Source organism: Polaromonas sp. C04 (genome assembly GCF_002002705.1).
Taxonomy (GTDB): Bacteria; Pseudomonadota; Gammaproteobacteria; order Burkholderiales; family Burkholderiaceae_C; genus Rhodoferax_A.
The window spans coordinates 110,474-166,077 of the sequence record NZ_MUNS01000025.1 but is presented as its reverse complement, the minus strand read 5'-3'; the positions used below and the strand labels follow the sequence as shown (position 1 = coordinate 166,077).

Below are 55,604 nucleotides of genomic sequence, written 5' to 3'. Positions count from 1 at the left end.
CGTTCGTCAGTTATGGTTTACCCTCATATGTGATCAGTTATTTTTTACATCGCAGAAGTCGGCGCCATGCGGGTGACGGCAAGACTGGCGGCACAGGTCAAGCCGGCCAATGGGGAGACTTGGCTAACAAGTCCTATTGATTTCCAACCGGCGGGGTTCGAGCATGACGACATTCGTATTAGACTCATCGTCATGAATGAGCCACTCAACACGTCTACGAATTCACTGGCCGAACCGGCCGAACCCGAAGGCCGCGTGGCGCGTCGGCAGCGCCGCAACCGCGAGGCCTTGATTCGCGCGGCCAGCGTGGTGATGACCGAAAAAGGCGTCGATGCTGCCACCATGCTGGAGATCGCCGAGCGCGCTGATGTGGGCGCTGGAACGGTCTACAACTATTTCAAGTCCAAGGATGAGTTGGCGATCGCAGTGCTCGAGCACATGATGCATGACCTCGCCTTGCGCATCGAAGTGGTCACCAAGGCATTCGAAGACCCCGCACAGGTTTACGCCTTCGGCATTCGAACCGTCCTGGAAACAGCCACGAGTGATGTGCGCTGGAAGCAGATGCTCTATCGTTCGGAAGTCATCGCCGACGCATTGTTCAGACGCATGGGGCCGTTTGCGATACGCGACCTGAGGCGCGCCGCGGATGCGGGACGCTTCCAGATTCCCAATGCAGAGATCGTCTGGCGACTAACCGCGCATGCGATCGTGGGCATCAGTTTGGCAATCACCACCGACGCAGTGCCCTCCAGCGCCATCGATCAAATCGTCATCCGCCTGCTTTGCATGACAGGCATTGGCGCCGAATCCGCTCTGGAGCTATCGTCGCGTCCGCGCCCGGCTCTGCCGGCCAAGGCCGTTCGTCTTACCGCCTCATAAACGTCGGGGCAGCGAAACCTCGACTACTATCATGTTGATAGCTGATAGCGCCCTATGGGTAAGGGCTACAGCATGTTATGACTACTCAACCCGCTGGATGGAGGTGGGCTTGAAGCCCAGGTCCGCGGCCTTGCCCTTGCGCCCGCGCGCGGCGCGCGCATTGTTCAGCGAGCGAATCTCCAGCGTTTCCGAGCGCTCCTTGCCGCCGCGGCCCAGGCCTTCGATGCGCACGCTGCGGGTGTAGGCCGCCGCGCCCGCCAGCGTGTCCTTGGCCTCCAGATCGATCAGCATCAGGCCACGCCCGCCGTGGCTCATGGTCTTGAGCTCGCTGATCTCGAAGCTCAGGATGCGTCCGCCCGTGGACGCGCAGGCCACATGCGTTGCCGCCGCCAGCGGCGCAGCGCCCGAGGAGCCGCTGACGTGCGACGGGCGGCACAGCGACTCGCCCGCGTTGCAGGTCACGAACGTCTTGCCGGCGCGCAGGCGCGAGCTCATGTGCTCCACCGTGGCCAGGAAGCCATACCCCGCGGTGCTGCTCAGCAGCAGGGTGGCCTCTGTAGGGCCGGCAAAGTAATGCGTCACCTGGGTGCCCGATTCGAGCTCGATCAGCGTGGTCACGGGCTGGCCGTCGCCGCGTGCGCCGGGCAGCAGGGAGACCGGCACCGAATAGACGCGGCCGTTGTTGCCGAACGCCAGCAGCGTGTCGACCGTGCGGCACTCGAAGGTGCCGTACAGCCCGTCGCCGGCCTTGAAGGCGAAGCTCGCCGCCTCATGGCCATGGCCGGAACGCGCGCGCACCCAGCCCTTTTGCGAGATCACCACGGTGACCGGCTCGTCCACCACCCGCACCTCCACCACGGCCTTTTTCTCGGCCTGGATCAGGGTGCGGCGCGGGTCGGCAAAGGTCTTGGCATCCAGCTCGATTTCCTTGACCATCAGGCGGCGCAGCGCGGCCGGGCTGCCCAGGATTTCTTCGAGCTTGCCCTGCTCTTCGCGCAACTCCTTGAGTTCCTGCTCGATCTTGATGGCCTCCAGCCGCGCCAGCTGGCGCAGGCGGATTTCCAGGATGTCCTCGGCCTGCCGGTCACTGAGTTTGAAGCGCTCGATCAGCGCGGACTTGGGCTCGTCCGAGCGACGGATGATGGCGATCACCTCGTCGATGTTGAGCAGCACGGTCTGGCGCCCCTCCAGAATGTGGATGCGGTCCAGCACCTTGTCCAGGCGATGCTGCGAGCGGCGCTGCACGGTGCTCTGGCGGAACTCGATCCATTCCAGCAGCATCTGCCGCAGCGACTTCTGGGTCGGCCGGCCATCCAGCCCGACCATGGTGAGGTTGATGGACGAGGAGGTCTCCAGGCTGGTGTGGGCCAGCAGCGTGGTGATCAGCTCCTGCTGTGGGGTGCGGCCGGTCTTGGGCTCGAACACCAGGCGCACGGCGGCGTCCTTGCTCGACTCATCGCGCACCACGTCGAGCACCGACAGCACGCTGGCCTTGAGCTGCGTCTGCTCCAGCGACAAGGCCTTCTTGCCGGTCTTGACCTTGGGGTTGGTCAGCTCTTCAATTTCTTCCAGCACCTTCTGCGTGCTGACGCCGATGGGCAGCTCGGTCACGACCAGCTGCCACTGCCCGCGCGCCAGTTCCTCGATCTTCCAGCGCGCGCGCACCTTGAGCGAGCCGCGGCCGCTGCGGTAGGCGTCGGCGATGTCGGAGGCCGCACTGATGATCTGGCCGCCGCCGGGATAGTCGGGGCCCGGGATCAGGGCGAACAACTCGTCATCGGCGAGCTTGGGCGTCTTGATCAGCGCCATGCAGGCATCGGCGATCTCGCGCAGGTTGTGGCTCGGAATTTCAGTCGCCAGGCCGACCGCGATGCCGCTGGCGCCATTGAGCAGCGTGAACGGCAGCCGTGCGGGCAGCTGCGTGGGCTCGGACGTAGAGCCGTCGTAGTTCGGGATGAACTCCACCGTGCCTTCGTCGATTTCATCGAGCAGCAAGCTGGTGATTTTGGCGAGCCGCGCCTCGGTGTAGCGCATCGCGGCGGCGCCGTCGCCGTCTCGACTGCCGAAGTTGCCCTGGCCGTCGATCAGCGGGTAGCGCTGGCTGAAATCCTGCGCCATGCGCACCAGCGCGTCGTACGCGGCCTGGTCGCCGTGCGGATGAAAGCGGCCCAGCACGTCGCCCACCACGCGCGCGCTCTTGACCGGCTTGGCGCCGCTGTTGCCCGAGAAGCCCAGGCCCATGCGCGACATCGAATACAGGATGCGCCGCTGCACGGGCTTTTGCCCGTCGCACACATCGGGGAGGGCCCGGCCCTTGACCACGCTCAGCGCGTATTCAAGGTAGGCGCGCTGGGCGTAGGTGGCAAGGTTCAGCGAATCGTCGGATTCGCCCTGGGGGAAGTCGAGAGTGGGTTGGTCGATCATTGAAAAAGGAGTCGCGTTCAGATATCAATTTCCACGGCGTCGCCGTGCAGCTCCATGAGTTCGCGCCGCGCCGCAGCCTCGCCCTTGCCCATGAGTTTGGTGATCAGATTTTCGGTTTGCAAAAAGTCCAGCGTGCCGAGCTGCACCGGCAGCAGGCGGCGCGTGTCCGGATTCAGCGTGGTTTCCCACAGCTGCTCCGCGTTCATTTCACCGAGCCCCTTGAAGCGGCTGATGGTCCACGCGGACTCGCGCACGCCTTCCTTGCGCAGCTTGTCCAGGATCGCGGTCAGCTCGCCATCGTCCAGTGCATAGGCCTTGGACGCGGGCTTCTTGCCGCGCGCGGGCGCATCGACCCGGAACAGCGGCGGGCGCGCCACGAACACATGGCCGGTTTCGATCAGCTTGGGGAAATGGCGGAAAAACAGCGTCAGCAACAGCACCTGGATGTGCGAGCCATCGACGTCGGCGTCCGACAGGATGCAGATCTTGCCGTAGCGCAGGCCGCTCAAATCGGGCGTATCGGCGGGGCCATGCGGGTCCACGCCGATGGCCACCGCGATGTCGTGGATTTCGGTGTTGGCAAACAGCCGGTCGCGCTCGACCTCCCAGGTGTTGAGCACCTTGCCGCGCAGCGGCAAAATCGCCTGGCTTTCCTTGTCGCGGCCCATCTTGGCGCTGCCGCCGGCCGAGTCGCCTTCCACCAGAAACACCTCGTTGTAGGCCAGATCCCTGCTTTCGCAGTCGGTCAGCTTGCCGGGCAGCACGGCCACGCCCGAGCCCTTGCGCTTTTCCACCTTCTGGCCGGCGCGCTGGCGCGTCTGCGCGGCCCGGATGGCGAGCTCGGCCAGCTTCTTGCCGTAGTCCACATGCTCGTTGAGCCAGAGCTCCAGCGCGGGGCGCACGAAGCTGGAGACGAGACGCACCGCATCGCGCGAGTTCAGGCGTTCCTTGATCTGGCCCTGGAACTGCGGGTCCAGCACCTTGGCCGAGAGCACATACGAGGCGCGTGCAAACACGTCCTCGGGCAGCAGCTTGACGCCCTTCGGGCTAAGCGAGTGCAGCTCGATAAAGCTCCTGACGGCGGTGAACAGCCCGTCGCGCAGGCCGCTCTCGTGCGTGCCCCCGGCGCTGGTGGGAATCAGGTTGACGTAGCTCTCGCGCACCGGCTGGCCGTCTTCGGTGAAGGCCACGCACCACTGCGCGCCCTCGCCTTCGGCAAAGCTGTCGTGCGCGGCATCGGCAAAGCCCTCGCCCTCGAACAGCGGGATCACCGGGTCGGCGTTCAACTCCTGCATCAGGTAATCGCGCAGGCCGCCCTTGTAGAGCCAGGTTTGCACCTCGCGGGTCTTCTCGACGGTCAGCGTCACGGTCACACCCGGCATCAGCACGGCCTTGCTGCGCAGCAGGTGCGTGAGCTCGTGCATCGGCAGCGCGGCCGCCTCGAAGTATTTGGCGTCGGGCCAGACGCGCACGCTGGTGCCGCATTTACGGTCACCTTCGGCGGCCGGGCGCAGCGTCAAGGGCTCCACCACATCGCCACCCGCAAACACCAGCGCCGCCACCGTGCCGTCGCGGTACGACGTGGCCTCCAGCCGCTTTGCCAGCGCATTGGTCACGGAGACGCCCACGCCGTGCAGGCCGCCCGAGAAACTGTAGGCGCCGCCGCTGCCCTTGTCGAACTTGCCGCCGGCGTGCAGCCGGGTGAACACCAGCTCGATCACGGGTGCTTTTTCTTCGGGGTGCAGGCCGAACGGAATGCCGCGGCCGTCGTCCTCGACACTGACCGAGCCGTCCTGGTGCAGCGTGACCCTGATCTTCTTGCCGTGGCCGGCCAGCGCCTCGTCGGCGGAGTTGTCCAGCACTTCCTGGATCACGTGCAGCGGATTGTCGGTGCGGGTGTACATGCCCGGGCGCTGCTTGACGGGCTCCAGGCCCTTGAGAACGCGGATCGAGCCTTCGGAATATTCGGGGGGGTTGACTGCAGAATTCGTTGCCATAGCGGCGAATTGTAGTCCGCCGCCACTCAAACCACTGGATACAAATACAGCCCAAAGGCAATCCACGACCGATGCGACAGCCGCCCGAGGCCGAATTCGTTACATTCCCCCGATGACCGCCCCTTGCAAAGCACTGTCCACCATACGAGCACGCCACACCCCATGAAAACGATCGTCCTCACGGGCGCCTCCGATGGCATTGGCGCCGAAATGGCGCGCCAGCTGGCGCAGACGCACGGCACGCAGGTAGCGCTGGTGCTGGCCGCGCGCAACGAAGCCCTGCTGCAGCAGGTCGCCGGGCAGTGCGCGGCGCATGGCGCGCAGACGCTGGTGGTCAAAACCGACGTGTCACAGCAGGCGCAGTGCCGCCAGCTGATTGCCGCCACGGTGGAGAAATTCGGCCGCGTCGACGCGCTGATCAACAACGCCGGCATGTCGGCCCAGGCGCTGTTTGCGGACGTCAAGGCGCAGGACCTGGGTTGGTACGAGGACCTGATGCGCGTGAACCTGTGGGGCAGCGTCTGGTGCACCCACGCGGCGCTGCCGCACCTCAAGGCCGCGCGCGGCAGCATCGTGGCGGTGTCCTCGCTGGCCGGACTGATCGGCGTACCCGGGCGCACCGCCTACAGTGCGACCAAGTTCGCCATGACCGGCTTTTTCGAGGCCCTGCGCGCCGAACTCAAGCTCGGGGGGGTGAGCGTGACCACCGCCTACCCCGGCGTGGTGGCGACGCAGACCCGCTACCGCGGCTTCAACGCGGCGGGCGTGGCGGCAGGCGCCAGCGGCCTGAAAGAGGACGACGCGATGAGCGTGGAGGAATGCGCGCGCCTGATCCTTGACGGCATGGCGCAGCGCCGGCGCGAGGTGGTGATGAGCCGCAAGGGCAAGATCGGGCGCTTCATGAAACTGCTGGTGCCCGGCATGGTGGAAAACATGGCGCTGGCGGCGCTCAAAGACAATGTCAAACCTCACTAAAGCAACCCCAGACCCGCACGGCAGCGCGGCCGCTTCCGCGTGGATCCAGCGCTGGTCGCACCTGGTGCCCGCGCGCGGCACGGTACTGGATGTGGCCTGCGGCCACGGCCGCCATCTGCGCTGGTTTGCACAACGAAATCACCCCGTGACCGGCGTGGATCGGTCACAGGACGCTATCGATTCAATAGCAGACCTGGTCGCCGCGGGCCAGGCCGAAGCGCTGCTGGCGGACCTTGAAAGCGGGCCCTGGCCGTTTTCGGCCGGCACGCAGGTGCGCACGTTCGACGCGGTGATCGTCACCAACTACCTGTGGCGCCCGCTGCTGCCCGCCATTGTGGCGAGCGTGGCGCCCGGCGGCGTGCTGATCTATGAGACCTTTGCCGCCGGCAACGAGACGGTCGGCAAACCGTCGCGGCCCGATTTTTTGCTGCAGCCGGGTGAACTGTGGCGCGCGTGCGAGGGCCTGCGGGTGGTGGCTTTCGAGGACGGATTCCTGCAAGGTCCGGATCGTTTCGTGCAGCGCGTCGTGGCGGTCAGGCAGCACGCTGCGGAACTCCCGACGCGTTACATGCTCTAGTTAGAATGCTGGTTTACCGTTTCAAGTTGCGGATATGACACCCATTACCGGCAGCACCGTGGCCATCGTGACCCCGATGCAGGAAGACGGCAGCGTGGACTACCCCACCCTGCGCAAACTGATCGACTGGCACATCGCGGAGGGCACCGACTGCATCGGCGTGGTCGGCACCACCGGCGAGTCGCCCACGGTCAACGTGCAGGAGCACTGCGAAATCATCCGCGTCGCCGTCGAGCAGGCCAAAGGCCGTGTGCCCGTCATGGCCGGCTGCGGTGCCAACTCGACCTCCGAGGCCATCGAGCTCACACGCTTTGCCAAAGAGGTCGGCGCCGACTGCCACTTGCAGGTCGTGCCCTACTACAACAAGCCCGGCCAGGAAGGCCAGTACCGGCACTTCAAGGCCATTGCCGAAGCCGTGGACCTGCCCATGGTGCTGTACAACGTGCCCGGGCGCTCGGTCGCCGATATGGCGCACGACACCGTGCTGCGGCTGGCACAGGTTCCGGGCATCGTCGGCATCAAGGAAGCGACGGGCAACATCGAGCGCGCACAGTGGCTGATCCGCGACGTGCCCAAGGGTTTTTCGGTATATTCGGGCGACGATCCGACGGCGGTCGCGCTGATGCTGTGCGGTGGCCAGGGCAACATCAGCGTCACGGCGAACATCGCGCCGCGCCTGATGCACGAACTGTGCGTGGCCGCCATCGCGGGCGATGCGCGGCGCGCCATGGAAATCCAGTTCAAGCTGATGCCGGTGCACAAGCACCTGTTCGTGGAAGCCAACCCGATGCCTGTGAAGTGGGCCATGGCCCGCATGGGTCTGTGCGGGGGCACCCTGCGCCTGCCCATGACCCCCATCGCCCCCTCCAACGAAGCCGTGGTCGAGGGTGCGCTGCGCTCGGCCGGCCTGCTCTGACCGACCGCAACAATTTAATGGAATACCGCGTGAATCAATTTGCAAGACGACTGGCACTTCTGGGCCTGACACTGACGCTGGGCGCCTGCTCGATGCTGCAGAGCGACAAGATCGACTACAAGAGCGCCACCAAGGCGGCCGGCCTGGAGGTTCCTCCCGATTTGACGCAGTTGGCGCCCAACAACCGGTACGTCGTCCCCGGCGGCGCCGTCACCGCCAGCGGCTACCAGAGCACCCAGGCCGCTGCGCCTGCCGAGCCCACCACGGCTGTCTCGAAACTGGGTGACATGCACATCGAGCGCGACGGCAATGATCGTTGGCTGGTGGTGAACCGTCCGGCCGATCAGCTCTGGGGACCGGTGCGCGACTTCTGGCAGGAAAATGGTTTTCTGCTGACCCTGGACGATCGCAAGCTCGGCATCATGGAAACCGACTGGGCCGAAAACCGTGCCAAGATTCCGCAGGACATCATCCGCAGAACCATCGGCAAGGTGTTCGATTCGGCTTATGACACCGGCCAGCGCGACAAATTCCGCACGCGGCTGGAGCGCACCGGCGCGGGCGGCACCGATATCTTCATCAGCCACCGCGGCATGGTCGAGGTCTACACCGATACGCAAAAAACCCAGACCACATGGCAACCCAGGCCCTCCGACCCGGAACTCGAGACCGAGTTCCTGCGCCGCCTGATGCTCAAGCTGGGCGCCTCGGAAGCGCAATCCAAGGCCCTGGTTGCCGAGGCCGCGATCGTCAAGCCGACCGCACGCGTGGCCATGCTGAACAACCAGCCGGTGGTGCAGATGGACGAGGGCTTCGACCGTGCCTGGCGCCGCGTCGGCCTGACGCTGGACCGCACCGGCTTCACCGTGGAAGACCGGGACCGCAGCAAGGGCCTGTACTTTGTGCGCTACGTGGACCCGACTACCGACAACAGTGAGCCGGGCTTCTTCAGCAAGCTGTTCAGCGGCTCGAAAGCGGCCACGCCGCCGTTGCAGTACCGCATTGCGCTGCAGAGCCAGGGCGACGCGACCACCGTGTCGGTGCTGAACGCCAGCGGCGCGCCCGAGAGCTCGGCCAACGCCCAGCGCATCGTCAAGGTCATTGCCGACGACCTCAAGTAGCCTGCCCGTGGCATGTTGAGATTCAGGAGTCTGGGCAGCGGCAGCTCGGGCAACGCCACGGTGGTTGAAGCACGCAGCGGCAACCAGGTCACCCGCCTGCTGATCGACTGCGGCTTCGGCCTGAAGCATCTGGATGCCCGGCTCGGTCGGGCGGGCTTGGCGGCCAGCCAGCTCGACGCCATCTTCATCACCCACGAACATGGCGACCACATCGGCTGCGCACGCCAGCTGGCGCTGCGCGAGCGGATTCCGGTGTGGATGAGCCAGGGCACCTATGCCGCCCTCGGTCCGTGCGACTTCGAGGGCCTCTTCAAGACGGCGCGCGATGCGCAGGCCATCGACCTCGGGGGACTGCAGGTAATGCCGTTCACCGTGCCGCACGACGCGCGCGAGCCGCTGCAGCTGACCTGCTCGGACGGCGCCTCAAAGCTCGGCGTATTGACCGATCTGGGGCACTCCACGACACACGTGCTCGCGCATCTCGGCCACTGTCAGGCGCTGCTGCTGGAGTGCAACCATGACCCGGAGTTGCTGGCGGCGTCCGGCTATCCGGTTTTCCTGAAAAAGCGGGTGGGCGGCCCGCACGGCCATCTGGCCAATGCCGACGCAGCTGCCATTGCGCTGGCGGTGCAGCATGCGGGGCTGAACCGCGTGGTGGCGGCGCACCTGAGCGAGCAAAACAACCGTCCGGAGCTGGTGCGCGCCGCACTGGCGGCGGCCCTCGGGCGCACAGCGCCGGAGATCGACACTGCCCACGCGATCGATGGCACCCCCTGGATCGAGGTGTAAGCGCAGCATGCCGCGGCTGCTGCGAGTGTGTGCCAGCCACAAAAAAGCCACCTTGCGGTGGCTTTTCAAGAAACGCTGGAGAGCGATTACTTGGACTTAAGGCTTCTTCATGGCGCCAGCGGCGTCTTTGACAGCGCCAGCAGCATCTTTGACTGCGTCAGCAGCAGCACCAGCAGCGGAAGCGGCCGTCGAAGCGGCGTCGGCAGCCGTCGAAGCGGCACCAGCGGCCGTCGTAGCAGCACCAGCAGCGTCGCTCGCAGCGCCGGCAGCAGCGGAAGCAGCAGCATCAGGGGCCGCGGGAGCAGCAGCAGCGGGCGCTTCGGCCGGTGCCGGAGCTTCATCTTTTTTGCCGCAGGCAACCAGGGCAGCGGCAGCAATCACAGCGGCCAGAACGAGAGACTTATTCATTTGAAAATTCCTTAAATGGAGAAAAACAACTTCCGGAAATTGTCAGCACAGCAAAAAAACTGCATTGACCGAGGGAAAGCACTCGAGCTCTTTCATCTCTGGCCGCCATTATAGTGCTGGCAATTACAAGTATCGGAAACCCGAATACCAAAAAAGCAACACTTTGTCCTCGTCGGGGGGCGCTAAAGACCCAGGGTGGAAGCCGGAAACCCCGGCGTGCTCTTGCGCAGCCACTCGCCCAGCGCCTCCCGGATCTGCAGGCGGCGCTCGGGCTCGCTGCCGCAGGTGCCGGTACTGCGCTCCAGATCGAGCCGGCGCAGCGCCCAGACCGGACTCCAGATCGCGCTGGGCAGCTCCAGCGGATCGGCCACCACACAACGGCGGCATTCCACAATGTGCGCCCAGGTCCGGCGCCAGCTCACAAAGCGGGCGTGACGCCGGCTCACTTCGTCGTAGTGCCGGGCCAGCATGGTGAATTTGCGCCCTGCTTTCGACCATGCCTGCAGCGACTCGGCGAGCGCTCGCTCGCCCAGCGGCCAGTCTTCGAAGCTGGCGTCGCTGACGATGATTTCGTGCCAGCCCTCGCGCGCGGCGCAGGCCAGCGCATCGCGCACGATCTGCGCGAATTCGCTGCGCCCCGAAAACCGGCCCGAGGGCAGGCCGGATGCGGTGCTGACACGTGCCGCTGCGGCATCGGCCGGCCCCTCATCTCCGTCATCTGTTGTCCCGATCTGTTTCATCGTCATGACAGCACCTCCGCCAGCATTAAAGCGCCGCACCGCCCCTATCAGTCAACCTGCGCGCTACGCGCTGCGGTGTTCGCCTTGGGAACGGCCCGGCGGCTCATGCAACCAGCCGGCTTCGTACCAGGACGCCAGCAGCGACAAGGCACCCTCGCTGGCTCGCAGCAGATCGTCTGCTTCAAGGCGCCGATGATCGGCCAGCCGCCGCATCAGCGTGGCATCGCGCCCGCCGGCGCGGTAGCTCTCGCCATTGATAAAAACATGATGGTCATCAAACATCATTCGCGTGCGGCGGTCAAGCGCCACGCGCCGCAACGTGCGCGGCGCCCCAGCCGGCTCGAACCAGACGCTGGCCTTCGGCTCGGTCAGGTATTCGCCCAGGGCGCGCGGCAGCGCCAGCGGGTTCTTGAGCGCAGCCTGCAGCGCGTGCCGCGCGAAGTCCTGCAGCTTTGCCGGAATGCGGCCGGGCGAATCCGCCGCAGGCTGGTCAGCGTCCCGGTACAGCGCATCGCCGGCCGCCTCATCCGCGTCCTCTGCCAGGCGCTGCAGCAGTTCACGCGCGATCTCGCCGCGCTGGGGCGCGCGAAACCCGATCGAGTACGTCATGCACTCGCCCACCGCCACACCGTCGTGGGCATAGCGCGGCGGCAAATACAGCAGGTCGCCCGGCTCCAGCACGAACTCCTGCTCCGGCACGAAGTTGGCCAAGACCTTGAGCGGCACGCCCTCCTGCAGGGTCAGGTCCTGCTGGCGCCCGATGCGCCAGCGGCGCCGGCCGTGGGCCTGCAGCAGGAACACGTCGTAGCTGTCGAAGTGCGGGCCGACGCCGCCGCCATCCACGGCGTAGCTGACCATCAAATCGTCGAGCCGGGCCTCGGGCACAAAACGAAACTGCTGCAACAGTTCGTATGCGGCATCGACGTGCAGATCGACGCCCTGCACCAGCAGCGTCCAGCCGGGCTGCCCCAGCGGCGGCAGGGCGCGGCGCCTGAACGGGCCGGAGCGCATGCGCCAGCCCTTGGAGCCCTGGGTGACCAAACGCGACTCCACGTCATCGCCGCCGGCCAGCGCGAACAGCGCGGCGCGATCCAGCAGGGCCGCAAAGCCGGCCATGCCCGCAAGAGCCTGGCGCACCAGCAAGGGCTTTTTCTGCCAGTGCCGCTTCATGAACTGCTGCGGGCTCAATCCGCCGAGCAAGGCGAGTGGTTGTGTGATGTCCATAACTGCGACAATTCTCCTATGGAAATTACTCAACAATGCGTGGTCGCGCTGACCTGGACGCTCAAGGACACGCTGGGCGAAGAATTGGACGTGCTGGACGAGCCGGTGGAGTTTCTGGTCGGCGGCAGCGACCTGCTGCACAAAATCGAGGAGGCGCTGCAGGGCCACGAGCCGGGCGCCCGGCTGGATTTGCACCTGGAGCCTGAAGAAGCCTTTGGCGACTTCAACGACCAGATGATCTTTCTGGAGCCACGCGGCCTGTACCCCCAAGAGCTGGAAGAAGGCATGACGTTCGAGGGCAGCGCGCTACCGTCCGGCAGCAACCCCGATGCGCCGAAAGACGCGCTCTACACCGTGACCGCAATCTATCCCGAGCACGTGGTGCTCGATGGGAACCATCCACTGGCCGGCATTGCGCTGCGCCTGAGCCTGAAGGTCGAGGCGGTGCGCGAGGCGACCGAGGAAGAAGTCGGACGCGGCTCCTGCGGCACCGGCTTCTTCAAGGTCCAGCCGCAGGCGCCTGGAGGCACCACGCTACATTAAATCCTGGCGCGTGGTCTGGGGGTCGCCCGTTCAGAGCCGAACGACCTGTCCGTTTTCAATCCGCACATGGTCACCGATGCGCAGGTCACCAAGCGTCGTCATGTCGAAAGGCGCATCGTTCCATTGTCGGTCTGGACCGACATGCGGTAGATCTCCTGCGTGGCGGCGGTGTGACTGTTCTCGATACTGTTGCCCACCACTGCACCGCCCACGACGCCGGCCGCCGTGGCCAGACCACGTCCCGTACCACTGCCGATCTGGTTGCCGAGCACGCCACCCACCACGCCCCCGACAATGGCCCCGGCACCAATGCCCTGGCCTTGCTGGCCGGTACGGATAACGTCGATGCCCGTCACGCGCCCGTACACAACATACGCGCTGGGAGCATTGCTCGGGTAATTGGCGTTGGGGTAATTCGTGTTGGGATTCGTGTTGGGATAGTTCGGGTTGGGATAATTGCTGGCTGGATAGTTGGACGGCGGATAACTCGGGTACGCAGTCCCCGATGTATTCATGGGTGGCGAGCCGCACGCGGCAAGGCTACCCAGCAGCGCGGCGGTGGAAACAATGGCAGCAAGACGTAAAGATGGACGCATAAGGCTCTCCGGTGAATGAAATCAAATTCGGTGAACTGCGGCGAAACCCTGTGTATTGCCGCAAACCCACCTCGTCTGCCTTCATTGAAGATCCTGAAGCCCGCCTGCGCCATCAGGCAGGGCGCTGCATTCCTGTAGGGAATCAGGAAGCCGGCTTGTAGGATGCACCGCCCTCAGGCCTTGCCGGTGGAACCGTACCCGCCCTCGCCGCGCACGCTGGCCGGGAATTCGCTCACCACCTTGAACCGCGCCTGCACCACCGGCACGATCACCAGTTGCGCGATGCGCTCCATCGGCGCGATGGTGAAGGCCACGTCGCTGCGATTCCAGGCGCTGACCATGAGTTGCCCCTGGTAGTCGCTGTCGATCAAACCGACCAGGTTGCCGAGCACGATGCCATGCTTGTGGCCCAGGCCCGAGCGCGGCAGGATCAGCGCCGCGAAGTTCGGGTCGCACAGGTGGATCGCGATGCCGGTCGGCACCAGCTGCCAGGCATTGGGTGCGAGCAGGAGCGGCGCGTCCAGGCAGGCGCGCAGGTCCAGCCCGGCACTGCCGGGCGTGGCGTAGGCGGGGAGCTGATCCGTCATGCGCGGATCCAGGATTTTCACGTCGATGTTCATGGGTTTTGTGAAAAATCAGGCCGCAGCCCTTGTACGGCGGTCGATCTCTGCTATCAATTGACGAGCAAGGACAAGTTTGGGCGCGCGCGGCATGTCCTGCGCGCCGTGCTCGTCCACCAGCAGCAGCGCATTGTCGTCCTGCCCAAACGTGGCCGGGCCGATGTTGCCGACCAGCAGCGGCACCCCTTTGCGCGCGCGCTTGGCCTGGGCGTGGGCCAGCAGGTCGTGGCTCTCGGCCGCAAAACCCACGCAGAACAACGCACCGCTTCGGCCGCGCGGCGATCGGGCCACACTGGCCAGGATGTCCGGGTTTTCGACGAAACCCATCTGCGGACACTGGCCGGTACCGTCCTTCTTGATCTTGTGGTCCGCCGCGCTGGCCGGCCGCCAGTCGGCCACAGCTGCGGTCGCTACAAATATAGTAGCGGTTGGCGCATGCTGCATCACGGCTTCAAGCATATCTTGCGCAGATTTCACATTCACGCGCGTGACCCCGCGTGGCGTCGGCAGGCTCACCGGCCCGGCCACCAGCGTGACCTGGGCGCCGGCTTCGCGCGCGGCCCGCGCGATGGCAAAGCCCATCTTGCCGCTGGAGCGGTTGGTGATGCCGCGCACCGGATCGATCGCCTCGTAGGTCGGACCGGCCGTAACCAGCACCTGCTGGCCGGCCAGCAGCTTGGGCTGGAAAAACGCGATCACGTCTTCCAGCAGTTCGGCGGGCTCCAGCATGCGGCCGTCGCCCGTCTCGCCGCAGGCCTGAAAGCCGTTGCCCACGCCCAGCAGCGTCGCACCATCAGCCTGCAGTTGCGCCAGGTTGCGCTGGGTCGCCGGGTGCGCCCACATTTCGCGGTTCATGGCGGGAGCGATCAGGAGCGGCACCTGCGCGACGGGGCGCGCCAGGCACATCAGGCTCAGCAAATCGTCGGCGCGGCCATGCAGCAGCTTGGCCATGAAGTCGGCGCTGCACGGGGCGATCAGAATCGCGTCCGCCTCGCGCGAGAGGTTGATATGCGGCATGTTGTTGGGCTCGCGCGCGTCCCACTGCGAGCCGTACACGGGACGGTTGCTGAGCGCCTGCATCGTCACCGGGGTAATGAACTGCCCGGCCGCCTCGGTCATCACGACCTGCACGATCGCGCCCTCCTTGATCAGCGCGCGGCACAACTCGGCCGCCTTGTAGCAGGCGATGCCGCCGGACAGGCCCAAAACAATATGTTTACCAGCAAGATCGTTCATGGGCCGCAATGTAGCAGACGCCTATAATCTCGCTTTACCACCTCCTCGGGATTGGCTCCCGACCCTGACATGACCAAATTCGTCTTCGTCACCGGCGGTGTGGTGTCCTCCCTGGGCAAGGGAATCGCCTCAGCCTCCTTAGCCGCGATCCTCGAATCGCGGGGCCTGCAGGTCACCCTCATCAAGCTCGATCCCTATCTGAACGTCGATCCGGGCACCATGTCGCCGTTCCAGCACGGCGAAGTGTTCGTGACCGATGACGGCGCCGAAACCGACCTCGACCTGGGCCATTACGAGCGTTTCATCGAGACGCGCATGGGCAAGGTCAACAACTTCACGACCGGCCAGATCTACAAAAGCGTGCTCGAAAAAGAGCGCCGGGGCGACTACCTGGGCAAGACCGTGCAGGTGATTCCGCATGTGACCAACGAAATCCAGGAGTTCGTCATGCGCGGGGCCGCCGGCGTGGATGTGGCCATCGTCGAAATCGGCGGCACGGTGGGCGATATCGAGTCGCTGCCCTTCCTCGAGGCGGTGCGCCAGATGAGCCTCAAGCTCGGCCCGAACAACTCGGCGTTCGTGCATTTGAGCTACGTGCCCTGGATTGCCGCCGCCGGCGAACTCAAGACCAAACCGACCCAGCACACCGCCAAGCAGCTGCGCGAAATCGGCATCCAGGCCGACGCGCTGATCTGCCGCGCCGACCGCCCGATTCCGCAGGAAGAACGCTCCAAGATCTCGCTGTTCTCGAACGTGCCCGAGTGGGGTGTGATCTCGATGTGGGACGTGGACACCATCTACAAGGTGCCGCGCATGCTGCACGAGCAGGGCCTGGACGGCCTGATCTGCGACAAGCTGCGCCTGAACACGCCGCCCGCCAACCTCAAGCGCTGGGACGACCTGGTGCACGAGACCGAGCACCCGCAAAGCGAAGTCAACATCGCGATGGTTGGCAAGTACGTGGACCTGTCCGACAGCTACAAGTCGCTCAACGAGGCGCTGCGCCATGCCGGCATGCGCAACCATGCGCGCGTGAAGATCGGCTATATCGACTCGGAAACCATCACGCCCGAGAACATCGACCAACTCGCCAAATTCGACGCGGTGCTGGTGCCCGGCGGCTTTGGCAAACGCGGCATCGAAGGCAAGATTTGCGCGGCCCGTTTCGCGCGCGAGCACAAGGTGCCGTACCTGGGCATCTGTCTGGGCATGCAGGTCGCGACCATCGAGTTTGCACGCGACGTGGCGCACCTCAAGGATGCCAACAGCACCGAGTTCGAACCCGACACCCCGAACCCCGTCATCGCCTTGATCACCGAATGGAAAGACAAGGACGGCACGATCAATACGCGCGACGAGAATTCCGACCTCGGCGGCACCATGCGCCTGGGCGCGCAAAGCTCCGATGTCGCGCCGGGCACGCTGGCGCACCAGATCTACGGCGACGTGGTGACCGAGCGGCACCGCCACCGCTACGAAGCCAATGTGAACTACCTCGACACGCTGCGCAAGGCAGGGCTGGTGATTTCTGCCCTGACGCAGCGCGAGCACCTGACCGAAATCATCGAGCTGCCGCAAAGCGTGCACCCGTGGTTCATGGGCGTGCAGTTCCACCCCGAGTTCAGGTCCACGCCGTGGGCCGGCCACCCGCTGTTCAATGCCTTCATTGGCGCCGCCCTGGCGCATCGCGACCAGACCGTCGCACCCGAACATCCCGTCGCTGGCACCAACCTGAAAGTGGTGGCCTGAGCATGAAACTGTGCGGCTTCGAAGTCGGGCTGGAGCACCGCTTCTTCCTGATCGCCGGCCCGTGCGTGATCGAGTCCGAGCAACTCCAGATGGACACCGCCGGCACGTTGCAGGAAATCACCACGGCGCTGGGCATCCCCTTCATCTTCAAGAGCAGCTTCGACAAGGCGAATCGCTCCAGCGGCAGCACGTTTCGAGGCCCGGGCCTCGACAAGGGCCTGGAAATCCTGGCCAAGGTCAAACGCGAGCTTGGCGTGCCGGTGCTGACCGACGTGCACTCCGAGGAGCAGATTGCGCAGGTGGCCGGCGTGGTCGATGTGCTGCAAACGCCCGCCTTCCTGTGCCGCCAGACCGACTTCATCCGCGCCGTGGCGCAGTCGGGCAAGCCCGTGAATATCAAGAAGGGGCAGTTCCTCGCGCCGCACGACATGAAGAACGTGATCGACAAGGCGCGTGCGGCCGCGAAGGAAAAAGGCCTCGCCGAGGACAGCTTCATGGCCTGCGAGCGCGGCGCCAGCTTTGGCTACAACAACCTGGTGTCCGACATGCGCAGCCTGTCCATCATGCGCGAGACCGGCGCGCCCGTGGTGTTCGACGCAACCCATTCGGTGCAGCTTCCCGGCGGTCAGGGCACCAGCTCCGGCGGCCAGCGTGAGATGGTGCCTGTGCTGGCGCGCGCGGCGATCGCCGTCGGCGTGGCAGGCGTCTTCATGGAAACCCACCCGGATCCGGCCAGGGCGCTGTCCGACGGACCCAATGCCGTGCCGCTCAAACACATGCGGGCGCTGCTCGAAACGTTGATGGCGCTCGATGCCGTGACCAAGAAAAACGGCTTTCTCGAAAACGACTTCTCCGCCTAATCATGACCAGTGCGTACATCATTGCCAACGTGACCGTGACCAACCCGGCGCAGTACGAAGACTATAAAAAATTCTCCAGCGCCGCGATGCAGGTGCACGGTGCCGAGGTCTGCGTGCGCGGGGGCAAGGCGCAGGTGCTGGAGGGCGACTGGACGCCCGAGCGCGTCGTGGTCCTGAAATTTCCCAGCCTCGCAGCGGCCCGTGCCTTCTACGACTCCCCCGAATACGGCAAGGCCCGTGCGGCACGACAAGGTGCTGCCGTCATGCGAATGATCGTGGTGGAAGGCGTCTGATTTTTAACCGTTCGGGCCGAGCCTGTCGAAGCCCTTTAACCAGCAGAAAAGAGCGTAGTGAATGAGTGCAATTGTTGACATCGTTGGCCGCGAAATCCTGGACAGCCGCGGCAACCCCACCGTGGAATGCGACGTGTTGCTCGAGTCCGGCACCATGGGCCGCGCGGCCGTGCCCTCGGGCGCCTCCACCGGCTCGCGCGAGGCCATCGAGCTGCGCGACGGCGACATGAAACGCTACGGGGGCAAGGGCGTACTCAAGGCGGTGGAACACATCAACACCGAAATCTCGGAATCCGTGCTCGGGCTCGACGCCTCCGAGCAGGCGTTCCTGGACAAGACCCTGATCGACCTCGACGGCACCGAGAACAAATCGCGCCTGGGCGCCAACGCCATGCTGGCGGTCTCGATGGCGGTGGCGCGTGCCGCGGCCGAAGAGTCCGGCCTGCCGCTGTACCGCTACTTCGGCGGCATGGGCAGCATGCAGCTGCCGGTGCCGATGATGAACGTGATCAACGGCGGCGCGCATGCCAACAACAACCTGGACCTGCAGGAGTTCATGATCATCCCGGTGGGCGCGCCGAGCTTTCGCGAAGCGCTGCGCTACGGCGCCGAGGTGTTCCACGCGCTCAAGAAAATCCTGCACGACAAGGGCATCAGCACCGCCGTCGGCGACGAAGGCGGTTTTGCCCCCAGCGTGGCCAACCACGAGGCCGCGATCCAGTTGATCCTGGACGCCATCGACAAGGCCGGCTTCGTGGCCGGCGAGCAGATTGCCATCGGGCTGGACTGCGCCGCCAGCGAGTTCTACAAGGACGGCAAGTACCACCTCGAAGGCGAAGGCCTCACGCTGTCGTCCGAAGAATGGACCAGCATGCTGGCCACCTGGGTCGACAAATACCCCATCATCAGCATCGAGGACGGCATGGCCGAGGGCGACTGGGATGGCTGGAAGCACCTGACGCAGCAGCTGGGCAAGAAGGTGCAGATCGTGGGCGACGACCTGTTCGTCACCAACACCAAGATCCTCAAGGAAGGCATCGACAAGGGCATTGCCAACTCGATCCTGATCAAGATCAACCAGATCGGCACCCTGACCGAGACCTTCGCCGCGATCGAGATGGCCAAGCGTGCGGGCTACACGGCGGTGATCAGCCACCGCTCGGGCGAGACCGAGGACTCGACCATCGCCGACATCGCGGTGGGCACCAACGCGGGCCAGATCAAGACCGGCTCGCTCAGCCGCTCCGACCGCATGGCCAAGTACAACCAGCTGCTGCGCATCGAAGAGGATTTGGGCGACATCGCCAGCTACCCGGGCCGCGCGGCGTTCTACAACCTGCGTTGAGTTGGCGCTTTCGTGGGTTCCCGCATTGTTCCGGTCATCCTGGTCGCGCTGCTCGCGGTATTTCACGCGCAGTTGTGGTTCGGCCGCGGCAGCATCCCCGAGGTGACGCTGATGCGGCAAAAGCTTGCGGCGCAAAAGCTTGCAAACGCGCAGGCGCAGGTCGCCAACGAGCGGCTGGCGTCCGAGGTGGCCGACCTCAAGCAGGGCCTGGACATGGTGGAAGAAAAGGCGCGCATGGAGCTCGGCATGGTCAAGCCCAACGAGATCTTTGTGCAGGTCACCAAGTCCAAGTAAGGGCGCCCCGCGCCCCTGGCGTCGCTGAACTCAGTGCGTTGCTGAACTGCCGGGCGGCTGGACAGTCGGCGCGGTAAAGATCCGCGCCGCATCGATAGCATCGAAGCGGTATTGCTTGCCGCAGAATTCGCAGCCCACCTCGATTTCACCGCGCTCGGCGAGGATGCTGGCGGCCTCGTCCTGGCCCAGACCCCGGATCATGCTGCCCACGCGCTCGCTGCTGCAGTTGCAGGCAAAGCGCGGGCCATCGCTGCCCGTTCTCGGCGCAAAGCGCACCAGCTTTTCCTGCCAGAACAGGCGGCGCAGAACGGTATCCACGTCCAGCGTCAGCAGTTCCTCCTGCGTCAGGCTGGCCGCCAGGGTCGCGATGCGGTTGTAGTCTTCGTTGCGGCCGATTTCATCCTCGTTGGCGCGGCTCACCATGCTGCCGGCCAGGTTGCCCTCGCCCTTGACCGGCATGCGCTGGATCAGCAAACCCGCCGCCACGGTGTCGCTGGCCGCCAGCACCAGCGTCGTGTCGAGCTGCTCGCTTTGCAGCATGTAGTGCTCCAGCACCTCGCTGAGCTTTTCCAGCTTCTCGTGCCTGTCGCCAAACAGCGGCACCACGCCCTGGTAGGGCCGCTGGCCCGGGAACTTGCTCAAGGGGTCGAGCGTGATGGCGCAGCGTCCGTGATTCGTGACGTTGACCAGCTGGCTCAGCGTGGCATCCGCCGCCACCGCGCCCACCACCGTGGCCGTGGCGCGCAGGCTCAGGTCGGGCTGCACTTCTGCCACCGCGAGCTTGAGCGGCCCGTCGCCAAAAATCTGCAGGATCAGCGCGCCGTTGAACTTGATGTTGGACTGCATCAAGACGCCCGCGGCCGTGATTTGGCCCAGCAGCTCGCGCACCGGTAGCGGGTAGGCGCCCGTGGCGTTGTTGGACTCGCGCCGGCGCAGGATCTCGGTCCACGCATCGGTCAGCCGCACGATCATGCCGCGCACCGGCAGCCCGTCAAAAAGGAATTTGTGAAGTTCAGACACGTGTCAATCCTGGTCAGCCGATTTTCTTCAAGCCCGCCCGAAAGCGCCGGGCATTGTCCACATAGTGCTGGGCGCTCAGCTTCAGGCCCGCAATCTGCTCGGGCGTCAGCTGGCGCACAGCCTTGGCCGGGCTGCCGATGATCATTGAGCCATCGGCAAACTCCTTGCCCTCGGTCACCAGCGCGCCCGCGCCGACCAGGCAGTTCTTGCCGATCTTCGCGCCGTTCAGCACCACCGCGCCAATGCCGATCAGGGACTCGTCGCCGATGGTGCAGCCGTGCAGCATGACCTTGTGGCCCACCGTGACGTTCTCGCCCACCGTGAGCGGCATGCCGATGTCCGCATGCAGCACGCTCAAATCCTGGATGTTGGAGCCGCGCCCGATACGGATGGTCTCGGTATCGCCGCGGATCACCACGCCAAACCACACACTGGCGTCCTGCGCCAGTTCCACGTTGCCCATCACCTGGGCGCTGTCGGCCACCCAGGCCGAGTCGGCCACGCGCGGCACCGTGCCGTCCAGTTCATAAATCGCCATATAAACTCCAATCATGCTGATCAACATGGAATTGTAGGGATGGCGCCGCGCCCCGAACTGCGGCACGGTGCGCTGGCTGCCCTGTGCCTCACCGATCCACAACAAAAAGTGGCTGCAGCCCAGGACCTGTATGCGCAGTCAGCTACTCTTTTGGTAGCAGATCATCTCGGCGCGGAAATGAAGGCTTTGTCTTGCGCGCCGGCATTTCCCGGCCGCCCCGCCCGGCCCGCGCTGATCCACCCCGCCCAGGTGCCCCGGCGCTCGTCCGCCAGTGTGGCGGGCCGCGCCGCGCTGGTGCACGCCATCTGCCACATCGAATTCAACGCCATCAACCTCGCACTCGACGCCGTCTGGCGCTTCGATGGCATGCCGCGCGCGTTCTACCTCGACTGGCTGCGCGTGGCCAGCGAGGAGGCCTCTCACTTCTCGCTGCTGCGCGCGCATCTGCAGGGCTTGGCGCACAACGGCCAGCGCTGGGACTACGGCGACTTCCCCGGGCACGACAACCTGTGGGCCATGTGCGAGAAAACCGGCGACGACGTGACGGCCCGCATGGCGCTGGTGCCGCGCACGCTGGAGGCGCGCGGGCTGGATGCCACGCCGCAGATCCAGGCCAAGCTGCGCCAGGTGGGCACGCCCGATGCTCTGCAGGCCGTCGACATCCTCGACATCATCCTGCGCGACGAGGTCGGCCACGTGGCGATCGGCAACCAGTGGTATCGCTGGCTGTGCGCGCAAGGCGGGCTGGAGCCGGTGGCGCACTACCGCCTGCTCACAGAGCGCTACGCCGCGCCCCGGCTGCACCCGCCCTTCAACGACGCGGCGCGCAGGCGGGCCGGATTCACCGACGAAGAATTGGCCGCACTGCTGCTGTAGCGCATCGCGGCGATCAGTGGCACGAAAGGAGTTCCGTCATGAATTTCAGGACACCCCGGTTGAATCAGCTCTTCACCATCAGCCCGACGCCCGAATGGCCCAGCGTCCTGTTCGAGACGGATGCAAGCGGCGCCCACACCTGGTTCTGGACGGTGACCTGGGGCGCGTTCTCCAGATCCGGCCAGAGCGCAACCGACGCAAATCAGTGGGACGCCAAGACCGCCATCACGAACCTCGGCGGAACGCTGACGGTGCGCGCGCAGGCCGGCACCGACACGGCCAGCATCACTGTGAAGATCCAGGGAACGAACCCGGTGGCCGGCGACGTCATCCAGTACCTGGCCAGCACAACCACGGGCGCCGGCTTTGACAAAATCCTGGCGCAAGAATCGAAATTCAGGCACTTCAATGCAGGCAACGAGCCCGTCAAGTCGTTCGACAACGGCTTCGGCATGTGCCAGCTCACCACGCCGCCGCCCAGTTTCGAACAAGCCTGGAACTGGAAACTGAACGTGGACGGCGGACTGGCGCTGTTCGGCAAGAAACGCAGCGGCGCGATCGCCTACCTGTCCCAAGGCGGCCGCTCCTACACCGACGAGCAACTCAAATACGAGACCGTTTGTCGCTGGAATGGGGGCAGCTATCACGTGTGGGACGCGAATGCGGGGGCCTGGAAAAGAAAGCCGAACATCCTGTGCGACTCCAAAACCGGCAACATCGGCTGGGACATGACGGATGCGCAAAACACGGGCAAAACCGAAGCGACGCTGCACAACCGGGACAGCGGCAAATACTCGAAGGGCCGCGCAGCGGGGGCGCACTGGATGTACAGCGGAGTCTGTTATGCGGATCACGTTCTGGGCTAGCCTGCTGCTGGCCCTGTGTGCATTTCAAACAGCGCAGGCCGATGAGGCCGTTCCAGGTCGCAGCAACCCTGCGGCTGTCCGGACAGCCGCAAAGTCTTGGGCCCCGCTCGAAGTTCAATCGCCTTCCGGAACCCACTACAGCGTCTGGGTCGTCCGTGACACATCCATTCCGGTTGGGGCCACGCCGGACAACATCGAGGTCGTTGCCGAAATCGGCAAACGGGCGCTTGTCTTCATCGACAGCTATCCCTCCATTTCGGGAGGAATGTCTTACTGCCAGGCCGGCCAGGAACGCTTCCTGCGTATCGCATCCATCGCCCGCAAGCTGGCTGTCGAAACCTTCCATGTGAAGCTCGAGAGCTGCAGCGACAACATCGAACTCGCCTCGCCGGGAATCGAGTGGCTGCCGGAATCGGCCACGCTGCGCATCCACTGGCTTCAGGGGCCGGACGGATGGGGAACGCCTGAAGCCCGCAGCATCCATATCGGCCCCGGCGCAACGCCGGATTGATTCACGACGGCTCGATGCTCACCGGCCGAACGAGCCCGCTCACTGCGCCCTGATATGCCCCGCCTTGATGACCCGCCCAATGTTGTCGTACTCACGCGCGATGGCCTTGGTGAATTCGTCGGCGCTGCCGCCTGTGGGAACGTTGTCGGTGGCCTGCAGTTTGCTGCGCAGGTCGGGCAGCGCGAGCGCCTGGTTGATGGCGCGGTTCAGCCGCTCCAGCAGCGCGGGCGGCGTGCGCGCCGGCGCAAAAACGCCGAACTGTGATGACAGGTTGGCGCGCGGATAACCGAGCTCGGCCAGCGTGGGCACCTCGGGCAGCGAATCCAGCCGCTTGGGCGCGCCCACGGCCAGCGGGCGCAGTTTGCCGGCCTTGACGTGCTGCATCACCGCCGCGCCGGCATTGATGGACAGGATTTCGAACTGGCCGCTGAGCGCATCGCCCATCTGCTGGCTGCCGCCCTTGTAGGGGATGTGTGTGATCTGCACCTTGGCCGCCTGCTCGATCTGCGCCAGCATGATGTGCCCGAGCGAGGCCTGCCCCGAGGTGGCCCAGCGCACGGCGCCGGGGCTGCTTTTGGCGGCGGCCAGCAGATCGCGAAAATCGCGGCTGGTGCTTGCGGGCGTGGCCAGCAGCAGCACGGGCGAATACATCACGCTGGCGACGGGTGCGATGTCGAGCACGGGGTCATACGGCAGTTTGCCCACGTGCGGGTTGAGCGAGAGCGGGCTGATGGCAGAAAAACCCAGGGTGTAGCCATCGGGCGCGGCCTTGGCCACCGCGTCCATGCCGATGCTGCCACTGGCCCCGCCGCGGTTGTCGATGATCACCGGCGTGCCCCATTGCGTGGCGAGCTTGTCGCCCAGCGCCCGCGCCACCGCATCGGCGACGCCGCCGGCCGGGTACGCCACCACGATGTGAACGGGGCGGGACGGCCAGCTCTGCGCGAGTGCAGGTAACGGGGCCAGGGCCAGGGCCAGCACCGACAGGGCAGCGAGCGAAGAGCGGCGGGAAATGGGCAGCATGTCAAAACCTCGGGAAGCAAAAGACTGCCATTGTGGGGCAAGTCAGCCGCGTGGATGGTGCTTGGCGTGCAGCAGCTTGAGCCGCTCGCGCGCCACGTGCGTGTAGATGGTGGTGGTGGAAATATCCACATGCCCGAGCAGCATTTGCACCGCGCGCAGGTCGGCGCCGTGGTTCAGCAGATGGGTGGCAAAGGCGTGGCGCAGGGTGTGCGGCGACAGCGGCGCCGTGATGCCGGCGGCGCGCGCATGCTTCTTCACGATCATCCAGAACATGACGCGCGTCATGCCAGAGCCGGCCTTGGCGCCGCGGTTCGTCACGAACAGGTCTTCGGTCTGCTTGCCGGCCAGCAGCTCGGGGCGGGCCTCGGTCAGGTAGCGATTGACCCACAGGCGCGCGACCTCGCCGAACGGCACCAGGCGCTCCTTGCTGCCCTTGCCCAGCACGCGCAGCACGCCGTCGCTCATGCTGACGTTGAAGGTCTTGAGCGTGACCAGCTCGCTCACGCGCAGGCCGCTCGCGTACATCAGCTCCAGCATGGTGCGCTCGCGCAGGCCGAGCGCGGTGTCGGTATCGGGCGCCGCCAGCAGGGCCTCCACCTGCGCCTCGGTCAGCGTCTTGGGCACGCGCAGCGCCTGCTTCGCGGCCTGCAGCTTCAGGGTCGGGTCGGCGCTGATGATGCGCTCGCGCAGGGCCCAGCGAAAGTAGCGCTTGAACACGGTCAGGCGCCGGTTCGCGGTGGTGGCCTTGGTGGCCGCATGCTTGAGCGAAAAATACCGGCTCAGATGGTTCTCGGCCGTGTCGTTCAGGCTGAGCTCCTCCCCGCCCAGCCAGTCCGCAAACAGGCTCAGGTCGCGCCGGTAGGCGCTCAAGGTGTTTGGAGACAAACCTTCTTCCAGCCACAGCGCGTCCGCGAAGGCGTCGATGCTGGACTGGCTGGCGGGGTGCATGCGGTGAAGATAACAAAAAAAGTCCGCCGTGCGGTTATTCTCGACGCGGTGAATTACCCCCAACTGCTGTTCCCCGATTTTTCGCTGATCCTGTGCGGCTACCTGCTGTGCCGCCACACCGCGCTCAACCGCACGGTCTGGGAGCCGGTGGAAGGCCTGGTGTATTACTTCCTGTTTCCGGTACTGCTGTTCCAGTCGATCATCAAGAGTCCGCTCGATTTCGGCGCGACGTCGGACCTGATGGCGGCAGGCCTGCTGGTGATCGCGATCGGCATCGCGCTGGCCTATGCGCTGCCCTGGCTGCCGTGGATCGGCCGGCATATCGATGCGCGGGACCACGCCGCCAGCGCGCAAATCGCATTTCGCTACAACTCGTTCATCGGTCTGGCGCTGGCCGGCAAGCTCGCGGGCCCCGAGGGACTGCTGTTGATGTCCGTGCTGATCGGGGTCTCCGTGCCGCTGAACAATATCGGCGCCGTCTGGCCGATGGCGCGCCACGCCAACCTCGGACTGGCGCGCGAACTGGTGCGCAACCCCTTGATTCTCGGCACTGCCGCAGGACTCGCCGGCAACCTGCTCGGCTTGCACATCCCGGTCTGGCTGGAGCCCACCGTCACGCGCATCGGCGGCGCTTCGGTACCGCTGGGGCTGATGGCGGCCGGCGCCGGCATGCAGCTGGGTCATCTGTCGCGCGCCAGAACGCTGGCCGCGGCGATGCTCTCGATCCGTCACCTGCTGCTGCCGCTGGTGGCCTTCGGCCTGTCGCGGCTATTGCGGCTGGAGCCGCTGCAGGCCACGGTGCTGCTGATGTTCTCGGCCCTGCCCACGGCGTCGAGCTGCTACGTGCTGGCAGCGCGCATGGGCTACAACGCCGCGTATGTGGCCGGGCTGGTCACGCTCTCGACCGTGCTGGGCATGCTCAGCCTGCCATTTGCGCTCGGGCTGCTGCGTTAGACACAATCGTGCGCCGGGCGCTATTGATCCGATAGCTACATGCCTATACCGCACAAGGGCTAGAGGCCAATTTTTTCTATTGTTCGAGCGCCCACGCGATGTGCTCTCGCACCAGTTCACTCGCGTCGTCAAAGCGCCGGTGCAGGGCCTCGACCAGCATGGCATCGTGCCCGCGGCGCAGCACGTTGCCCATCGCCACCGCCACATTGCGCAGCCAGCGCTCGTGGCCGATGCGCCGGATCGGGCTGCCCTCGGTGTAGCGCAGGAACTCTTCCTCGCTCCACGCGAACAGCGTCACGAGTTGCGCGCCGCTCAGGCCGGCGCGCTCGTCGAAGTCGGGCAAGGCGCTGCGCTGCGCAAACTTGTTCCAGGGGCAGGCCAGCTGGCAATCGTCGCAGCCATAGATGCGGTTGCCGATGAGCGGGCGCAACTCCAGTGGAATCGGCCCCGCGTGCTCGATCGTGAGGTACGAGATGCAGCGCCGCGCATCGAGCCGGTACGGCGCGACGATGGCCTGGGTCGGGCACACGTCGATGCAGGCGCTGCAGCTGCCGCAGTGGTCCGGCACCGGCTCGCTCGGCGGCAGGGCCACGTCCACATAAATCTCGCCCAGGAAAAACATCGAGCCCGCATCGCGGTTCAGCACCAGCGTGTGCTTGCCGCGCCAGCCCTGGCCGCTGCGCGAGGCGAGTTCGGCCTCGAGCACCGGCGCCGAGTCGGTGAACACGCGGTGGCCGAACGGCCCCAGATGCCCGGCCAGGCGCTCGCTGAGCTTTTGCAGGCGCGCGCGCAGCACCTTGTGATAGTCGCGGCCGCGTGCATAGACGGAGACGATGCCCTCCCCGGGCCGCTGCAAGCGCTCGAATTCAACCGCCTGCCAGTCGTGCGGCGTGCCCGAGGGCAGATAATCCATGCGGGCCGTGATCACGCTGACGGTGCCGGGCACCAGTTCGGCCGGGCGCGCGCGCTTGAGACCATGTGCCGCCATATAAGTCATGTCGCCATGGAACCCTTGGGCCAGCCACGCCATCAAACCCGCTTCGGCCGACGACAAATCCACCCCGGCCACGCCGATTTGGGAGAATCCCAGCTCGCGGGCCCACACCTGAACCTGGGACACCAATTGGAGACCGTTGATCTGAGAGTCGCTAATGCGAGGGAACGTCACCCCATGATTGTAGAAAGCACGCCCGACCCTGTCGCGGTGCAGGCCATCGTCTGGCAGACCGAGGCCGACACGCGCGCGTTTGCGCGCCGGCTGGCCGCACACCCTGCGCTGCGCAATGCGTTCATCGAGCTGCACGGCGAACTCGGCGCCGGCAAGACCACCGTCGTGCGGCATCTGCTGCACGCGCTGGGCGTGCATGGGCGCATCAAGAGCCCGACCTATGCGGTGGTCGAGCCGCACGAGGCCGCGGACCTGCACATCTGGCACTTTGATTTCTACCGCTTCGACGACCCGCGCGAGTGGGAAGACGCGGGCTTTCGCGACATCTTTGCCAGCCCCGGATTGAAGCTCGCCGAATGGCCCGAAAAAGCAACAAAGTACATCCCGCGCGCCGACCTTGCTATTAAAATTGAAGCCATGTTGGATGAGTCACGTCAAGTGAGCCTGAGCGCCCAAACGCCGCTGGGGCGGGAACTGCTGGCATGACGCGCGAACGCAGCGCAGCACCTGCACAGGCAAGCGTCGGGGCCGAGCCCTTCAGCCGCCGCAGCCTGCTCAAATCCGGCACGCTGGTGCTGCTATTGGGTGCGCAGCAAATTGCGCGCGGCGCCACCATCGTGGCGGTGCGGGTCTGGCCCGCGCCCGAGTACACGCGCGTCACCATCGAATCCGACGGGCCGCTGCAGGCCAGGCAGATTTTTGTGCCGAACCCGCCGCGGCTCGCGGTGGACATCGACGGCATCGACCTCAACCCCGAACTGCGCCAGCTGGTGGGCAAGGTCACCTCCAACGACCCCTTCATCAGCGGCGTGCGCGTCGGGCAATACGCGCCGGGCGTGGTGCGACTGGTGCTGGACCTCAAGCAGGCCACGCTGCCGCAGGTGTTCACGCTGGCGCCGGTGGCCGCCTACCAGTACCGGCTGGTGTTCGACCTGTATCCCACGCGCACGGCCGACCCGCTCGAAGCCCTGATTGCCGAGCGGCTCAAGGACCAGCAGCAAAGCGCGGGCGCCGCGCAAGCCGCCAGTGCAGCCACCGACCCGCTGGGCGAGCTGATGGCCAACCAGATGCACAAACCCGCCGCCGCACCGCGCGTTGCGGACGCTACAACTTCAATAGCAAAATCACCAGACTTCGCGAGGACTACGGCTCAAAAAGAAGCAAACAATGGGGCCGCCGCACCGGTCTTGAGCGGCAGAACCGACCGGCTCATCATCGTCGCGATCGACCCCGGCCATGGCGGCGAAGACCCCGGTGCGACCGGGCCCGCCGGCACGCACGAGAAAGACGTGGTGTTGAAAATTGCGCACCTGGTGCGCGACCGCATCAACGCCACCAGCATCAACGGCAACCCGATGCGCGCCTTCCTGACGCGCGACGCCGACTTCTTCGTGCCGCTGCAGGTGCGCGTGCAAAAGGCCCGGCGCGTGCAGGCCGATCTGTTCGTCAGCATCCACGCCGACGCGTTTTTGACGCCGCAGGCGCGCGGCGCCAGCGTGTTCGCGCTGAGCCAGGGCGGCGCCTCGAGCACGGCCGCGAAGTGGATGGCCGACAAGGAAAACAAGGCCGACCTGATTGGCGGCCTGAACGTGCGCGCCAAGGACGTGCAGGTGCAGCGCGCCCTGTTCGACATGAGCACCACCGCGCAGATCAACGACAGCCTCAAATTAGGCAGCGCGCTGCTCGGCGAGATCGGTGACGTGGGCAAGCTGCACAAGGGCCGCGTGGAGCAGGCCAGCTTTGCCGTGCTGAAGGCGCCCGACATTCCCAGCGTGCTGGTCGAGACCGCCTTCATCAGCAATCCCGAGGAAGAAGCCAAACTCAACAGCGACGCCTACCAGGAGAAGATGGCCGACGCCATCATGCGCGGCATCCAGCGCTATTTTGCGAAAAATCCGCCGCTGGCGCGCAACCGCGCGTTGTGAGCGGTGCGACTGCGGGTCGCGGGGCGCGCCTTCAGATCGGGTAGATCAGCGAGTTGAGAACCATCTCGCTGTCGTAGATGCACTGGCGACTTTGAAAGCGCAGGCCGGCCTCGGTGCGCACGATCCGGTCTATGTAGCGGCCCACGTTATAGACCTCGCTCACGCCGCCGGGTTTGGTCCGGAACACGGCGTAATGGGCCTGCGCATGAATGATGCCGTTGTCCACCGCCAGCACCTGCGCGGGGCTGACGATGTGCCGCATGTAGTAAGGCGTGTGGAAGATCGTCTGGGTCACGCCATAGACCCGGTCCTTCATCATGCCCTGGCTCTCCAGGTCGATCAGCGCCAGCGGCAGGCCGCGGTCGAAGTTCTCCCTGGCCTGCACCTTGTAGCTTGCATCCGGCAGAAAGAATTCGGGCCAGGCCTCGAAGCGCTGTTCGTCCAGCACGGCGGCGTAGGCGGCGTTGAGCTGGTCGATCTGGTGCTGCAGCAGCAGGGCTTCAATACTCCCGGCGGTCGGGGCGTCGGTACTCATACTGCCATCACCTTCTTCCAGTAGGCGTACATGCTGCGGATCAGGGTCTCCGTCACCATGTGTTCGGTCATCTCGGTGCCGGTGCCGCCCAGTTCGCACAGGGTCGAGCCGCCCTCGCCCCACTGCCGGAAACCGCCCTGGCTCAGTTCGATCACCTCGCCATCGTCGGCGCTGACAAAGCCGGCCGGGCCGAACAGGTTCGACTGGCGCAGCCGGCGCCGCGTCATCTCGGGCGTGTCGTCGGCAAAGCCGAAATGCGTCCAGACGAAATCGAACTCGCCCGCACCGCGCGGCACGATGTGGCGCGTGGACAGCGAGTTCACCTGCTGCTGGACGATGAGGCTGGGGAACAGCGTGATCATGGTCACGGTCGGCGTGATCTCGGCGCCCGGATTCGACGGGTCGGGGATACGCCACCACGGCTCCGGCACCACGTCCAGCAGGCGGTCGTCGTGCAAGGTCATGCCGGCCTTGAAGCTGGTCACGCCCTGCGTCACCGCGGCCTGCCCGCCTTCGTTCTTTCTGGAAATCATCACCGCATGGCGGCCCTGCGCGTCCATCACCATGCGGGATTTCTGGTCGGCCCGCCATAGGCCGAAGGTCACGAACCAGGTGTGCAGCAGGCCCGGGTGGTACGGGTCCTTGATGTTTTCCATCATCAGCTTCCAGTTGCCCGGAATGCGCTGGCGGTTGTAGCCCAGCAGCGTGAGCGTGCGGCCCTTGAAGATGCGCTCCAGCCACGGCATGACGTGGGGGCCGAGATAATCCTGCAGCGGCTCGGTCTCGTCACTGAAGGTGGCAAACACCAGCCCGTGCAGGGTGGCCACGCGCAACTTCGTCAGGCCATGGTCCTTGAGCTCGAAGCCCTCGGGCATGCCGCCGTTGACGCAGTCACCGTCCTTGACGCCGTCCTTGAACGGCAAGCCCGCCAGATCGCCATTGAGCTTGTAGGTCCACTGGTGGTACGGGCACACAAAACTGCGCGCGTTGCCCTGCAGCTTCTGGCAAAAGCGCACGCCGCGGTGCGCACAGCGGTTTTCCACGACACGGATGCCAATATCTATACCGCGGTCTTCGGGGGCCACACGGTCGCGCACCATCAGCACCTGGCGCTCGCCGATATGGCTCAGCTTGTAGTCGCCCACATTCGGGATCTCGACCTCCAGGCCCACGTAGCACCAGTGCGCACCGTAAAAAATGGCCTCCAGTTCGCGCTGGTACAGCTGGTCGTCGGTATAGGCCCAGAATGGAATGCGGCTGGAGCCCGGCGGGCTCCAGCGCGAAGGAGCAGAACTTGAAGCCTGAGGTGCGTTCATGGCACTCCTCGCATGGTGGCGGTTGACGGGTCTGAATAATATGCTTGATTATCAATTCTGACCCGCTGACCTCGATGCCGCCTGCCCTCTGCGCGCCTTCCAGGCGCCCAACAGGACGAACAGCCCCGGGATCAGGATCAGCGCCCAGATCACCTTTTCAAGATTCGCCTTGACGAACGGGATGTTGCCGAAGAAATAGCCGACGGTGACCAGGCCGCCCACCCACAGCGCGCCGCCGGTCACATCGAACAGCGTAAATTTGCGCCGCGTCATCTGCGCCACGCCCGCCACGAAGGGCGCGAAGGTGCGCACGAACGGCATGAAGCGCGCCGCCACGATGGTGATGCCGCCATAGCGTTCGTAAAAATTGTGCGCCTGGTCGAACGCCCGCTTGTTGAAAAACTTGGAGTCTTCCCACTGGAACACCCGGGGCCCGAAATAATGGCCGATCGTGTAGTTGGACTGGTTGCCCAGCACCGCGGCGGCCAGCAGCAGCGCAACCGTCAGCGGGTAGTTCATCAGACCCACGCCGCACATGGCGCCGGCCACGAACAGGAGCGAGTCCCCCGGCAAGAACGGCATGACGACCAGGCCGGTCTCGACAAAAATGATCAGAAACAGCAGCGCATAGACCCACAGGCCGTAGCTGGTGACAAACGCCTCGAGGTGCTTGTCCACGTGCAGGATGAAGTCGATCACGAAAGCAATGAGTTCCATGGGAAAGGATTATCCCCGGCAACCTAAAATGGCCCGGTGAACGCGTCTTCTTCCCATCCCATGCCTCCCGACACCCGCCGCCCGATCCGCGAACTGCCCGATGAGCTGATCAGCCAGATCGCCGCCGGCGAGGTGGTCGAGCGCCCGGCTTCGGTGGTGCGCGAACTGGTGGACAACGCGCTCGATGCCGGCGCCACGCAGGTCACGCTGCGGCTGCTGGCCGGCGGCGTGCGGCTGATCTCGGTGGAGGACGACGGCGCGGGCATTCCAGCAGGCGAGCTGCCCATCGCGCTCAAACGCCATGCCACGAGCAAGATCGGAAACCTCGCCGATCTGGAATCGGTCGGCACCATGGGATTTCGCGGCGAGGCCCTGGCCGCTATCAACTCCATAGCTGACTGCGCCCTGCTGTCAAGGGCTGCAGGCCAATCCAGTGCTTATTTTCTGGATGGCCGCACGGGCGAGCTGAAACCCGCCGCGCGCGCCGCGGGCACCACGGTGGAAGTCAAGGAATTGTTTTTCAGCGTGCCGGCGCGGCGCAAATTCCTCAAGACCGATGCGACCGAGCAGGCGCACTGCGTCGAGGCCGTGCGCCGCCACGCGCTGGCGCGCCCCGACGTGGGCTTTGCCATCTGGGCCGAGGGCCGGCTGGTCGAGCAGTGGCGCGCCTGCGGCAGCGACGATGCCGCGAGAACGCGCCGGCTCGGCGACGTGCTGGGCAGCGACTTCATCGCGCAGTCGGTGGCGGTGGACTACCGCGCCGGCGCGGTGCGCGTGAGCGGCCGCGCCGGCATTCCCGACGCTGCACGGGCGCGCGCCGACCAGCAGTTTTGCTATGTCAACGGCCGCTTCGTGCGCGACAAGGTGCTGACGCACGCGGCGCGCAGTGCCTACGAGGACGTGCTGCATGGCCAGCGCCAGCCGGTGTATGCGCTGTACGTGGAAATCGACCCGGCGCGGGTCGACGTGAACGTGCACCCGACCAAGATCGAGGTGCGCTTTCGCGACAGCCGCGAAGTGCACCAGGCGGTACGCCACGCGGTCGAGAACGCGCTGGCCGCGCCGCGGGCAGCAGCGGCCGCGCTGGCAGCGGCACCCGCAGTCGCCCCCGGTTCCGCGGCGACTGAATATGAGTCAAATCGGCCTCTAGCCCAGACGCCATGGGAACAACCCGCTATTGATTTCGCAGCAAATCAAAATCACCGGGTCTCCGATTTCGAGGCACTCTGGCCCCCCGCCGCTCAGTCGGGTTCACCTGCAGCGGTTGGCCGCTTTGGCGGCACTGACACTGGCATCGGCCTGTCCAATACCGTTCGGGCTGAGCCTGTCGAAGCCTCCTCCCGCGCTCAAGACAGCACTTTGCCCCCTCGACAAGTTCAGGATGAACCAGGCTCCGGGCCAACGGCTGCGGATACGCTTCCCGCCGGCGACTGGCCGCTCGGTCGCGCACTCGCGCAGTTGCAGGGTATCTACATCCTGTCCGAGAACACGCAGGGCCTGGTGATCGTGGACATGCACGCGGCGCACGAGCGCATCGTCTACGAGCGCCTGAAAACGCAGATGGACAGCGCCGCCATCGCGAGCCAGCCACTGCTGATCCCCGCCACCTTCGCGGCCACCGCGCACGAAGTCGCCACGGCCGAGGCGCACACCGACACGCTCAGGATGCTGGGCCTGGAGATCACGCCGTTTTCGCCCAAGACGCTCGCCGTGCGCGCCGTGCCCACCTCGCTGGCGCAGGGTGATGCGGTGGAGCTGGCGCGCAGCGTGCTGGCCGAACTGGCACAGCACGACGCCAGCACCATGATCCAGCGCGCCCAGAACGAGCTGCTCTCCACCATGGCCTGCCATGGCGCGGTGCGCGCGAATCGCCGCCTCACAGTGGACGAGATGAACGCGCTGCTGCGCCAGATGGAGCGCACCGAGCGCTCCGACCAGTGCAACCACGGCCGGCCCACCTGGCGCCAGGTCACGATCCGCGAGCTCGACAGCCTATTCCTGCGCGGGCGCTAGCGCGCAGCTTCTGCGGCAATATGCGCAGCGAAAGATCGTACGAAGGTCTTGAGGCCCGTCATTTCTGAAAGTTCAGAGTACGCACCTGTCTTGACGGCGCTTCGGGGTGAAGCAATCACGGACGCACTCGTGTAGAGCTGCTCCAGAACAAGCCGCTGACAGAGAATGTCGTAGCGCTTCAGGTACGAAGCACCCTGGAACTCCGGGAACACCGGGAAATGCGCCGATTTATCTTTTACTGGGGACCGCGAGCGCGGAGCGTCCTCGACGACCATCAACCAGCCAACAAAAGGCCTGGGCTGCTCTCCAAAAGCCTTCTCCCGGTAGGCAGTCCAAAAATCGTGGGCTGTGCCGATCGCTTCTTCTGTGCGATTGTTGAAGTTGTTACCAAACGAGGGGCCGACTTGACTCTTGAGCTCAATGGCCGCGACCAAATGGCCTTTGTGGATTACGACCAGGTCCCAAAGTTTGGTCGGGCGAAAGAACCCCGGCAACGTCACAAGCGCCCGACTCTGGTGAATGTCGGCGTGACCCAACCCATTGGCCTTGACCAGGCGAAGGAGTAGCGCAATAAACTCATCCAGATTTTTGCCTCCTGTGATTCCGGAGCGCTCGCCTTGATCGACCTTACCAAGCCCTATCTGTTTTTGCTTGGCCTTCTCCCGATTGCCCCAGAAAGCCTTCACCGCGTCCTTGGTCTTCTTTTCGTAGTTCGCCAAATCAAGAGCCATGATTTCCTGTCGTTACTGTGTGCCGGCGAGCACTTCCCGCTCCTGTTTCGTCAACGAATAGAGCACTGCCACTACCTCATCGCAGGCGTCAACGTCGAGCTCGACTGCTGCCTGCATGAGCCGCTCGCGCAGCGGCGCTGCAACGCTCTCCCACCGTGGAAGCCGGATGCGCCGAAGGTACTGGGCCTGAAAACGCAAGAAACCACCCCGCATCTTCGTCGAATAGGTTGCGATAAAAAGTCGCGTCAAACGGGACAGCAACACCGCTTGCAAAGCGCGCAGCTCCCACGTATCCGATGTCACAAAGTAGAGGTTGTGATGCGGGTAGAGCATGCCATTTTCGAACACCACCTGAGCCTCGCCTTTGATATCCGGAATCAAGAGCTTGGGCCGCCTTGCCAACGAGGGTGTAATACGATCAATAGTGCGGTACCAGTTCGCAGGCGCCTTCTGTGCAACGTGCCGGCCCACGATGGCCGGCTTGTGTGCTTCCAGATAACGCTTCAGTCGGGGAAAGTTCACCAAATCAACAAGCGGACCTTCATCAGTGAATGGGTTGATGACCCCATATCCCCGCCATTCAACCTGGCCCGTCCCAATATCTCGGGTCATTGCCAATGGTATCTTGCGATCGTCTTCCACATCAAGGTCACACATCATGCCGATGTAGACCTTGTCCGCTCCCGTTGCGACACCTATACCAACGTTGCAACCGGCTTCTTCAAGTGTGGGAAAAGCGGACTCAATGCGACGAACCAAATCAGTCCGTTCGGACGCATGTAAGACCCAAGGCGCTTCGCCGCTGGTCACGTCGCGCAGTTCATGAACCAGGGCGGATGGATTGGGCAACGTCAAAGCCCGAGCTAGCGTCTTGAGTGCTTGCACTTCAATTTCTGGCTGCGCTGCGACACGCGTCGGGCCTGGCGCCTCCTTGGCGATGAGAGTAATTGCCGGATAAGCAACCACCTCCGAATGAAACGCCGGCGTGTCCACCATGTCCACATAGGCCCGGAGGTGGAAGTTTCTTGCCACCAAAGCTCTCAAGGGTCCGCCGTAGCGATTCTTCATCCAGCGATCCGCACAGATAAGACCTAGTTTTCCGCCTTCAGCAAGCAGACAAAGCGACCGCTCAATAAAGGGAATGTAGAGATCCGCCCGGTCATAGAGCGTGAGAAAACGCCGGCGGTACTCCTGAAGCAGGGCAGCCGGGATGAGTTCTTGACGAACGTAGGGAGGATTTCCAACGACGAAATCGAAGCTCCCCGGCAACTGCGCCAGCAGGAAGTCGCCATGAATCAGCCACGCGTCTGCCAGCTCACTCGCGTCGGTAGCGGAGAAGCCCTCCTGACACAGGATCCCAATAACCTTTTCGCGTCCTCGATCAAAGGTGTCCCGGTGCAGCTCGACTGCACGAATACAGCCCGCGAGGCGCCCGACGTTCTTGCCTTCAGCGAGAGCCTTCTTCCGACTCGCAAGGAGTCGCCCAATGGCCGGCAACAAAAAATCACCACTACCAAACGAGGGTTCAAGCAAGGTGCGCTCGTAGAGAGGTTCGGGCGCTTCGTAACCCACCAGGTCGAGAATGAAATCCACAACCTCGCGTCGCGTAAAGATAGCGCCTCTCTCGCCCACACTTGACGCATGAGCAAGACCGTGCACGGCTTCGGTGACCTGGCAAAACCCCGGCAATGCGGGCTGCTCAAGAAGAAGGGGTTGGGAAAGGGTCGGCAGCATAGGTGTTGGCTCACATTATCGCCCTCGACCGTGGGCATCCGTGACACCGCCACGCCACGGCGCGGTGCGCGCGAATCGCCGCTCATCGCCTTTGCGGCGCCCGTTTCAGCACTTTCTTTGGGGCACCGGGTGCCCCCTGGATAGCCGGCGCACCAAAATGGGGATATTTTTTCCTGCAAAATACGTCTTTTGCATGACTTTATGCACCATTTAAGTGAAAGACGGCTGATGAAATTCCAGACCCTCCACGCGTTCCTGGGCCATGTGGCCGAACGCAACCCCGGCCAGAGCGAGTACCTGCAGGCCGTGACCGAAGTGATGGAGAGCCTGTGGCCCTACATTGAAAAACATCCCAAATATGCCGGCCAGGGCCTGCTGGAACGCCTGACCGAGCCGGAGCGCGCCATCATCTTTCGCGTCTCGTGGGTGGACGACCATGGCGAGGTCCGCGTGAACCGCGGCTTTCGCATCCAGCACAGCTCGGCCATCGGCCCGTACAAGGGCGGCCTGCGCCTGCACCCGTCGGTGAACCTCTCAATCCTGAAATTCCTGGCCTTCGAGCAGACCTTCAAGAACGCCCTGACCACCCTGCCCATGGGCGGCGCCAAGGGCGGCAGCGACTTCGACCCCAAGGGCAAGAGCCCCGGCGAAGTCATGCGCTTTTGCCAGGCCTTCGTGAGCGAGCTGGTGCACCACGTGGGCGCCGACACCGACGTGCCGGCCGGCGACATCGGCGTGGGCGGGCGCGAGATCGGCTTCATGACCGGCATGATGAAAAAAATCACGAACCGCGCCGACTGCGTGTTCACCGGCAAGGGCCTGAGCTTTGGCGGCTCGCTGATCCGCCCCGAGGCCACGGGTTACGGCACCGTGTACTTCGCCGAAGAAATGCTCAAGCAGAGCGGGCGCTCGCTGCAGGGCCTGCGCGTCAGCGTCTCGGGCTCGGGCAACGTGGCCCAGTACGCGGTCGAGAAGGCCATGGCGCTGGGCGCCAAGGTCGTCACCGTGTCGGACTCCAGTGGCACCGTGGTGGACGAAGAAGGCTTCAGCCCGGCCAAGCTGGCCGAACTCATGGAGGTCAAGAACCACCAGTACGGCCGCGTCAGCGACTACGCCACGCGCACGGGCGCGACCTTCCATGCCGGCGCGCGTCCCTGGGATGTGCCGGTAGACGTGGCGCTGCCCTGCGCGACCCAGAACGAACTGGACGCCAATGACGCCGCAACCCTGATCAAGAATGGGGCCATTTGCGTGGCCGAAGGCGCCAACATGCCCTGCACCATCGAGGCCGTGAAGGCGTTCGAGGGGCACGGCGTGCTGTATGCGCCCGGCAAGGCCAGCAACGCCGGCGGCGTTGCCACGTCGGGCCTGGAAATGAGCCAGAACGCCATGCGCCTGACCTGGCCGCGTGACGAGGTGGACGCGCGCCTGCACAGCATCATGACCAGCATCCACGAGGCCTGCCTGCAGCACGGCCGGCACGCCGACGGCAGCGTGAGCTATGTGGATGGCGCCAACGTGGCCGCGTTCGTGAAAGTGGCCGACGCCATGCTGGCACAGGGCGTGATCTGAAGCGGGGCCTGCTCTACTTCTTGAGCCCCAGCACTACGACCCCGGCGCCCACCATCAGGATGCCGAGCCACTCGCGCGCACCGGGCCGCTCGCCAAGAAAAACAAAGGCGAAGATCGCCACCAGCACGAGGCTGAACTTGTCCACCGGCGCAACCTTGGACGCATCGCCGATCTTGAGCGCGCGAAAGTAGCAGACCCACGAGGCGCCGGTGGCCAGCCCCGACAGCGTCAGGAACAGCCAGGTCTTGTTCTGCAGCGCCCAGGGATTGCTCCATTTACCGGTGGCGACAACGAAGGCCGTGAGCACGACGATGATGACCGCGGTGCGGATCAGCGTGGCGAAGTCGGAGTCCACGCCCTGCAGGCCGATCTTGGCAAAAATCGCCGTCAGCGCCGCAAAAAAGGCCGACATCGCGGCCCAGAAAAACCAGTTGCCTGCGGTGGTCATGATGATGGTGTCCTGTGTCACCGCACGGAATCGGCGGCCCAGGCCATTTTGACCGCGCGGCGCGGCCTTGACCAGCGCAGACATGGCGACGAGTCGAACCGCAAAGTCCCGTTGATGCAGCGTCGAACGAGCAAAGAGCGGCTTGCGCTTACCGCAGTCATGTAGTAACATTTCTACATTAACCAGCCACAACCTAAAGAGGTGCCGCCATGACCATCACGACCCTATCAAGCCGGGAGTTCAACCAGGCAGCAAGCGAGGCAAAAAAGGCTGCCAACAAGGGACCGGTGTTCATCACGGACCGGGGCCGGCCGGCCCATGTGCTGATGAGCATGGCGCTTTACCAGCGCCTCACCGGCAGCCGCCAGAAGATTGCCGACTTGCTGGCCATGCCGGGCATTGAGGATGTTGAACTCGAAACTCCCCGTTTGCGTGATCTCGCACGGCCGGCGGACCTCTCCTGATGTTTGTTCTCGATACCAATGTCGTGTCCGAGCTGCGCAAAATTCGCTCGGGATGCGCCGATGCGAGCGTGGCGAAGTGGGCCGACAGCGTGGAGTCCGTGGACCTGTACCTGTCTGTCATCACGGTGCAGGAGCTGGAAATCGGCGTGCTGCTGGCGGAGCGCCGCGACCCGGCGCAAGGCGCGGTGTTCCGGGCATGGCTCGACAGCCATGTTTTGCCCGCGTTCGCCGGCCGTATCCTGCCTGTTGATACGGCGGTGGCACAGCGCAGCGCGAGGCTTCATGTACCCGATCCACGTCCTGTCCGGGATTGCCTGATCGCTGCAACCGCACTTGTGCACGGCATGACCATCGTTACTCGCAACGTTGCCGATTTTGAGCCGTGCGGCGTGCTGCTGCTCAATCCCTGGGAGGCTCAGGAGTAATCGCATAGGCCACTTTGATCCGGCACGACCACCCTCCATCAGGGGCCGAGGGATGATCTGGTACGCTCAATTGAATGTCCCTCACGCCGCCCGCTCCGATGACTCCGCCCCTCTGCTGCCGGGGCGCAACAGCGTGGTGAAGCATCCCTATCCGGACGCCGCGCCGCTGCGCTATGTGGCGTTGACCGGACCCACGGCGGCCGGCAAGACGGCGGCGGCGATGGCGATTGCGCGCGCGCACGCGGTCGAGATCGTCAGCGTCGATTCGGCGCTGGTGTACCGCGGCATGGACATCGGGACCGCGAAGCCCAGCGCGGAAGAACGGGCGGCCGTACCGCACCACCTGATCGACATTCGCGATCCGCTCCAGCCCTACAGCGCAGCCGAGTTCGCGGTCGATGCACGGCGACTGATCAATGACATCAGCGCGCGTGGCCGCTTGCCGCTGCTGGTGGGCGGCACCATGCTGTACTTCAAGGCGCTGGCGCAGGGGCTGGATGCGATGCCGCCGGCCGACCCCGCGATTCGCGCCGCGCTGGAAGCCGAGGCGCTGGCATCAGGCTGGCCTGCCCTGCACGCCGAGCTGGCGCGCGTGGACCTGATTACGGCAAAGCGCCTGGCGCCCAATGATTCGCAGCGCATCCAGCGCGCGCTCGAGGTGTACCGCGCCTGCGGCCGGCCCATATCATCCTTTCATACTATTAAAACAATAGCTGACAGCGAAGACGCCACAAGGGCTACCGCCTTTATTTCCCTGGAACCGCAAGATCGCGGCTGGCTGCACGAGCGCATCGCGCAGCGCTTCGACGCCATGCTGGCCACCGGTTTTCTGGACGAAGTCCGAGCCCTGCGCGCGCGCGGCGACCTGTCCGCGCAGGCGCCCGCCATGCGCTGCGTCGGCTACCGCCAGGCGTGGGAATGGCTGGACGCGCAAGAAGCGCGCGGGCCGGGCGGCCTCCCCTCGATCCACGAGCTGCGCGACAAGGGCATCTTTGCCACGCGCCAGCTCGCCAAGCGCCAGCTCACCTGGCTGCGCTCCATGCCGGCACGCCGCGTGGTGGCCTGCGACGACCCCACGGCCGTGCAGCAGGTGCTGGCGCTTGTGCAGGCCTTCCAGGAGCAGCGCGCTTGAGCGTCGCCGGGCCGCCCCAAGGCGCGAGGGCCCCCTCGGGGAGCAGGGAGCCACGCGCAGTGGGCGACCGTGGGGGCGGTTTCCAATGAGCCTGGTCATCAACGCCTTGAGCAAACGCTATGGCGACCTGGTCGTTTTCGACAATGTCTCGCTCGAAGTCGCACCCGGTGAATTCGTCGCCATCGTGGGCGAATCGGGCGTCGGCAAATCCACCCTGCTCAACTGCATGGCCGGACTGGATACGTGGGATACCGGCTCGGTGCAACTCGACGGCGTGGACCTCAAAGTCTTGAGCGCCGATCAGCGTGCGCTCTTGCGCCGGCGCAAGGTCGGCTTTGTATTCCAGGCCTTTCATGTGCTGCCGCACCTGGACGTGGCGCAAAACGTGGCGCTGCCGCTGATGCTGCTGGGCCAGCACGACGATGCGCGCGTGCAGGACATGCTGGATGCCGTCGGCCTGCATGGCCTGGGCGCACGGCTGCCGCAACAGCTCAGCGGCGGCCAGCTGCAGCGCGTGGCGATCGCGCGCGCGCTGATTCATCGCCCCACCCTGCTGCTGGCGGACGAGCCCACCGGCAACCTGGACCCGGCCACCGCCGCCAGGGTGATGGATGCACTGATCTCGCAAACCCGCCAGCACGGCGCCTCGCTGGTGCTGGTGACGCATTCGGCGGCGGCCGCCGCGCGGGCGGACCGCGTGCTGCATCTCAGCGCGGGCGGCATCGGCTGACGCGCCTGCACCGGCAGCACATAGGCCGGATCCGCCCGCTTACTCGATGGCCAGGCGCTGCGCGCCGGTGCCCCCCTTCTTGGGCAGCGTCAGCATCAAAATCCCGTTGTCATACTTGGCCTTGGCCTGCGCCTGGTCGATGTCCTGCGGCAGCTGGAAACTGCGCGACACCGCGCCGTAGTAGCGCTCGCTGCGAAGTACCTTGTCACCCTCGGTCTGGTTGTCCTGCTGCTTGACTTCGGCGCGCAGCGTGACCACGCTGCCGTCCAGCGACACCTGGATGTCGTCCTTGCGCACACCCGGCACCTCGGCCTGCACGATGAAGCTCTGGTCGTTTTCCTTCACATCGATCCTGATCTGCGCCGGGCTCGGCAAAGCGTTCTCGCCGTGCAGCGGCTTGATGAAAAAGCCCGGGGCGAAATCCCTGAAAAAATCATCGAACAGGCTGTTGCGGCTGATCAGTGAATTCATGATGCATTTCCTTTCGCTCAAGTGATTAAATGAAAGATCACATGGCCAGAGCCACAATCAAAATATGTGGAACTTCCGGCGCTCTTTCAAGCCCTTGTGCACCGGACTTGATGCAGATCAATCCGGCTGGCGCCACAGCGCCCAGGCCCCCACCAGCAGCAACGCAACGGCCATCAGGCTGGGTCCGGCAGCGTGGCGGGCGCCGTCCGCTGCCGCGATCGCAACAACGATCGGGCCCGCCAGTTGCCCCAGTGCGAAGGCAGCGGTCATCGCGGCCATCAGCTTCGGCGCATGGGCACCGGCGATGCGCCGGGCCTCCTGCATCCCGGCCATGGTGTTCACCATGAACGTGCCGCCGACGCACACCGCCGCCACCAGCAGCGTCGCTATACCGGGGAACAGCACCGGGGCGAGCACGCCAACCGCCATGACGAGCTGGCCCAGCACCCAGACCCTGCGTGCCTGCATGCGCCTGGAACCCAGCGCAACGGCCACGGTCGACAGCGCCGCGGTCGCCCCGAACACCGGCCAGACCCAGCCAAAGACCGCCGGGTCGGCAATCACATCGCGCGCCATCGCGGGCAGGAACGTGGCCGGGATGATGTAGCCGAACCCGAAGGTGCCGTAGCAAAGTACCAGCCGCCAGCCATCCGCGCCGAGCCGGCCCGCCTGCCGCACACTGGAGGCCGCGACGGCGACGGCCGTGCGCATCGGCGCCCAGGCGATGCCCGCAACCACGATGCTGACCAGCCCCAGCAGCAGCCACACCCCGGCGGGATCGGAGCCGCCCAGCCCGGCCAGCAACACGACCCCGCCGGCCAGGCTGATGCCCACGCCAACACCGGCAAAGACCCAACCCGACCACACCGAGCGGTCATGCCTGGCGAGCGCGGGCAAGGCCCAGGCCGACACCCCCACCAGCACGTAGGCGCTGGCCACACCGGCGCCAAAGCGCAGGGCCAGCCACGCATCAAAGCCATCCGTCACGCCCATGCCAAGCGTCAACAACGCCACCGCCACCAGGCCAAAGCGCACCGCATGGCGCGGCACCGGCACGGTGATGCTGCACAGCATGGCGCCCACCAGGTAGCCGACGTAGTTGGCCCCCGCAAGCCACGCGCCCTGGCGCAGGCTCATGCCGGCATGCGCCTGCATCAGCGGCAACAGCGGTGTGAAGGCAAAGCGGCCCACGCCCATGGCCGAGGCCAACGCGGCAAAGCCGATGAGGGTGATCTTGAGTGCCGAAATCGGGTGCCGGTTTGCTGTCATCGCGCTCATGATAGGCGCGCGCTGCAGTTCACTCTTGCAGATCGATGATCGCTGCCAGCGGCACGCCCGCCGGCGCCTCGTAGTCGGCCATCACCCATGCGCGCGCGGGATGCGTGGCCGCATCCTGCAGAAGTTCCGTCACAAAGCCGATCGACGTCTTGTCGAGCGCGGCAAAGGGCTCGTCCAGCAGCGTGACGGCAGCGCCCGACGCGAACGCCGCGGCCAGCCAGACCTTGCGCTTGGACCCCGTGGACAGCATGTACATGGGCTTGTCCCGGTGCGGCGCCAGTGACAGGCCTTCCATCAACTGGCCTGCCGCCGGTTCGTCAAACCCCGGGTATTGGCGGTGCAGGGTCTTGCAGTAATCGGCCGGTGTGATCTGGTCAAACGCACTCGAGCGCGGATCGATCCAGAACACCTGCCGGTGATAGGCGCCCGGCCGATCGCCCAGGTGCACCCCATTGATTTGCAGCGTTCCAGCCTGGGCCGGCAGATCCCCCGCCAGCAAACGCAGCAGCGTGCTCTTGCCGCTGCCATCGCCGCCGCGCACCAGGGTAACCCCGGGCGGGATGCGCGTGGACCAGTCGGCGAACAGCGCGCGCTGCGGATAGCGGAAACACAGGCCATGCGCCTGCAGTACGGCGGATGGAGTAATGACGGGATGTACGATAAAGTGGCTCTCTTTCACGGTGGGAATGCGCGGCCATTGTAAAAAAACATGGACCCTATGCTAGAGTGAATTTTCATCACAGGAGTCCACCATGAGTACCCACCCAACACGCACAGGGCTTCAACTTCGCTCCCTCGTCAAGCCCAATGGTGAACTGGAAATATCACTGTTCAGCGTCGCGACCCCCGACCCCGCGCCCGACGAAGTGGTGGTGCGGATTGAAGCCACTCCCATCAACCCCTCCGACATCGGACTGCTTTTTGGCGCTGCCGACATCAGCACGGCAAAGGTGTCCGGAACGCCGGCCAGCCCGGTCGTCACAGCGCAAATTCCTGAGCGGCTGATGAAAGGCATGGCCGCCCGCCTGGGCCAGTCGCTGCCTGTAGGCAACGAGGGTGCCGGCGTGGTTGTCGCTGCGGGGTCGTCCAGCGCGGCGCAGGCGCTGCTGGGCAAGACGGTGGCCGTTCTGGGCGGGGCGATGTATGCGCAGTACCGCTGCATCCAGGCCGACCAATGCCTGGTGCTGCCAGAAGGCACGACGCCGGCCGAGGGTGCCTCCTGCTTCGTCAACCCGCTCACGTCGCTTGGCATGGTCGAGACCATGCGGCGCGAGGGCCACAAAGCCCTGGTACATACGGCGGCGGCCTCCAACCTCGGCCAGATGCTCAACAAGATCTGCATCAAGGACCAGATCGGCCTGGTGAACATCGTGCGCAAGCCCGAGCAGGCGGCGCTGCTCAAGCGCATGGGCGCCAAATATGTTTGCGACTCATCAACGCCCACGTTCATGGAAGACCTCACGCAGGCGCTGGTGGACACCGGCGCCACTATCGCCTTCGATGCCACCGGCGGCGGCAAGCTGGCCGGACAGATCCTGACCTGCATGGAGGCGGCTTTGAACCGCACCGCCAAAGAGTACAGCCGCTACGGCTCAAGCACCCACAAGCAGGTTTACCTCTACGGGGGTCTCGACACCGGCCCGACAGAGTTCAACCGAAACTTCGGCATGGCGTGGGGCATCGGTGGCTGGCTGTTGTTTCCGTTCCTGCAGCGTATCGGTCCGGCGGCCGCGCAGGCACTGCGGCAACGAGTGGCGGCGGAACTGAAGACCACCTTTGCCAGCAGCTACTCGAAGGAGATTTCCCTGGCCGAGGCGCTGCAACCAGAAGTCATCGCCGTTTACGGTCAGCGTGCTACCGGCACCAAGTACCTGATCAACCCCAACAAGGCATAACCCAAGTTTCATCGCTCGCTGCGCGTATCTGTCATGAGTTGGAGGACGAAAATGGTCAGCAAGAACACGATCTGTCTCTGGTACGACGGCACTGCCTTAGACGCCGCACAGTTCTACGCGCAGACGTTTCCGGACAGCGCCGTGGGAGCTATCAATCATGCACCTGGCGACTATCCCGCTGGCCAACAAGGCGATGTCTTGACGGTCGAATTCACCGTGATCGGCATCCCTTGCCTCGGCCTTAACGCAGGCCCCGCGTTCAGGCACAACGAGGCATTCTCGTTTCAGGTTGCGACCGACGACCAGGCCGAAACTGATCGCTTATGGAACGCGATTGTCAGCAACGGCGGCCGGGAAAGCGCATGCGGCTGGTGCAAAGACAAGTGGGGCCTGTCCTGGCAGATCACGCCACGGGCCCTCACGGACGCAATCGCCGATCCCGATCGCGCGGCAGCCAAGCGCGCCTTCGAAGCGATGATGCAGATGGGGAAAATCGATATCGCTGCTATCGAAGCGGCGCGACGGGGCTGAGGCCCACTTAGAGTTAGCTCCAGTCGGCCGAGAGCGGCTGCTATGGGTCGATTTCACTTGTCGGCAACGTAACGGTGAAATACCGCTCTCGGTCTGGAAACCGACTTCCGCATTGCAGCGAGAGCCGACCACTCTGAACGGCAGGTACCTGGAGGTCCAAGTGCGATTGCGTGGCCAGATTCGGCAGCGGTCTTAAGCGTTTGACGATTTCGTCGCGCGGCCCCTCCGCGCCAAGAAGTGGCGTGGGCGTTCCCCGGCAAGCCAGGGCATGAATTGCCCACCTTTGGCATTCGGGTTTTTTTCCGAATTCCGAAGCGCCCCTAGTTGATGGCCACCCCAGCAGGACTCGAGAACCCCGAGCCGGTGCTGGCGCAATTCGTGAGCACCCCCGTCGTGCCATTCACGCTGCACTGCGAGACTGTGTTGTTGTTTTGGTTCACCACATAGGCATAGCTGCCATTGGCGCTCAGGGCCAGCCCAAGGGGACCCGAAAACCCCGTGCCGGTGCCGGCGCAGTTCGCGAGTGCCCCCGTGGTGGCGTTCACGCTGCACTGAGTGACCGTGTCGTCGCCCAGGTTGGCCACATAGGCATAGCTGCCATTGGCGCTCAGGGCCACGCCCCAGGGAAACGAGAACGCCGAGCCGGTGCTGGCGCAGTTCGTGAGCGCCCCCGTGATGGCGTCCACGCTGCATTGTGTGACGCTGCTGCTGCCCTGGTTGGACACATAGGCATAGCGGCCATTGGCGCTCAGGGCCACACCATCGGGATTCGAGAACCCCGAGCCGGTGCTGGCGCAGTTCGAGAGCGAACCCGTGGTACTCACGCTGCATTGCGAGACCGTGCTGTTATTGTAGTTCACCACATAGGCATAACTGCCACTAGGGCTCAGGGCCGCCCCAAGGGGACCCGAGAACCCCGAGCCGGTGCTGGCGCAGCTCGCCAGTACCCCCGTCGCGGCGTCCGCGCTGCACAACGAGACCGTGTTGTTGCTGTAGTTCTCCACATAGGCATAGCTGCCATTGGTGCTCAGGGCTATCCCATAGGGTGTCGAGAACCCCGTGCCGCCGCTGTCAATACAGTTCGACAACGCCCCCGTCGTGGCGCTCACGCTGCATTGCGAGACCGTGTTGCTTTGGTTCGTCACGTACGCAAAATGCTGCGTGACACAGGACACGACCACATTGCCGACGTTGGCTGAGGTGACGGTGCCGCTGCCATTGCTCACGGTGCAGGTGGTGCGCCCTGTTGGCTCGCTGCTCACCGTGACGCTGTAAGCCGTGTTGCTTTGCTGTGCGGTGGTAAAGGTGAAGGCGCCGTTGGCGCTCACCGCGAGGGTATCGCCCCCGTCATTCTGCAGGGCCACGGTTTGTCCCGCCGTTAGGCCGGTGACGGTGCCACCAATGGTGTACGTCGGTGGCGTTGGCGTTGGCGTGGGGATCGGCGTGGGCGCAGGCGCAGTGGCCGGAGCAGAACTGGGGCTGCTCAAGTCGCTGCCGCCACCGCCGCCACAGGCGCTCAGTGCCAGGCCCAAGCTCAGACCAATGGCTGCGGCGCGCAGTGCGCTATTGAATCGTTCGGTGTTGACGCGGTGCATCTTGAGGTTTCCTTGATTCGCATCAGGGCCGCTGGCCTGCCTGCGGTTGTTGTTTGGTTGTTGCTTTTTTTTAGTAGCGCAGCATCAGCCCGGCACTGAGCACTTGCCCCGTGCTGCTGTCGCCGCCGCTGAAGCGCCCGGTCCTGCCCAGGTAGTCGTAGTCCACCGTCAGGGCCAGACGCGGCGTGAGGCTGTAGCGCAGCCCCAGCCCGCCCACCAGGGGGTACTTGACGCTGCTGGAGGAGAAGTTTTGGCTGGGCACGCTCAGCTGAAGATGGCTGTAGCCCACCCCGGCGCGCCCCACCAGCGTGAAGGACTGCGTGAGCGGATAGCTCAGGGTGGCCGCAGCGGTGGTGACATTGGTGTCGTAGTTGGCAACGCCGCTCGGGGTCGTGATGCCCACCTTGCCCAGATTGAAGTAACTCAGCTCCGCGCCCCACATCGGCGTGATCTGCAGGCCGCCCGTGACTTTCTCCGCAGTGGCCGTGCCACTGCCGTTGAGTTTGATTCCAGGATTGCCCGTATTGGCAGGGGAGTCTTGCCAGGATTGGCCCACGCCCAGTTGCAGGTAAAAGCCGGTCTTGGGGGTTTGCTGCAGCAGGCTCTGGGCCATACAGGGGGCGCTGACAAAGCACGCTCCGAGGCCAAGAGTGCCAATCGCAAGCAGTTTTTGTCCCCGCGCTCGGGCAGTAGCGTTCATGTTGTGATGATGATTAGGTTGAAAGTAGGTGTGCGTTGCGAATCACACCCTTGCGCAGTCGATGACGGCGTGCTGGGGTTGGATTATGCAGGGATTTTTGCAGGCGCCACGTGCGGCGAAGCCGCCTTGGGGGCAGGGCGCCAGTACTTGTGAGAAGCGGCACGCCGCGTCTGGACATACCCCCCGCGGCGCTGCAGCGCCTGCGCCAATCGCTGCCGCGCCACCCTGGCGACGACCGTGTCATGGCCGATGTGTTGGCGGTGGTGCCACAGGTACGATTACGAGTGACAGGTTGGGAGCAAGCAGATCGGAAAGCTGTGCAGCCACAATCAGTCATCAGTTGCCGGCTGAGAAAAATCCCGATCGGCAACTGGCACTAAGCGGCGCCGAATTGCCGGTTGACAGAGCTGGCCAGAAAGCTGTCGTTGGGTACTTCAAAGCCATTGCCCCAGATTACGGCCCCGGTCACAGGCTCCATCGGGGCCCCAGCAGACGCTTGAAGTTCGACGCAGCGGACCTTCGCAAGATCGCTGTTCAATTTGTCCCGCCGCGCCTAAGATTCCAGCAAATCCGAAAGGAGGAGTCCCATGAACAGGCCTGCATCTGATGCGCTCTTCGCCGGCTCGATCCCCGAGCTCTATGACAGCCACCTCGTGCCACTGATCTTTGAACCCTATGCCGCCGATCTGGCACAGCGTGTGGCCGCTCTCCATCCTTCCCGCGTGCTTGAGACCGCCGCCGGCACGGGCGCCGTCACCCGCGCGCTGGCGCAGGCGTTGCCCCTCCATGTCGACCTGGTGGCGACCGACCTGAATCAGCCGATGCTCGATCGTGCCGCGGCCGTCGGTACAAAGCGCCCGGTGCAGTGGCAGCAGGCGGACGCGGCGCTGCTACCGTTCGAGGACGCGAGTTTCGACGTCGTCGTTTGCCAATTCGGCGCGATGTTCTTCCCGGACAAGGCGCGCGCGTTTGCCGAAGCACGGCGCGTGCTGCGCCGTGGCGGCATGCTGTTGTTCAACGTCTGGGATCGCATCGAGGAAAACGAGTTTGCCGATACCGTCACGACGGCGCTTGCCGGCCTGTTCCCCGCGGACCCTCCACGGTTCATGGCGCGCACGCCCCACGGCTATTTCGACCGGGCAGCGATTGCACGCGACCTCGCGGCTGCGGGGTTCGACTCGGCGCCGCGCATCGAGACGATTGCAGCGCGCAGTCGCGCGGTGTCGGCGCAGGTGCCGGCCATTGCCTATTGCCAGGGAACGCTCCTGCGCAATGAGATCGAGGCGCGTTCTGGCGCCAATGTGGTGCAGGCGACAGCGGCGTGCGCCGCTGCGATCGCCGGGCGATTCAGCGCAGGCGCGGTTGACGGAAAGATCCAGGCGCATGTGGTCTGCGTCCAGCGCTGACGCGGCCGGGCATCGGGAATGGAGCGACCCATTCGGAATACTCTCCAGACCGATTTGCCACGGCACACCAGCGCCACGTCAATCCCTGAACTCTCTGGCTTCCTCCTCGCCGCAGTCCTTCTCGTCGCCATAGTCGTCACAGTCATCGCAGTCGTCGCAGCAGTCATTGCAGCAGGGGTCGCAGCGCTGCTTCTCGCAGTGCCCCTTCTTGCCATCGTCGCCGCCGTCCTTGCAGCAGCACTCCGGCGGCCAGACCGTATGGGCCAGCACCTCCAGCAGCTTGACGGGTGTTTTCGGATCATCGCTTCGGATGATGAGATCGCACGACCGGGGACACTTTTCCGCCGCCCGGTACCGGATGACCACGCTCAGGCAGGAACCCGGATGGAGATTGGCGGGGAAGGGATTGTTGATCAGCTTCCAGTGGGGGTTCTTGCGGCGGAACGCCACGCTAGAGACGTGCAGCTTGCAGTCGCCCACGTTGCACAGGGCAATCGTGCGCTCGGCGCTGCAGCAGGCCTTCACGCCGCCAAAGCAGGTCGAACCTGTGACCACGAGCCTGCCTGTCGGCGCCTCGCCGTTGACCGCGATCGAGACCGGACTCGACGGATCATTGCTCGCGATCGTCAGCGTCGCAGAGTGGGGGCCGATGCTCGTGGGTTCGAACCGGATGGGCAGCGGCAGGGAATCCCCGGGACCGATGGAGATCGGATAGGACAGCACCCTGGGCACCAGGAATTCAGCCGACGAGGACGTGATGCTGGTGACGGAAAGCACGCACCGCCCACTGTTGTTCAGGATCAGCGGCTCATCCGTGAACGATCCGACGCAGGTCCGGCTGAAAGTCCCGTTGTCGGCGATCACCGCGACCAGGCGCGGCGCCGGCGCATCGCCGCTGACCCGAATAACGCTCGGGCTGGCCGGGTCATCGCTCGTGACGGTCAGCGTCGCGGCCTTCGGCCCCAGCGATCCGGGCTCAAAACGCACCGGCAGCGCAGTGGAGTCGCCGGGTCCGATGGTGACCGGGTAGGACAGCACTTCGGGGACGAGGAAATCGGGAGACGAACTGGTCATGCCCGTCACGCTCAGTGGACAGCGCCCGCCATTGCTCAGCAGCAGAGGCTCGTCCACGAACTTGCCCACGCACACGTCGCGAAAGCGCCCGTGGTCCGCAATCGCGAGAATGAGCCGGGGTGCCGCCGTGGCGCCCGACACGGCCACCTTGTGGGGGCGCCCGACGAGACGATGACCCAGCAGATCGTTGCTGAAGATGGTCAGCGTGGCGGCGTGGGCGCCCACGCTGCCGGGCCGCAAGCGGATCACCACGTCCACCGATCCGCCGGGTTCGATCGCCAGCGGGTACGAGGCCACCGCGGGTGTCTGGAAGTCGGGCGAGGACGAGGTGATGTCCGTGACCAGGAGCAGGCTGAAGCCCGTGTTGTTGATGGTCAGAATCTCGTCGGCAAAAGAATGCAGGCAGACGTTGCCGAAGTTCCCGGCGTGCGCGATGGCGGTCACGATGATGGGCGCGGGCGCCAGGGCGGCAAGAAGCCGGAAACCTTCGATGCTGCCCCAGCCCGTGCAGGCGTCCCAGCCGGGACCCGCCGTGTAGACGGGCGCGTCGGGGGCAGGATTGCCGGATTCGCTATTCCCGAACCGTACATCGTGGCAGATCTCGGGACCGTGGGTGTAGAAGGTCGGGTTGAGGAAACCCACGTCCCGAGCCAGCCACTTCACGATGACTGCGACGAGGCCGGCGTACAGGGGCGCCACCAGGCTGGTGCCGATGAACCCGTATTGGCCGGGGCCGCCGGCGCCGGCGAAGAAAAAGCCGTTCATCGCGATCATGCCGGCGACATCCGGCACGCCGCGCCGCGCGTTGCCGTCGTTGTTCGAGATTGGCAGCACGCCCGCCGCCGTCTGGTACGCGGGCATCGGGAAGTTGTTGCATACGCCGCCGCCGGTCGCGACATAGGGAAAGCTCTGGAACGGGGACGCCAACTGGTTCGCGTCGCTCCAGACGAACTCCTGGAACTGCGTTGGCGAAGCGCTGATGTTGCCAACGATGGTGCCGCCGCAGGCAGTCACCCAGGGGTCGGCGCTTGGATAGCTGACGTGGCACTGGCCGTCGAGGACCTGATTGGCAGAGCCCCAGTCGCCAATCGCCATGAACACCGTGATACCGCGCATCGCCGCGCTGCTCAGCAGCCCCGAAATCACGTTTGCGAAGGTTCCCGCCGTCGCCGGATTGCCGGCCTGCTCGTCGCTCAGGAACGGCACCCAGCTCGCGGTCAGCACCGACGGCGGGTTGTCGCCCGCGGGTGGAAAGACCGCGCGATCGAGAAACGCCTCCCAGCCGGCCTCCGAGTCGTCGGTGAAATAGACGTTGATGTTCGCGCCCTGCGCCACCGCCGCAGCGATCGATACGTCGATGCAGCACTCGCCGACGCCGCCAGTGGGGGACGAGGTCACCGAGCCGGTGTTGTTCGTGTACCCCAGCAGGCCGATGTCGGTCAACACCGGCGGCGTGTTGTAGCCGGTCGGCAGACTGGCGATGAACGCGTTGATGTCCGAATGCAGGTACGCCGCGCCGTTGTTCGCATCCTCGAAGATGCCTATGGTCTTGCCTGCCGCGCCGGTGTTCGGAAAATCGTAGAGCCGCGCCACCGCATCCGGCGACAGGTAGTTGGCGTTCGGCGGGTCGCCGGTGCCGGTGGCGGCCGGACTGCCCATGCGCCGGTTGTCCAGGCCCAGCACCGCCGACACCCGCTCGATGAGTTCCGCCGGCAGATGCGCGGGCCCTTCGAAGCCTCGGTGCAAATGCTCGGCGATCGCGCTGCCCGGCACCTGCTTGCCGTCCTGGTCCGGAACCGGCCGCGGCGCATGGCGCCACGGCGCGCGGTACATATTCAGCGTAATCGCGAATGCTGCATTGAACTTCGCCGCCGTGCCTTCGACGACGATGCGCCTGCGCCCCGCGTCTTTCGTGCTGACATGCAACCCCTTGGAGCGGAAGTAGTCGGCGAGCGCATCGACCTCTTTCTGATCCGCGCCGTAGGCCTGCATGTACTCGTCGGACGACAGGAAGCGCCGCTGGTTCGGCGGCGTCTGCTGCCAGTGCTCGAAGTCGTGGTCGCCCGGCGCCTGCGCACGCGGTCGCAACCGCACCGTGACCGCGATCTTCTCATCGCCGTCGACCGGGCCGACGAGGACGGATCCAGGAACTTGGGGTCGCTCGCTGCCGGGCAGCGGGTTATATCCGTTAGGAACTCGCATGGCGTCTGTCCTCCCTCAAGTTGATTAAAACCAGGACGCTGGACAGGTTGAAGGCTAGTGCGCCGCTCCTTGTCATTCAAGGTATAAATGCGTTACAGAGGTGCAGATGGGTTACAGGCCCCGAGACTAACGACTGAACCTCACGCGCCGGAGCACTGAATAGGTTTCATTGCGGGGTTCCCGCAAGACGCGCCAGGGCCGGCTATGCCGGTGCTGCAGGGCTGAAGACGCGTTTGACTTCTTCTTCGCCCACATCGCGCGCCGCGCCAAACCCCGCGACGTGACGCGCTTGTGTGATGTGAACCGCAACAAAGCAGAAGTCGCCCAGTTGCGTCATGAACTCCGCCTCGGGAAACCGGGCCAGATACGCGGCCCGGCACGCATGCCACGACGCGCTGTCGGGCGCCTGGATCAACGCCTCCCCCTCCAGCGTCACGCGCGGCAGGGCATGCACCGGCTCCCCCGGCACCTCAGGCTGCATAACGAGCAGCGACACCCGGGGCCGGGCTTGCAGGTTGCGCGTGTGGGCCGCCAGGCCGCTGACGTGAATCACCAGGCAACCCAGAGCGGGCTCCAGGGCGAACGGCACCATGGAGACAAAGGCGGCGCCGTCGTCGCCTGTAGTTCCCAGTGCCGCCGTGCGCTGCGCATGCAGCAGCGTGCGCAATTCGCCGGTCAGTCTGGATTCATGAGGCATGACCAATCCTGCAAGACGTTACGTTGGCAGCACTCACCGGCGAATCAACCGCAGCGCCAACTCATGCACAAGGACCGGATGGGGCACCCTGGCGTAGGGCGGCTCGGGCCATGCCCAGTCAGGCTGCGCAAACAAGGCCCGCATGGCGTTGATGTCACAGTGATAGGGCGGCCCTTCGATCAAGCCCTCTTCGCTGGCGGCAGGACGAATCGCCTGCATGAACAGCGCCCACAGGCTGGCCTCGGGCTTCAGCCACCGCTGTAACTGCTTCGAGTATTGGAACCAATGGTCCGGGTGAATCGCGCACAGGCAGGTTTGCTCGTAAACCGCATCGAAGGCCTGCCCCGGCTGGTAGCTCAGTACATCGGCCTGAACAACTTCCGCCTTGAGGGACTCGGCGTCCAGCAGGGTCCGGGTTTTTGCGACGGCCGCCGGGGTGTAGTCGAGGCCCGTGACCTCGAAGCCGCGCCGCGCCAGTTCGGCCACCTCCCAGCCGCCGCCGCAACCCGGCACGGCAATCCGGCAGGGTTGCAACGCGCCGCTGTCCAGCCACGCCAGTAGCTGGGGATTGGGGGCACCACGGTCCCAGCGTGTTTCTTTTTTCTCGAAGCGTTCTTGCCAGAATTTCGTCGTCGGGCCGGCCATATCAAATCCTAAATCCTTTGGAACGGTTGTTGAAAGTGGCTGTCATTTTGAGGTCAAGCCCAAACAGTGGCGCCACTTACCACCCCACAACAACGATGGAGTCCGGTTTCAATCCTGTTGCCACCGGCGTTCCCAGCACAGTCAAGGCACCGCTTGCGGCATTGATGGCGTAGGCCGAAACGGTGTTGCTGCTCTGATTCACCACGTAGGCAAACTGTCCCGTAGAACCCACGGTGACGGAGTTCGGGGTCAATCCAGTCGCAAACGGCGTTCCGCTCACATGGCCCAGGGCCCCGGTCGTGGAATTGATGGCGAACGCCGAGACCGTGTTGGAGAACGCATTCGTGACATAGACAAAGCGACCTGTAGGGTCGACGACAATGGACTCCGGCGACGAGCCCGCAATAACCGGCGCCCCCACCGCGCTCAAGGCGCCGCTCGTCGCATTGAGGGTGTAAGCCGAGACTGTACCGCTGCCTTCATTGGCCACGTAGGCAAACCGGCCTGTGGGGTCCACTGCGATGGAGTAGGGATTTATCCCTGTCGCAATCGGGGAACCCACCAAGGCCAAGACGCCGGTCGCGGCATTGATCGCGTAGACCGAGATAGTGTTATCGCTCCAGTTCGCCACATAAACAAACTTGCCCGTTGGGTCCACGGTGACGAAGTGGGGGTTCAATCCCGTCATAACCGTCCCCGCCGCGGTCAAGGCGCCGGTCGCCGCATTGATCGTGAAGATCGAGACCGTGTTGTTGTCGTAATTCGTCACATAAACAAACTTCCCCGTAGGGTCGACAACAACGGAGTTGGGGGCCAAGCCTGCCAAAAACGGGGATCCGCCCACCGAGGTCAAGGCACCCGTCGCGGCGTTGATGGCGTAAGCCGAGACCGTGTTGCCGGCATTCGCCACATAGGCAAAGCGGCCCGCGGGATCCACGGCGAGGGATAAGGGAGTCAGCCCCGTTGCGACAGGCGTCCCCACCGCGTTCAAGGCGCCGGTTCCGGCATCGACGGTATAGGCCGAAACCGTGTTATCGCTCAAATTCGCCACATAGGCAAAGCGCGGCACCTTCGCAACAACGCAGTTCACCGCCACGTTGGTCACGGCGGCTGCGGCGATCGTTCCCATGCCGTTGCTGACTGTGCAGGTCTGCGTTGGTGCGCCGGGATAACTCAGGATCGTCACCGTGTAATTCGCGCCATTGGCTAGCGCGGCGGTAAAGCTGAATGGGCCGTTACCCGTGATGGTCAGATTGTTCCCGGCGTTGTTCTGCAGTACGAGGCCAGTGCCGGTCAGTCCGCTGACGGTGCCGCCGACGGTGTAGCCAGCCTGTGAGCCGCTACTACCGCCGCTGCCGCAGGAGGACAGTGTGGCAAACAGAATGCCCAAGAAGAAGGCCCGGCCAAGACAGGCGAAACAGGAATTCCGTGGGGTAGAACAAGGTTCAGATGCGCTGGGGCTTTTGAGGCTGATCTGGGGCATGGTCGCGAACCTTTGGACAATCAGGGAAGTGACGCGCGCCAATCCAGTGGCGTGAATGAATCGTAACAGGGTGCTTTTTGTGTGTCGAAAACGGAAGCAAATAATCAGTGGCCAGGCGCGACCACGCGGATTTGCGCCTAACCTTGGCCTTGATCAAGCGCTGTAACGCATTACCGTCAAAACCACGGTACCCACGGCGATGACGGCAGTCACCGCCGTGGCAACGGCCAGCCAGAGCAGGCGTACCCGGCTGGTTTCGATGCGGCTGATGAGTTGCGTGTTTTGCTCGGCCAGCGCCTTGATGAGCGCCGAGGACGCCACCATCTGGCCGTGCAGGTCGGCCGCCTCGACCTCCAGCGCGGCGATGCGCGCCTGCAGCACAGCGATCGCCT

57 protein-coding genes (1 of these 57 cut by a window edge) are annotated in these 55,604 nt (G+C 64.8%); 28 read left to right on the top strand and 29 right to left on the bottom strand.

The features are described 5' to 3' along the window. Positions 1-66: 66 nt before the first annotated feature. Complete coding sequence (locus B0E49_RS07125; RefSeq protein ID WP_217349221.1) at positions 67-882, top strand: TetR/AcrR family transcriptional regulator; 816 nt, start codon at positions 67-69, stop codon at positions 880-882. 81 nt (positions 883-963) lie between these two features. Here the strand turns inward: B0E49_RS07125 and parC are convergent, their stop codons facing one another. Together parC and B0E49_RS07115 are read right to left on the bottom strand one after the other, a co-directional pair. Beyond that, positions 964-3,306: a DNA topoisomerase IV subunit A gene (parC, locus tag B0E49_RS07120; RefSeq protein ID WP_077561485.1), complete on the bottom strand. Its 2,343-nt coding sequence runs from the start codon at positions 3,304-3,306 to the stop codon at positions 964-966. 17 nt (positions 3,307-3,323) lie between these two features. Next, positions 3,324-5,303: a DNA topoisomerase IV subunit B gene (locus B0E49_RS07115; RefSeq protein WP_077561484.1), complete on the bottom strand. Its 1,980-nt coding sequence runs from the start codon at positions 5,301-5,303 to the stop codon at positions 3,324-3,326. A 162-nt stretch (positions 5,304-5,465) separates the two neighbouring features. Between B0E49_RS07115 and B0E49_RS07110 the strand changes: the two genes are divergently transcribed. The 5 genes from B0E49_RS07110 to B0E49_RS07090 are packed head-to-tail and all read left to right on the top strand — an operon-like array spanning position 5,466 to position 9,681. Continuing rightward, positions 5,466-6,278: an SDR family oxidoreductase gene (locus B0E49_RS07110; protein ID WP_077561483.1), complete on the top strand. Its 813-nt coding sequence runs from the start codon at positions 5,466-5,468 to the stop codon at positions 6,276-6,278. Then, entirely contained in the window at positions 6,262-6,855 is a 594-nt protein-coding gene (locus B0E49_RS07105) for a class I SAM-dependent methyltransferase (RefSeq protein WP_144264475.1), read from the top strand. The genes B0E49_RS07110 and B0E49_RS07105 overlap by 17 nt, the downstream gene beginning before the upstream one ends. 34 nt (positions 6,856-6,889) lie before the next feature. After that, the gene (dapA, locus tag B0E49_RS07100; protein WP_077561482.1) at positions 6,890-7,771 is read left to right on the top strand and encodes a 4-hydroxy-tetrahydrodipicolinate synthase; all 882 of its coding nucleotides are present in this window, start codon (positions 6,890-6,892) and stop codon (positions 7,769-7,771) included. Between the two features lie 17 nt (positions 7,772-7,788). Beyond that, positions 7,789-8,892, top strand: coding sequence for an NlpB/DapX family lipoprotein (bamC, locus tag B0E49_RS07095; RefSeq protein ID WP_077561481.1), 1,104 nt, complete (start codon positions 7,789-7,791; stop codon positions 8,890-8,892). A 12-nt stretch (positions 8,893-8,904) separates the two neighbouring features. Then, complete coding sequence (locus B0E49_RS07090) at positions 8,905-9,681, top strand: MBL fold metallo-hydrolase (protein ID WP_077561480.1); 777 nt, start codon at positions 8,905-8,907, stop codon at positions 9,679-9,681. Positions 9,682-9,788: 107 nt separating this feature from the next. Here the strand turns inward: B0E49_RS07090 and B0E49_RS07085 are convergent, their stop codons facing one another. From B0E49_RS07085 to B0E49_RS07075, 3 genes are all read right to left on the bottom strand, one after another. Then, positions 9,789-10,058, bottom strand: coding sequence for a hypothetical protein (locus B0E49_RS07085; RefSeq protein WP_174571076.1), 270 nt, complete (start codon positions 10,056-10,058; stop codon positions 9,789-9,791). Between the two features lie 213 nt (positions 10,059-10,271). Further along, positions 10,272-10,835, bottom strand: coding sequence for a hypothetical protein (locus B0E49_RS07080; RefSeq protein WP_286137862.1), 564 nt, complete (start codon positions 10,833-10,835; stop codon positions 10,272-10,274). Between the two features lie 57 nt (positions 10,836-10,892). Then, a complete protein-coding gene (locus tag B0E49_RS07075; protein ID WP_077561478.1) occupies positions 10,893-12,053 on the bottom strand; it encodes a cupin domain-containing protein in 1,161 nt (386 codons plus the stop codon). A gap of 18 nt (positions 12,054-12,071) precedes the next feature. Between B0E49_RS07075 and B0E49_RS07070 the strand changes: the two genes are divergently transcribed. After that, positions 12,072-12,596, top strand: a complete 525-nt coding sequence (locus B0E49_RS07070) for an FKBP-type peptidyl-prolyl cis-trans isomerase (protein WP_077561477.1) — start codon at positions 12,072-12,074, stop codon at positions 12,594-12,596. A 98-nt stretch (positions 12,597-12,694) separates the two neighbouring features. On the opposite strand, the gene B0E49_RS07065 is transcribed toward B0E49_RS07070, so the two are convergent. The 3 genes from B0E49_RS07065 to coaBC form a co-directional block, all read right to left on the bottom strand. Next, complete coding sequence (locus B0E49_RS07065; protein WP_286137861.1) at positions 12,695-13,192, bottom strand: glycine zipper 2TM domain-containing protein; 498 nt, start codon at positions 13,190-13,192, stop codon at positions 12,695-12,697. Between the two features lie 173 nt (positions 13,193-13,365). Further along, entirely contained in the window at positions 13,366-13,812 is a 447-nt protein-coding gene (dut, locus tag B0E49_RS07060) for a dUTP diphosphatase (protein ID WP_077561476.1), read from the bottom strand. Positions 13,813-13,827: 15 nt separating this feature from the next. After that, positions 13,828-15,048 (bottom strand): bifunctional phosphopantothenoylcysteine decarboxylase/phosphopantothenate--cysteine ligase CoaBC, encoded by a 1,221-nt coding sequence (coaBC, locus tag B0E49_RS07055; RefSeq protein ID WP_077561475.1) that lies wholly within the window; start codon positions 15,046-15,048, stop codon positions 13,828-13,830. Between the two features lie 69 nt (positions 15,049-15,117). On the opposite strand from coaBC, the gene pyrG reads away from it, so the two are divergent. The 5 genes from pyrG (at position 15,118) to B0E49_RS07030 (ending at position 19,589) form a co-directional block, all read left to right on the top strand. Beyond that, entirely contained in the window at positions 15,118-16,797 is a 1,680-nt protein-coding gene (gene pyrG / locus B0E49_RS07050; RefSeq protein ID WP_077561544.1) for a CTP synthase, read from the top strand. A 2-nt stretch (positions 16,798-16,799) separates the two neighbouring features. Continuing rightward, the gene (kdsA, locus tag B0E49_RS07045) at positions 16,800-17,657 is read left to right on the top strand and encodes a 3-deoxy-8-phosphooctulonate synthase (protein WP_077561474.1); all 858 of its coding nucleotides are present in this window, start codon (positions 16,800-16,802) and stop codon (positions 17,655-17,657) included. Between the two features lie 2 nt (positions 17,658-17,659). Then, positions 17,660-17,950, top strand: a complete 291-nt coding sequence (locus tag B0E49_RS07040) for a DUF1330 domain-containing protein (protein ID WP_077561473.1) — start codon at positions 17,660-17,662, stop codon at positions 17,948-17,950. A gap of 61 nt (positions 17,951-18,011) precedes the next feature. Next, complete coding sequence (gene eno / locus B0E49_RS07035; protein ID WP_077561472.1) at positions 18,012-19,295, top strand: phosphopyruvate hydratase; 1,284 nt, start codon at positions 18,012-18,014, stop codon at positions 19,293-19,295. A 12-nt stretch (positions 19,296-19,307) separates the two neighbouring features. After that, a complete protein-coding gene (locus B0E49_RS07030) occupies positions 19,308-19,589 on the top strand; it encodes a septum formation initiator family protein (protein ID WP_077561471.1) in 282 nt (93 codons plus the stop codon). A 30-nt stretch (positions 19,590-19,619) separates the two neighbouring features. Here B0E49_RS07030 and hslO read toward each other — a convergent pair whose 3' ends face one another. Continuing rightward, positions 19,620-20,609, bottom strand: a complete 990-nt coding sequence (gene hslO / locus B0E49_RS07025) for an Hsp33 family molecular chaperone HslO (protein WP_077561470.1) — start codon at positions 20,607-20,609, stop codon at positions 19,620-19,622. A gap of 13 nt (positions 20,610-20,622) precedes the next feature. Then, positions 20,623-21,147, bottom strand: coding sequence for a gamma carbonic anhydrase family protein (locus tag B0E49_RS07020; protein WP_077561543.1), 525 nt, complete (start codon positions 21,145-21,147; stop codon positions 20,623-20,625). 39 nt (positions 21,148-21,186) lie between these two features. Between B0E49_RS07020 and B0E49_RS07015 the strand changes: the two genes are divergently transcribed. The 3 genes from B0E49_RS07015 to B0E49_RS07005 are packed head-to-tail and all read left to right on the top strand — an operon-like array spanning position 21,187 to position 23,400. Then, positions 21,187-22,023: a ferritin-like domain-containing protein gene (locus B0E49_RS07015; RefSeq protein ID WP_077561469.1), complete on the top strand. Its 837-nt coding sequence runs from the start codon at positions 21,187-21,189 to the stop codon at positions 22,021-22,023. Between the two features lie 38 nt (positions 22,024-22,061). After that, positions 22,062-22,889, top strand: a complete 828-nt coding sequence (locus tag B0E49_RS07010; RefSeq protein ID WP_144264474.1) for a hypothetical protein — start codon at positions 22,062-22,064, stop codon at positions 22,887-22,889. Then, on the top strand, positions 22,867-23,400 hold the full coding sequence (locus B0E49_RS07005; protein ID WP_077561467.1) for a hypothetical protein: 534 nt from the start codon (positions 22,867-22,869) through the stop codon (positions 23,398-23,400). Before B0E49_RS07010 ends, B0E49_RS07005 begins: the two co-directional genes overlap by 23 nt. Positions 23,401-23,439: 39 nt before the next feature. Here B0E49_RS07005 and B0E49_RS07000 read toward each other — a convergent pair whose 3' ends face one another. After that, on the bottom strand, positions 23,440-24,423 hold the full coding sequence (locus B0E49_RS07000) for a Bug family tripartite tricarboxylate transporter substrate binding protein (protein WP_077561466.1): 984 nt from the start codon (positions 24,421-24,423) through the stop codon (positions 23,440-23,442). A 42-nt stretch (positions 24,424-24,465) separates the two neighbouring features. Further along, positions 24,466-25,371, bottom strand: a complete 906-nt coding sequence (xerD, locus tag B0E49_RS06995) for a site-specific tyrosine recombinase XerD (RefSeq protein ID WP_077561465.1) — start codon at positions 25,369-25,371, stop codon at positions 24,466-24,468. A 48-nt stretch (positions 25,372-25,419) separates the two neighbouring features. Here xerD and B0E49_RS06990 point away from each other — a divergent pair, with 48 nt between their 5' ends. Beyond that, positions 25,420-26,325: an AEC family transporter gene (locus B0E49_RS06990; protein WP_077561542.1), complete on the top strand. Its 906-nt coding sequence runs from the start codon at positions 25,420-25,422 to the stop codon at positions 26,323-26,325. A 76-nt stretch (positions 26,326-26,401) separates the two neighbouring features. Here the strand turns inward: B0E49_RS06990 and queG are convergent, their stop codons facing one another. Continuing rightward, positions 26,402-27,445 (bottom strand): tRNA epoxyqueuosine(34) reductase QueG, encoded by a 1,044-nt coding sequence (queG, locus tag B0E49_RS06985; protein WP_174571075.1) that lies wholly within the window; start codon positions 27,443-27,445, stop codon positions 26,402-26,404. A gap of 51 nt (positions 27,446-27,496) precedes the next feature. Here queG and tsaE point away from each other — a divergent pair, with 51 nt between their 5' ends. Both tsaE and B0E49_RS06975 read left to right on the top strand, forming a co-directional pair. Beyond that, complete coding sequence (tsaE, locus tag B0E49_RS06980) at positions 27,497-27,979, top strand: tRNA (adenosine(37)-N6)-threonylcarbamoyltransferase complex ATPase subunit type 1 TsaE (RefSeq protein WP_286137860.1); 483 nt, start codon at positions 27,497-27,499, stop codon at positions 27,977-27,979. Further along, a complete protein-coding gene (locus B0E49_RS06975) occupies positions 27,976-29,418 on the top strand; it encodes an N-acetylmuramoyl-L-alanine amidase (RefSeq protein ID WP_077561462.1) in 1,443 nt (480 codons plus the stop codon). Before tsaE ends, B0E49_RS06975 begins: the two co-directional genes overlap by 4 nt. 31 nt (positions 29,419-29,449) lie before the next feature. Here the strand turns inward: B0E49_RS06975 and B0E49_RS06970 are convergent, their stop codons facing one another. From B0E49_RS06970 to B0E49_RS06960, 3 genes are read right to left on the bottom strand one after another with little or no spacing between them, the layout of a single operon-like run. Further along, entirely contained in the window at positions 29,450-29,953 is a 504-nt protein-coding gene (locus tag B0E49_RS06970; protein ID WP_077561461.1) for an aromatic-ring-hydroxylating dioxygenase subunit beta, read from the bottom strand. Continuing rightward, positions 29,950-31,269 (bottom strand): aromatic ring-hydroxylating dioxygenase subunit alpha, encoded by a 1,320-nt coding sequence (locus tag B0E49_RS06965; protein ID WP_077561460.1) that lies wholly within the window; start codon positions 31,267-31,269, stop codon positions 29,950-29,952. The genes B0E49_RS06970 and B0E49_RS06965 overlap by 4 nt, the downstream gene beginning before the upstream one ends. 51 nt (positions 31,270-31,320) lie before the next feature. Next, positions 31,321-31,986, bottom strand: a complete 666-nt coding sequence (locus B0E49_RS06960) for a DedA family protein (RefSeq protein ID WP_077561459.1) — start codon at positions 31,984-31,986, stop codon at positions 31,321-31,323. Between the two features lie 60 nt (positions 31,987-32,046). Between B0E49_RS06960 and mutL the strand changes: the two genes are divergently transcribed. Beyond that, entirely contained in the window at positions 32,047-33,999 is a 1,953-nt protein-coding gene (mutL, locus tag B0E49_RS06955) for a DNA mismatch repair endonuclease MutL (RefSeq protein WP_077561458.1), read from the top strand. Here the strand turns inward: mutL and B0E49_RS06950 are convergent. Together B0E49_RS06950 and B0E49_RS06945 are read right to left on the bottom strand one after the other, a co-directional pair. After that, on the bottom strand, positions 33,996-34,730 hold the full coding sequence (locus B0E49_RS06950; RefSeq protein ID WP_077561457.1) for a PaeR7I family type II restriction endonuclease: 735 nt from the start codon (positions 34,728-34,730) through the stop codon (positions 33,996-33,998). The genes mutL and B0E49_RS06950 overlap by 4 nt on opposite strands. Positions 34,731-34,742: 12 nt before the next feature. Further along, positions 34,743-36,464: an Eco57I restriction-modification methylase domain-containing protein gene (locus tag B0E49_RS06945; protein WP_077561456.1), complete on the bottom strand. Its 1,722-nt coding sequence runs from the start codon at positions 36,462-36,464 to the stop codon at positions 34,743-34,745. Positions 36,465-36,692: 228 nt separating this feature from the next. On the opposite strand from B0E49_RS06945, the gene gdhA reads away from it, so the two are divergent. Further along, positions 36,693-38,036 (top strand): NADP-specific glutamate dehydrogenase, encoded by a 1,344-nt coding sequence (gene gdhA, locus B0E49_RS06940; RefSeq protein ID WP_077561455.1) that lies wholly within the window; start codon positions 36,693-36,695, stop codon positions 38,034-38,036. A gap of 13 nt (positions 38,037-38,049) precedes the next feature. On the opposite strand, the gene B0E49_RS06935 is transcribed toward gdhA, so the two are convergent. After that, complete coding sequence (locus tag B0E49_RS06935; RefSeq protein WP_077561541.1) at positions 38,050-38,484, bottom strand: EamA family transporter; 435 nt, start codon at positions 38,482-38,484, stop codon at positions 38,050-38,052. Between the two features lie 209 nt (positions 38,485-38,693). On the opposite strand from B0E49_RS06935, the gene B0E49_RS06930 reads away from it, so the two are divergent. The 4 genes from B0E49_RS06930 to B0E49_RS06915 all read left to right on the top strand — a co-directional run bounded on the left by B0E49_RS06930 (position 38,694) and on the right by B0E49_RS06915 (position 41,235). Beyond that, the gene (locus B0E49_RS06930) at positions 38,694-38,948 is read left to right on the top strand and encodes a type II toxin-antitoxin system Phd/YefM family antitoxin (protein WP_077561454.1); all 255 of its coding nucleotides are present in this window, start codon (positions 38,694-38,696) and stop codon (positions 38,946-38,948) included. Further along, positions 38,945-39,373, top strand: coding sequence for a type II toxin-antitoxin system VapC family toxin (locus B0E49_RS06925; RefSeq protein WP_217349225.1), 429 nt, complete (start codon positions 38,945-38,947; stop codon positions 39,371-39,373). The genes B0E49_RS06930 and B0E49_RS06925 overlap by 4 nt, the downstream gene beginning before the upstream one ends. A 115-nt stretch (positions 39,374-39,488) precedes the next feature. Beyond that, complete coding sequence (miaA, locus tag B0E49_RS06920) at positions 39,489-40,505, top strand: tRNA (adenosine(37)-N6)-dimethylallyltransferase MiaA (protein WP_502688699.1); 1,017 nt, start codon at positions 39,489-39,491, stop codon at positions 40,503-40,505. An 85-nt stretch (positions 40,506-40,590) separates the two neighbouring features. After that, positions 40,591-41,235, top strand: a complete 645-nt coding sequence (locus tag B0E49_RS06915) for an ABC transporter ATP-binding protein (protein WP_077561451.1) — start codon at positions 40,591-40,593, stop codon at positions 41,233-41,235. A gap of 39 nt (positions 41,236-41,274) precedes the next feature. Here the strand turns inward: B0E49_RS06915 and B0E49_RS06910 are convergent, their stop codons facing one another. From B0E49_RS06910 to B0E49_RS06900, 3 genes are all read right to left on the bottom strand, one after another. Then, positions 41,275-41,706 (bottom strand): Hsp20/alpha crystallin family protein, encoded by a 432-nt coding sequence (locus B0E49_RS06910; RefSeq protein WP_077561450.1) that lies wholly within the window; start codon positions 41,704-41,706, stop codon positions 41,275-41,277. Between the two features lie 117 nt (positions 41,707-41,823). Continuing rightward, positions 41,824-42,984, bottom strand: coding sequence for a YbfB/YjiJ family MFS transporter (locus B0E49_RS06905; protein ID WP_217349220.1), 1,161 nt, complete (start codon positions 42,982-42,984; stop codon positions 41,824-41,826). A gap of 19 nt (positions 42,985-43,003) precedes the next feature. After that, on the bottom strand, positions 43,004-43,663 hold the full coding sequence (locus B0E49_RS06900; RefSeq protein WP_286137858.1) for an ABC transporter ATP-binding protein: 660 nt from the start codon (positions 43,661-43,663) through the stop codon (positions 43,004-43,006). A gap of 73 nt (positions 43,664-43,736) precedes the next feature. On the opposite strand from B0E49_RS06900, the gene B0E49_RS06895 reads away from it, so the two are divergent. Beyond that, a complete protein-coding gene (locus tag B0E49_RS06895; protein ID WP_077561448.1) occupies positions 43,737-44,879 on the top strand; it encodes a zinc-binding dehydrogenase in 1,143 nt (380 codons plus the stop codon). A 51-nt stretch (positions 44,880-44,930) separates the two neighbouring features. Then, complete coding sequence (locus B0E49_RS06890; protein ID WP_077561447.1) at positions 44,931-45,410, top strand: VOC family protein; 480 nt, start codon at positions 44,931-44,933, stop codon at positions 45,408-45,410. 320 nt (positions 45,411-45,730) lie between these two features. Here the strand turns inward: B0E49_RS06890 and B0E49_RS06885 are convergent, their stop codons facing one another. Together B0E49_RS06885 and B0E49_RS06880 are read right to left on the bottom strand one after the other, a co-directional pair. Then, positions 45,731-47,005: a beta-propeller fold lactonase family protein gene (locus B0E49_RS06885; RefSeq protein ID WP_077561446.1), complete on the bottom strand. Its 1,275-nt coding sequence runs from the start codon at positions 47,003-47,005 to the stop codon at positions 45,731-45,733. Between the two features lie 70 nt (positions 47,006-47,075). Further along, on the bottom strand, positions 47,076-47,705 hold the full coding sequence (locus B0E49_RS06880) for an outer membrane beta-barrel protein (RefSeq protein WP_077561445.1): 630 nt from the start codon (positions 47,703-47,705) through the stop codon (positions 47,076-47,078). Between the two features lie 587 nt (positions 47,706-48,292). Between B0E49_RS06880 and B0E49_RS06870 the strand changes: the two genes are divergently transcribed. Continuing rightward, on the top strand, positions 48,293-49,111 hold the full coding sequence (locus B0E49_RS06870) for a class I SAM-dependent methyltransferase (RefSeq protein WP_077561443.1): 819 nt from the start codon (positions 48,293-48,295) through the stop codon (positions 49,109-49,111). A 78-nt stretch (positions 49,112-49,189) separates the two neighbouring features. Here B0E49_RS06870 and B0E49_RS06865 read toward each other — a convergent pair whose 3' ends face one another. The 4 genes from B0E49_RS06865 to B0E49_RS06850 all read right to left on the bottom strand — a co-directional run bounded on the left by B0E49_RS06865 (position 49,190) and on the right by B0E49_RS06850 (position 55,119). Further along, complete coding sequence (locus tag B0E49_RS06865; RefSeq protein WP_077561442.1) at positions 49,190-52,387, bottom strand: choice-of-anchor D domain-containing protein; 3,198 nt, start codon at positions 52,385-52,387, stop codon at positions 49,190-49,192. A 202-nt stretch (positions 52,388-52,589) separates the two neighbouring features. After that, complete coding sequence (locus B0E49_RS06860; protein ID WP_077561441.1) at positions 52,590-53,084, bottom strand: HugZ family pyridoxamine 5'-phosphate oxidase; 495 nt, start codon at positions 53,082-53,084, stop codon at positions 52,590-52,592. Between the two features lie 33 nt (positions 53,085-53,117). Beyond that, a complete protein-coding gene (locus tag B0E49_RS06855; RefSeq protein WP_077561440.1) occupies positions 53,118-53,729 on the bottom strand; it encodes a methyltransferase domain-containing protein in 612 nt (203 codons plus the stop codon). A gap of 76 nt (positions 53,730-53,805) precedes the next feature. Beyond that, positions 53,806-55,119, bottom strand: a complete 1,314-nt coding sequence (locus tag B0E49_RS06850) for a lactonase family protein (protein ID WP_168175016.1) — start codon at positions 55,117-55,119, stop codon at positions 53,806-53,808. Between B0E49_RS06850 and B0E49_RS20480 the strand changes: the two genes are divergently transcribed. Next, positions 55,112-55,267 (top strand): hypothetical protein, encoded by a 156-nt coding sequence (locus B0E49_RS20480; protein WP_168175015.1) that lies wholly within the window; start codon positions 55,112-55,114, stop codon positions 55,265-55,267. The genes B0E49_RS06850 and B0E49_RS20480 overlap by 8 nt on opposite strands. A gap of 98 nt (positions 55,268-55,365) precedes the next feature. Here B0E49_RS20480 and B0E49_RS06845 read toward each other — a convergent pair whose 3' ends face one another. Beyond that, a protein-coding gene (locus B0E49_RS06845; protein WP_077561438.1) for a hypothetical protein crosses the window boundary here: on the bottom strand, positions 55,366-55,604 show its 3' portion. 166 nt of this gene lie beyond the right edge of the window; the window shows 239 of its 405 coding nt (coding positions 167-405); the start codon falls outside the window, past its right edge; the stop codon is at positions 55,366-55,368.

Coding starts and splice junctions, on each gene's coding strand:
- B0E49_RS07125 (WP_217349221.1), top strand. CDS start 67: ATGCGGGTGACGGCAAGACTGGCGGCACAGGTCAAGCCGGCCAATGGG.
- parC (WP_077561485.1), bottom strand. CDS start 3,306: ATGATCGACCAACCCACTCTCGACTTCCCCCAGGGCGAATCCGACGAT.
- B0E49_RS07115 (WP_077561484.1), bottom strand. CDS start 5,303: ATGGCAACGAATTCTGCAGTCAACCCCCCCGAATATTCCGAAGGCTCG.
- B0E49_RS07110 (WP_077561483.1), top strand. CDS start 5,466: ATGAAAACGATCGTCCTCACGGGCGCCTCCGATGGCATTGGCGCCGAA.
- B0E49_RS07105 (WP_144264475.1), top strand. CDS start 6,262: ATGTCAAACCTCACTAAAGCAACCCCAGACCCGCACGGCAGCGCGGCC.
- dapA (WP_077561482.1), top strand. CDS start 6,890: ATGACACCCATTACCGGCAGCACCGTGGCCATCGTGACCCCGATGCAG.
- bamC (WP_077561481.1), top strand. CDS start 7,789: ATGGAATACCGCGTGAATCAATTTGCAAGACGACTGGCACTTCTGGGC.
- B0E49_RS07090 (WP_077561480.1), top strand. CDS start 8,905: ATGTTGAGATTCAGGAGTCTGGGCAGCGGCAGCTCGGGCAACGCCACG.
- B0E49_RS07080 (WP_286137862.1), bottom strand. CDS start 10,835: ATGACGATGAAACAGATCGGGACAACAGATGACGGAGATGAGGGGCCG.
- B0E49_RS07075 (WP_077561478.1), bottom strand. CDS start 12,053: ATGGACATCACACAACCACTCGCCTTGCTCGGCGGATTGAGCCCGCAG.
- B0E49_RS07070 (WP_077561477.1), top strand. CDS start 12,072: ATGGAAATTACTCAACAATGCGTGGTCGCGCTGACCTGGACGCTCAAG.
- B0E49_RS07065 (WP_286137861.1), bottom strand. CDS start 13,192: ATGCGTCCATCTTTACGTCTTGCTGCCATTGTTTCCACCGCCGCGCTG.
- dut (WP_077561476.1), bottom strand. CDS start 13,812: ATGAACATCGACGTGAAAATCCTGGATCCGCGCATGACGGATCAGCTC.
- coaBC (WP_077561475.1), bottom strand. CDS start 15,048: ATGAACGATCTTGCTGGTAAACATATTGTTTTGGGCCTGTCCGGCGGC.
- pyrG (WP_077561544.1), top strand. CDS start 15,118: ATGACCAAATTCGTCTTCGTCACCGGCGGTGTGGTGTCCTCCCTGGGC.
- kdsA (WP_077561474.1), top strand. CDS start 16,800: ATGAAACTGTGCGGCTTCGAAGTCGGGCTGGAGCACCGCTTCTTCCTG.
- B0E49_RS07040 (WP_077561473.1), top strand. CDS start 17,660: ATGACCAGTGCGTACATCATTGCCAACGTGACCGTGACCAACCCGGCG.
- eno (WP_077561472.1), top strand. CDS start 18,012: ATGAGTGCAATTGTTGACATCGTTGGCCGCGAAATCCTGGACAGCCGC.
- B0E49_RS07020 (WP_077561543.1), bottom strand. CDS start 21,147: ATGGCGATTTATGAACTGGACGGCACGGTGCCGCGCGTGGCCGACTCG.
- B0E49_RS07015 (WP_077561469.1), top strand. CDS start 21,187: ATGGCGCCGCGCCCCGAACTGCGGCACGGTGCGCTGGCTGCCCTGTGC.
- B0E49_RS07010 (WP_144264474.1), top strand. CDS start 22,062: ATGAATTTCAGGACACCCCGGTTGAATCAGCTCTTCACCATCAGCCCG.
- B0E49_RS07005 (WP_077561467.1), top strand. CDS start 22,867: ATGCGGATCACGTTCTGGGCTAGCCTGCTGCTGGCCCTGTGTGCATTT.
- B0E49_RS07000 (WP_077561466.1), bottom strand. CDS start 24,423: ATGCTGCCCATTTCCCGCCGCTCTTCGCTCGCTGCCCTGTCGGTGCTG.
- xerD (WP_077561465.1), bottom strand. CDS start 25,371: ATGCACCCCGCCAGCCAGTCCAGCATCGACGCCTTCGCGGACGCGCTG.
- tsaE (WP_286137860.1), top strand. CDS start 27,497: ATGATTGTAGAAAGCACGCCCGACCCTGTCGCGGTGCAGGCCATCGTC.
- B0E49_RS06975 (WP_077561462.1), top strand. CDS start 27,976: ATGACGCGCGAACGCAGCGCAGCACCTGCACAGGCAAGCGTCGGGGCC.
- B0E49_RS06970 (WP_077561461.1), bottom strand. CDS start 29,953: ATGAGTACCGACGCCCCGACCGCCGGGAGTATTGAAGCCCTGCTGCTG.
- B0E49_RS06965 (WP_077561460.1), bottom strand. CDS start 31,269: ATGAACGCACCTCAGGCTTCAAGTTCTGCTCCTTCGCGCTGGAGCCCG.
- B0E49_RS06960 (WP_077561459.1), bottom strand. CDS start 31,986: ATGGAACTCATTGCTTTCGTGATCGACTTCATCCTGCACGTGGACAAG.
- mutL (WP_077561458.1), top strand. CDS start 32,047: ATGCCTCCCGACACCCGCCGCCCGATCCGCGAACTGCCCGATGAGCTG.
- B0E49_RS06950 (WP_077561457.1), bottom strand. CDS start 34,730: ATGGCTCTTGATTTGGCGAACTACGAAAAGAAGACCAAGGACGCGGTG.
- B0E49_RS06945 (WP_077561456.1), bottom strand. CDS start 36,464: ATGCTGCCGACCCTTTCCCAACCCCTTCTTCTTGAGCAGCCCGCATTG.
- gdhA (WP_077561455.1), top strand. CDS start 36,693: ATGAAATTCCAGACCCTCCACGCGTTCCTGGGCCATGTGGCCGAACGC.
- B0E49_RS06935 (WP_077561541.1), bottom strand. CDS start 38,484: ATGACCACCGCAGGCAACTGGTTTTTCTGGGCCGCGATGTCGGCCTTT.
- B0E49_RS06930 (WP_077561454.1), top strand. CDS start 38,694: ATGACCATCACGACCCTATCAAGCCGGGAGTTCAACCAGGCAGCAAGC.
- B0E49_RS06915 (WP_077561451.1), top strand. CDS start 40,591: ATGAGCCTGGTCATCAACGCCTTGAGCAAACGCTATGGCGACCTGGTC.
- B0E49_RS06910 (WP_077561450.1), bottom strand. CDS start 41,706: ATGAATTCACTGATCAGCCGCAACAGCCTGTTCGATGATTTTTTCAGG.
- B0E49_RS06905 (WP_217349220.1), bottom strand. CDS start 42,984: ATGAGCGCGATGACAGCAAACCGGCACCCGATTTCGGCACTCAAGATC.
- B0E49_RS06895 (WP_077561448.1), top strand. CDS start 43,737: ATGAGTACCCACCCAACACGCACAGGGCTTCAACTTCGCTCCCTCGTC.
- B0E49_RS06890 (WP_077561447.1), top strand. CDS start 44,931: ATGGTCAGCAAGAACACGATCTGTCTCTGGTACGACGGCACTGCCTTA.
- B0E49_RS06885 (WP_077561446.1), bottom strand. CDS start 47,005: ATGCACCGCGTCAACACCGAACGATTCAATAGCGCACTGCGCGCCGCA.
- B0E49_RS06880 (WP_077561445.1), bottom strand. CDS start 47,705: ATGAACGCTACTGCCCGAGCGCGGGGACAAAAACTGCTTGCGATTGGC.
- B0E49_RS06870 (WP_077561443.1), top strand. CDS start 48,293: ATGAACAGGCCTGCATCTGATGCGCTCTTCGCCGGCTCGATCCCCGAG.
- B0E49_RS06865 (WP_077561442.1), bottom strand. CDS start 52,387: ATGCGAGTTCCTAACGGATATAACCCGCTGCCCGGCAGCGAGCGACCC.
- B0E49_RS06860 (WP_077561441.1), bottom strand. CDS start 53,084: ATGCCTCATGAATCCAGACTGACCGGCGAATTGCGCACGCTGCTGCAT.
- B0E49_RS06855 (WP_077561440.1), bottom strand. CDS start 53,729: ATGGCCGGCCCGACGACGAAATTCTGGCAAGAACGCTTCGAGAAAAAA.
- B0E49_RS20480 (WP_168175015.1), top strand. CDS start 55,112: ATGCCCAAGAAGAAGGCCCGGCCAAGACAGGCGAAACAGGAATTCCGT.